Origin of the sequence: Desulfovibrio sp. OH1186_COT-070, from assembly GCF_003860215.1 — a bacterium.
Lineage (GTDB): Bacteria > Desulfobacterota > Desulfovibrionia > Desulfovibrionales > Desulfovibrionaceae > Desulfovibrio.
Genome location: NZ_RQYH01000014.1, coordinates 1 through 47,266 on the forward strand (window position 1 = coordinate 1; position 47,266 = coordinate 47,266).

At 62.8% G+C, this 47,266-nt stretch carries 40 protein-coding genes, 1 tRNA gene and 1 pseudogene; 27 read left to right on the forward strand and 15 right to left on the reverse strand.

What is annotated here, in order from left to right:
* The 8 genes and pseudogenes from EII23_RS13400 to gap form a co-directional block, all read left to right on the forward strand.
* Window positions 1-524 (forward strand): annotated as a pseudogene (locus EII23_RS13400) (IS5 family transposase); the annotation flags it as partial.
* Window positions 525-794: 270 nt separating this feature from the next.
* The gene (locus EII23_RS06450; protein ID WP_124792572.1) at window positions 795-1,835 is read left to right on the forward strand and encodes a rod shape-determining protein; all 1,041 of its coding nucleotides are present in this window, start codon (window positions 795-797) and stop codon (window positions 1,833-1,835) included.
* 226 nt (window positions 1,836-2,061) lie between these two features.
* A complete protein-coding gene (mreC, locus tag EII23_RS06455) occupies window positions 2,062-2,952 on the forward strand; it encodes a rod shape-determining protein MreC (protein ID WP_124792573.1) in 891 nt (296 codons plus the stop codon).
* Window positions 2,949-3,419 carry a hypothetical protein gene (locus tag EII23_RS06460; RefSeq protein WP_124792574.1) on the forward strand — a complete coding sequence of 157 codons (471 nt, stop codon included), beginning with the start codon at window positions 2,949-2,951 and terminating at the stop codon, window positions 3,417-3,419. Before mreC ends, EII23_RS06460 begins: the two co-directional genes overlap by 4 nt.
* The gene (gene mrdA, locus EII23_RS06465) at window positions 3,403-5,310 is read left to right on the forward strand and encodes a penicillin-binding protein 2 (RefSeq protein WP_124792575.1); all 1,908 of its coding nucleotides are present in this window, start codon (window positions 3,403-3,405) and stop codon (window positions 5,308-5,310) included. Before EII23_RS06460 ends, mrdA begins: the two co-directional genes overlap by 17 nt.
* Window positions 5,311-5,394: 84 nt before the next feature.
* On the forward strand, window positions 5,395-6,501 hold the full coding sequence (gene rodA, locus EII23_RS06470; RefSeq protein ID WP_124792576.1) for a rod shape-determining protein RodA: 1,107 nt from the start codon (window positions 5,395-5,397) through the stop codon (window positions 6,499-6,501).
* A 123-nt stretch (window positions 6,502-6,624) separates the two neighbouring features.
* Window positions 6,625-7,179, forward strand: a complete 555-nt coding sequence (locus tag EII23_RS06475) for a GAF domain-containing protein (RefSeq protein ID WP_124792577.1) — start codon at window positions 6,625-6,627, stop codon at window positions 7,177-7,179.
* Window positions 7,180-7,235: 56 nt separating this feature from the next.
* A complete protein-coding gene (gene gap / locus EII23_RS06480) occupies window positions 7,236-8,252 on the forward strand; it encodes a type I glyceraldehyde-3-phosphate dehydrogenase (protein WP_124792578.1) in 1,017 nt (338 codons plus the stop codon).
* A 176-nt stretch (window positions 8,253-8,428) separates the two neighbouring features.
* Here gap and EII23_RS06485 read toward each other — a convergent pair whose 3' ends face one another.
* Window positions 8,429-9,139 carry a flagellar motor protein MotB gene (locus EII23_RS06485; protein ID WP_124792579.1) on the reverse strand — a complete coding sequence of 237 codons (711 nt, stop codon included), beginning with the start codon at window positions 9,137-9,139 and terminating at the stop codon, window positions 8,429-8,431.
* A gap of 74 nt (window positions 9,140-9,213) precedes the next feature.
* Window positions 9,214-10,062, reverse strand: a complete 849-nt coding sequence (motA, locus tag EII23_RS06490; RefSeq protein WP_124792580.1) for a flagellar motor stator protein MotA — start codon at window positions 10,060-10,062, stop codon at window positions 9,214-9,216.
* A gap of 229 nt (window positions 10,063-10,291) precedes the next feature.
* Here motA and EII23_RS06495 point away from each other — a divergent pair, with 229 nt between their 5' ends.
* The 3 genes from EII23_RS06495 (at window position 10,292) to EII23_RS06505 (ending at window position 13,005) form a co-directional block, all read left to right on the forward strand.
* Entirely contained in the window at window positions 10,292-10,645 is a 354-nt protein-coding gene (locus EII23_RS06495) for a hypothetical protein (RefSeq protein ID WP_124792581.1), read from the forward strand.
* A 151-nt stretch (window positions 10,646-10,796) separates the two neighbouring features.
* Window positions 10,797-12,074, forward strand: coding sequence for an adenylosuccinate synthase (locus EII23_RS06500; RefSeq protein ID WP_124792582.1), 1,278 nt, complete (start codon window positions 10,797-10,799; stop codon window positions 12,072-12,074).
* A 19-nt stretch (window positions 12,075-12,093) separates the two neighbouring features.
* A complete protein-coding gene (locus EII23_RS06505) occupies window positions 12,094-13,005 on the forward strand; it encodes a DNA polymerase III subunit delta' (RefSeq protein WP_124792583.1) in 912 nt (303 codons plus the stop codon).
* Window positions 13,006-13,029: 24 nt separating this feature from the next.
* Here the strand turns inward: EII23_RS06505 and EII23_RS06510 are convergent, their stop codons facing one another.
* Window positions 13,030-13,506: a hypothetical protein gene (locus tag EII23_RS06510; RefSeq protein ID WP_124792584.1), complete on the reverse strand. Its 477-nt coding sequence runs from the start codon at window positions 13,504-13,506 to the stop codon at window positions 13,030-13,032.
* 221 nt (window positions 13,507-13,727) lie between these two features.
* On the opposite strand from EII23_RS06510, the gene asnS reads away from it, so the two are divergent.
* The 5 genes from asnS to EII23_RS06535 are packed head-to-tail and all read left to right on the forward strand — an operon-like array spanning window position 13,728 to window position 18,820.
* A complete protein-coding gene (asnS, locus tag EII23_RS06515) occupies window positions 13,728-15,086 on the forward strand; it encodes an asparagine--tRNA ligase (protein WP_124792585.1) in 1,359 nt (452 codons plus the stop codon).
* 33 nt (window positions 15,087-15,119) lie between these two features.
* Window positions 15,120-16,163, forward strand: coding sequence for an aspartate-semialdehyde dehydrogenase (locus EII23_RS06520; RefSeq protein ID WP_124792586.1), 1,044 nt, complete (start codon window positions 15,120-15,122; stop codon window positions 16,161-16,163).
* A gap of 48 nt (window positions 16,164-16,211) precedes the next feature.
* Window positions 16,212-17,189 carry an aminotransferase class IV gene (locus EII23_RS06525; RefSeq protein WP_124792587.1) on the forward strand — a complete coding sequence of 326 codons (978 nt, stop codon included), beginning with the start codon at window positions 16,212-16,214 and terminating at the stop codon, window positions 17,187-17,189.
* Window positions 17,186-18,100 carry an ATP-binding protein gene (locus EII23_RS06530; protein ID WP_124792588.1) on the forward strand — a complete coding sequence of 305 codons (915 nt, stop codon included), beginning with the start codon at window positions 17,186-17,188 and terminating at the stop codon, window positions 18,098-18,100. Before EII23_RS06525 ends, EII23_RS06530 begins: the two co-directional genes overlap by 4 nt.
* A gap of 15 nt (window positions 18,101-18,115) precedes the next feature.
* Window positions 18,116-18,820, forward strand: a complete 705-nt coding sequence (locus EII23_RS06535; protein ID WP_124792589.1) for a DapH/DapD/GlmU-related protein — start codon at window positions 18,116-18,118, stop codon at window positions 18,818-18,820.
* A 34-nt stretch (window positions 18,821-18,854) separates the two neighbouring features.
* On the opposite strand, the gene panB is transcribed toward EII23_RS06535, so the two are convergent.
* Genes panB through EII23_RS06555 form a run of 4 tightly spaced genes read right to left on the reverse strand, consistent with a single transcriptional unit; the run spans window position 18,855 to window position 21,371 of the window.
* The gene (gene panB / locus EII23_RS06540; RefSeq protein ID WP_124792590.1) at window positions 18,855-19,688 is read right to left on the reverse strand and encodes a 3-methyl-2-oxobutanoate hydroxymethyltransferase; all 834 of its coding nucleotides are present in this window, start codon (window positions 19,686-19,688) and stop codon (window positions 18,855-18,857) included.
* Window positions 19,685-20,563, reverse strand: coding sequence for an agmatinase (gene speB, locus EII23_RS06545; protein WP_124792591.1), 879 nt, complete (start codon window positions 20,561-20,563; stop codon window positions 19,685-19,687). The genes panB and speB overlap by 4 nt, the downstream gene beginning before the upstream one ends.
* Window positions 20,564-20,565: 2 nt before the next feature.
* Window positions 20,566-20,793, reverse strand: a complete 228-nt coding sequence (locus tag EII23_RS06550; protein ID WP_124792592.1) for a hypothetical protein — start codon at window positions 20,791-20,793, stop codon at window positions 20,566-20,568.
* A 41-nt stretch (window positions 20,794-20,834) separates the two neighbouring features.
* Window positions 20,835-21,371, reverse strand: coding sequence for a hypothetical protein (locus tag EII23_RS06555; protein WP_124792593.1), 537 nt, complete (start codon window positions 21,369-21,371; stop codon window positions 20,835-20,837).
* A 189-nt stretch (window positions 21,372-21,560) separates the two neighbouring features.
* Between EII23_RS06555 and EII23_RS06560 the strand changes: the two genes are divergently transcribed.
* Window positions 21,561-22,355 (forward strand): DUF4198 domain-containing protein, encoded by a 795-nt coding sequence (locus tag EII23_RS06560; protein ID WP_124792594.1) that lies wholly within the window; start codon window positions 21,561-21,563, stop codon window positions 22,353-22,355.
* 85 nt (window positions 22,356-22,440) lie between these two features.
* On the opposite strand, the gene hemW is transcribed toward EII23_RS06560, so the two are convergent.
* From hemW to aroC, 3 genes are all read right to left on the reverse strand, one after another.
* Window positions 22,441-23,733, reverse strand: a complete 1,293-nt coding sequence (gene hemW, locus EII23_RS06565) for a radical SAM family heme chaperone HemW (RefSeq protein WP_124792595.1) — start codon at window positions 23,731-23,733, stop codon at window positions 22,441-22,443.
* Window positions 23,734-23,855: 122 nt separating this feature from the next.
* Window positions 23,856-26,090: an ATP-dependent RecD-like DNA helicase gene (locus EII23_RS06570; RefSeq protein WP_260424626.1), complete on the reverse strand. Its 2,235-nt coding sequence runs from the start codon at window positions 26,088-26,090 to the stop codon at window positions 23,856-23,858.
* Window positions 26,080-27,204, reverse strand: a complete 1,125-nt coding sequence (aroC, locus tag EII23_RS06575) for a chorismate synthase (protein ID WP_124792597.1) — start codon at window positions 27,202-27,204, stop codon at window positions 26,080-26,082. The genes EII23_RS06570 and aroC overlap by 11 nt, the downstream gene beginning before the upstream one ends.
* Window positions 27,205-27,334: 130 nt before the next feature.
* Between aroC and EII23_RS06580 the strand changes: the two genes are divergently transcribed.
* A complete protein-coding gene (locus tag EII23_RS06580; RefSeq protein WP_260424627.1) occupies window positions 27,335-28,948 on the forward strand; it encodes a cobyric acid synthase in 1,614 nt (537 codons plus the stop codon).
* Here EII23_RS06580 and EII23_RS06585 read toward each other — a convergent pair.
* Complete coding sequence (locus tag EII23_RS06585) at window positions 28,915-29,856, reverse strand: DMT family transporter (RefSeq protein WP_124792598.1); 942 nt, start codon at window positions 29,854-29,856, stop codon at window positions 28,915-28,917. The genes EII23_RS06580 and EII23_RS06585 overlap by 34 nt on opposite strands.
* A 135-nt stretch (window positions 29,857-29,991) precedes the next feature.
* On the opposite strand from EII23_RS06585, the gene EII23_RS06590 reads away from it, so the two are divergent.
* On the forward strand, window positions 29,992-32,274 hold the full coding sequence (locus EII23_RS06590; protein WP_124792599.1) for a response regulator: 2,283 nt from the start codon (window positions 29,992-29,994) through the stop codon (window positions 32,272-32,274).
* Window positions 32,271-33,092 carry a glycosyltransferase gene (locus EII23_RS06595; protein ID WP_124792600.1) on the forward strand — a complete coding sequence of 274 codons (822 nt, stop codon included), beginning with the start codon at window positions 32,271-32,273 and terminating at the stop codon, window positions 33,090-33,092. Before EII23_RS06590 ends, EII23_RS06595 begins: the two co-directional genes overlap by 4 nt.
* A 20-nt stretch (window positions 33,093-33,112) precedes the next feature.
* On the opposite strand, the gene gltA is transcribed toward EII23_RS06595, so the two are convergent.
* Complete coding sequence (gene gltA, locus EII23_RS06600; protein WP_124792601.1) at window positions 33,113-34,540, reverse strand: NADPH-dependent glutamate synthase; 1,428 nt, start codon at window positions 34,538-34,540, stop codon at window positions 33,113-33,115.
* Window positions 34,530-35,372: a sulfide/dihydroorotate dehydrogenase-like FAD/NAD-binding protein gene (locus EII23_RS06605; RefSeq protein ID WP_124792602.1), complete on the reverse strand. Its 843-nt coding sequence runs from the start codon at window positions 35,370-35,372 to the stop codon at window positions 34,530-34,532. The genes gltA and EII23_RS06605 overlap by 11 nt, the downstream gene beginning before the upstream one ends.
* 218 nt (window positions 35,373-35,590) lie before the next feature.
* Between EII23_RS06605 and EII23_RS06610 the strand changes: the two genes are divergently transcribed.
* From EII23_RS06610 to EII23_RS06630, 5 genes are all read left to right on the forward strand, one after another.
* The gene (locus tag EII23_RS06610; protein WP_185702322.1) at window positions 35,591-36,238 is read left to right on the forward strand and encodes a DUF4384 domain-containing protein; all 648 of its coding nucleotides are present in this window, start codon (window positions 35,591-35,593) and stop codon (window positions 36,236-36,238) included.
* A 28-nt stretch (window positions 36,239-36,266) separates the two neighbouring features.
* Window positions 36,267-39,614: a CHAT domain-containing protein gene (locus EII23_RS06615; RefSeq protein ID WP_185702323.1), complete on the forward strand. Its 3,348-nt coding sequence runs from the start codon at window positions 36,267-36,269 to the stop codon at window positions 39,612-39,614.
* 39 nt (window positions 39,615-39,653) lie between these two features.
* The gene (locus tag EII23_RS06620) at window positions 39,654-40,502 is read left to right on the forward strand and encodes a hypothetical protein (protein ID WP_124792605.1); all 849 of its coding nucleotides are present in this window, start codon (window positions 39,654-39,656) and stop codon (window positions 40,500-40,502) included.
* A gap of 89 nt (window positions 40,503-40,591) precedes the next feature.
* Window positions 40,592-41,359, forward strand: coding sequence for a hypothetical protein (locus EII23_RS06625; protein ID WP_124792606.1), 768 nt, complete (start codon window positions 40,592-40,594; stop codon window positions 41,357-41,359).
* A gap of 16 nt (window positions 41,360-41,375) precedes the next feature.
* Entirely contained in the window at window positions 41,376-42,506 is a 1,131-nt protein-coding gene (locus tag EII23_RS06630) for a DUF4384 domain-containing protein (protein ID WP_124792607.1), read from the forward strand.
* A 112-nt stretch (window positions 42,507-42,618) separates the two neighbouring features.
* On the opposite strand, the gene EII23_RS06635 is transcribed toward EII23_RS06630, so the two are convergent.
* A complete protein-coding gene (locus EII23_RS06635) occupies window positions 42,619-43,332 on the reverse strand; it encodes a hypothetical protein (protein WP_124792608.1) in 714 nt (237 codons plus the stop codon).
* 187 nt (window positions 43,333-43,519) lie between these two features.
* Here EII23_RS06635 and EII23_RS06640 point away from each other — a divergent pair, with 187 nt between their 5' ends.
* Window positions 43,520-44,716 carry an HlyD family secretion protein gene (locus EII23_RS06640; protein WP_124792609.1) on the forward strand — a complete coding sequence of 399 codons (1,197 nt, stop codon included), beginning with the start codon at window positions 43,520-43,522 and terminating at the stop codon, window positions 44,714-44,716.
* A 45-nt stretch (window positions 44,717-44,761) separates the two neighbouring features.
* Here EII23_RS06640 and EII23_RS06645 read toward each other — a convergent pair whose 3' ends face one another.
* Entirely contained in the window at window positions 44,762-46,795 is a 2,034-nt protein-coding gene (locus EII23_RS06645) for a DUF563 domain-containing protein (protein WP_124792610.1), read from the reverse strand.
* 89 nt (window positions 46,796-46,884) lie between these two features.
* Here EII23_RS06645 and EII23_RS06650 point away from each other — a divergent pair.
* Window positions 46,885-46,960 (forward strand) — tRNA-Ala (locus EII23_RS06650).
* Window positions 46,961-47,266: the final 306 nt, after the last annotated feature.

The following is a 47,266-nucleotide window of genomic DNA, read 5'->3' on the forward strand; positions in this document are numbered from 1 at the left end:
CGACTTGCGGGAACGCGGCAAGCTTGATTTGCGGGAAGCCTTCATTGACGGGACATTCGCCCCGGCAAAAAAGGGGGCCGTGCCGTTGGTAAAACCAAGCGCGGCAAGGGCACCAAGATCATGGCAGTGGCAGACGCTGCTGGTTTTCCTCTCGCCCTTCACGTGGCAAGCGCGTCGCCTCATGAAGTGACCTTGGTGGAAAACACCTTGGACCGCACGTTTACCAATGAGCTTCCAGGCCGTTTGATCGGCGACAAAGCCTACGACAGCGACAAATTTGACACCAGATTGGAAGAAGCTTGGGCATTGAAATGATCGCCCCGAACCGGAAGAAAAGGGCCAAAACGCAAGATGGCCGCCCCTTGCGGCGTTACCGCCGCCGCTGGAAAGTCGAGCGGCGGTTCGCCTGGCTGCAAAACTTCCGCCGCCTTGTCGTAAGATACGAGTTTCATGCAGAAAACTTTCTGGCAATGGCGCAACTGGCGCCTGACGCAAACCCACTCAAGGTGCCCCTATCGCAACCGGGCAAGAACAGCACAACGCGCTGCCGGTTTTCTGGCCGCAACTGGCAGGGCATTTTTTGGGAGCGCCAGGCCGCTGCCCGGACGCAGACAATTTTTTGAACCATACGCCTGTTATCTTGACTTCAGGGGAGATTTGCAGAATATTTACCAATCCGTTGATACTGACGCCGCACCACCACATACCGCGCTTTTTTTCAAGAAAACCCGAAAAACGGGTTCTGTGGCCGTGCGACACGCGCCGAATACAGCACAAAGAGGCTAGCAAGACTGATGTCCAAGATTCTGGATTTTGCACTGGGGATGTTTTCCAACGATCTGGCCATTGACCTCGGCACGGCCAATATATGCGTTTATGTCAGGGGCAGGGGTATTGTCCTGCGCGAGCCTTCCGTGGTGGCTGTCAAAAAAGACCCCCGCGGCAACAACGTGGTGCTGGCGGTGGGGCACGATGCCAAGCGCATGCTGGGCAGAACGCCCGGCAACATCTGGGCCATCCGCCCCATGAAAGACGGGGTCATTGCCGATTTCGAGGTCACGGAGGTCATGCTGCGCCACTTTATCGCCAAGGCGCACAACTCCCGTCGGCTGGTGCGCCCCCGCATCATCATCTGCGTGCCCACGGGCATCACCCAGGTGGAAAAACGCGCGGTCAAGGAATCGGCGGAGTCTGCGGGCGCGCGGGAGGTGTACCTCATCGAGGAGCCCATGGCCGCAGCCATCGGAGCCAACCTGCCCATCCAGGAGCCCACCTCCAACATGGTGGTGGATATCGGCGGCGGCACTACGGAAGTGGCGGTCATCTCCCTTTCGGGCATTGTGTATTCGCGCTCGGTGCGCGTGGGCGGCGACAAGATGGACGAAGCCATCATGACCCACGTCAAACGCAAGTACAACATGCTCATCGGCGAATCTTCCGCAGAAGACATCAAGATCAAGATCGCCTCCGCCTATCCCCAGGATCCGGAACAGCAGCTGGAGGTCAAGGGGCGCGACCTTGTGACCGGCATTCCGCAGAACATCATCATCACGTCCGAAGAAGTGCGCAAGGCCATTTCCGAACAGGTGGACAGCATTGTGCAGGCCGTGCGCATTGCCCTGGAGCAGACCCCGCCCGAACTGGCTGCCGACATTGTGGACCGGGGCATTGTGCTCACCGGCGGCGGCGCGCTGCTCAAGGGCCTGGACCAGTTGCTGCGTGAAGAAACCTCCCTGCCCATCACCGTGGTGGAAGATCCCCTGTCCACGGTTGTAGCCGGTACGGGCAAGGCGCTGGACAATCTGCACATTCTCAAGGAAGTCTGCATTGACTGAAACCGGATTTCATGACGCCGCCCGCCCCGCGCCGCCCGCCCCTTCCTGCGCGGCCGCGCGGAGAGGGCGGCTTTTTTGCGCGTGCCGTCCCGCCTGCCCGGAGCGCCGGGCACAAACAGCGGGAGCGCGTTTTTCGGCAGCAACAATGTTGGCCTGATCCGGGCCGGGGGAGCGGGGCCTCCGCCGCCCACACGTACCGGCCACGAGAGGGCAGGAGCGGCCATCCGTGATATTGCGGCGTCTTCTCTTTTTTTCGGGCGGCGTGCTCATTATTTTTCTGGCCATGTATTCCTGGAACCAGCGCACGCAGATTCTGGACAACGTGGCTACCGAAGTCGGCCTGGAACTGACCGGCGCGCTGCTCATGCCCGTGCGCTCCCTGCAGAGCGCGGGCGAGGACATCTGGAACCGCTATTTCGACCTTGTGGACGTGCGCCAGGACAACGAGCGCCTGCAAAAGAAAGTGAAGGAACTGGAAGCCCTCCTGCTGGCCTCCGGTGAGGAGCGGGCCGAACTCAAGCGCCTGCGGGCGCTGCTCAAACTGCCCGTGGACGCCAGTTGGCGGCCCCTGGGGGCGCGCGTTTTGAGCGGGCGCATAGGCCCCAATGCGGTGCTGGACAGCATCACCATCAACAGGGGCTACACCACGGGCGGCCGCCCCGGCACGCCTCTGGTCACCCACATGGGCCTTGTGGGCCGCGTGCTCAAGGCCAGCGCGCACAGTTCCATTGCGCTGCTGCTGACCGACCCCGGCAGCCGCATTGCCATTTTTTCCCAGAACGAGCGCGCATCGGGCATCCTGACGGGCATGGGGGCCATGCAGGAGCTTGAAGTCAACTTCATGCAGCGCGACGTCACCCTGCGGCCCGGCGAAATTCTCATCACGTCCGGGCTGGACGGCAAATACCCCAAGGGCATCCCCGCAGCCCGCGTGGTCAGCGCCGCCCCTTCCGACTATACGCAGTTTCTGGCCGTCAGGGCCGAGCCTCTGGTGGATTTGCGCCATCTGGAAGAAGTGCTGCTGCTGGAGCCCACGGGCCTGCCCGCCTCCCCGCCTGACGATGCGCCGCCCGCGGAAATTGTGGGGCCGCCAGCCCCCCGCAGGGCGCAGCCGTGAGCCGCGTCCTGAACATCCTCTGGTGGCTGGCCTTTGTGGCCTGCGCTGTGGTGACGCAGGCCCTCGTGCCGGGGCTGGACGCTCTGGTGGCGGGGGTTGTGCTGCTCCTGCAGGAAAGGGACTACAAAAACGCCCTCTGGCTGCTGCCCCTCTTCATTCTTCTGCAAGAAGGCATGGGCACGCGCCCCTTCAGCGCGGCCTTGCTCTGGTATGCGTCTGTCCTGCTTTTTTTCCGGCTGGGGCGCTGGCTGCTGGAGGTACGCAGTTTTGCCTTTGTTCTGCTGCTTTCGCTTTTTCTGGGCGGCGGCTGCCTTGCCGTGGACTGGCTCATGGCTCCCTTGCAGAACCTGGCTTTTGATCTGGACGAAAGCGTGAACAAAAGCCTGATCCAGGCCGCATTTCTGCCCTGCGCATGGTTTGTGCTGACCCACATCCGCCCCGGAAGCCCCCATGTTCTGGAAAACTGAAAAAAAAACCCTGTCGCTTCCCGATGCCGCCGCCCTGCGCAAGGAAAACGGCTGGGGTGCGCCACAGACCGAAAGCGAGGGCTATCAGCCGCCGCGTGCGGGCGTCATTTTTTTGCAGGTCATGGTGGGCGTGCTCTTTTTCGTGCTGGTGGTGCGCTTCTGGTATCTTCAGGTGCACCGTGGCGCGGAATTTTCGCTCCAGGCGCAGAACAACCGCCTGCGCATCGAAAGGATTTTCGCTCCGCGCGGCCGCATTCTGGACGACAGGGGCAATGTGCTGGCCGACAACCGCACGGCCTACGGCCTTTCCCTGGTGCGCGAGGACTGCCACGACCTGCCCGCAACCCTCGCGCAGATCAGCTCCTGGGCGGACATTCCCCTGCCCCAGATCTGGGAAAAATTCCGGCAGGACCGCTTCAAGGTCAAACCCTTCGAGCCTCTGCTCATGATCACGGACATGGATTTTGCCCTGATGGCCCGTATCGAATCGGAAATCCATGCCTGGCCCGGACTGGAAATCGTTGTGCGCACCAAGCGCCGCTATCCCGAAAAAGATATTTTCTCCCACGTTCTGGGCTATGTGGCCGAAGCCAACGAACAGGAAATGGCTGCCGACAGCACTCTGGACATGGGCGATCTGGTGGGCAAACAGGGGCTGGAACTGGTGCTGGAAAAAAAGCTGCGGGGGCGCAAGGGCCTGTATGAGGTGGAGGTGGACGCCCATTCGCGCATTCTGGGCAAACTGCTGCGCGAGGAGCCGCGGGCCGGACACGAGGTGCGCCTCTCGCTGGACAAGAACCTCCAGCAGGCCGCCTGGGATGCCCTGAACGGCGAAGCTGGCTGCGTGGTGGTCATGGAGCCGGATACGGGAAAGCTGCGTGCCCTGGTCACATCGCCCGCCTACGACAACAATCTCTTTGCCGCTGGCATCTCCCAGCGCGACTGGGATGCCCTGCGCACCAGCACGCGCTACCCCCTCCAAAACCGCGTCATCCAGAGCGCCTATCCTCCCGGCTCGGTCTGGAAGCTGGTCATGGGCGCCATGCTGCTGGAAAACAACGTCAATCCGCGCGAGAGCACCTTCTGTGCCGGTCAGGTCACCCTAGGCAACCAGATTTTCCGTTGCTGGAAGCGCGGCGGGCACGGCAGTCAGGACATGGCCAATTCTCTGGTGCACTCCTGCGACGTTTACTATTATCTCATGGGCGAGCGCATGGGCATTGACAAAATCGCGGCCTACGCCAAGGCCTGCGGTTTCGGAAGCCCCACAGGCATCGACCTGCCGCACGAAAAATCCGGCCTGGTCCCCACCCGCGACTGGAAGCGGCGGCGCTTCGGCAAGCCCTGGGTGCGCGGCGAAACCTACAATGTTTCCATCGGGCAGGGCTATACCCTGGTCACGCCCGTGCAGATGGCGGTATTCGTTTCCGCCCTGCTCAACGGCGGCGACCTGCTCAAGCCCCAACTGGTGGACGATGCCCCGCGCGAAGTGAAGGGGCGGGTTCCGGCCAAGCCGTCCACATTCCAGTTTCTGGTCGAAGCCATGCGCAAGACCGCCACCGGAGGCACGGCCCGCGTCATCAGCCGCAAGGATGCCGACATGGGCGGCAAAACGGGCACAGCCCAGGTGGTCAAACTCAAAATGGCCGCAGGCGACCGCCGCCTGCGCAATTCCGAAATGGAATACGCCCAGCGCGACCACGCCTGGATCACCACCTGGGGGTCCAAAAACGGCAAGACCTATGTGGTGGTGGTCATGGTGGAGCACGGCGGCGGCGGTTCCAGCGTGGCCGGCCCGGTGGCCAAAAAGGTCTATGACCATCTTTTCGGAGTCGCCCCGGACGCTCCTGCCCCCGCGCCGTCCCCGGCCGGAGGGGAGCGGGCCGACTGACGCCCGAATGGCGGGACAGCGGATGCCGAGGGCGGGCCGCCTTGCCCCGCCCCGAAAGCACAGGAAAAAACGCGCGGAAAGAGCATGGACAAAAACCTTTTCAGCTACATCAACTGGAGCCTCGTGGGCTGCATGCTGCTGCTCTATTTCGTGGGTGTGGGCAACCTCTACTCCGCCAGCGGCACCAGAGTCGAATCCGGACTGGCCTTCAATCCCTTTTACCAGCGGCAGCTCGTCTGGGGACTGTGCGGCCTGATCTGCATGCTGCTGGCCATGCTTTTCGACTACCGCCGCCTGCGCAATGTGGCCTGGCCGTTTTTTCTGTTCTCCGTATTGCTGCTGCTGCTGGTTCCGCTGACGGGCAAGAGCGTTTACGGGGCCAAACGCTGGCTTTCGCTGGGCTTCATGAGTATCCAGCCTTCGGAAATGGCAAAGCTTGCGGTGCTCATCCTTGTGGCCCGCATGCTGGCGCGCGACGGCCGCCCCCTGGGCTGGAAGGACTTCGGGGCCATTCTGCTCACTGTTCTTGTGCCCTGCGGCCTGATCATCACCCAGCCGGATCTGGGCACCACCATGCTGATTCTGCTCATGCTGGCGGGCATGATCCTCTTTCACGGCATCAGGGGCTATGTGTTCAAAACCTGCCTGCTGGCCGTCCCCCTGGCGGGGGCATTCATGTGGTTTGTGGGCATGCACGGCTACCAGCGCCAGCGCATCCTGACGTTTCTTGACCCCGGCAACGATCCGCGCGGCTCCGGCTACCACATCATCCAGTCCCGCATTGCCATCGGCTCGGGCGAGATATGGGGCAAGGGTTTTCGCGAGGGAACCCAGAGCCAGTTGAGCTTTCTGCCCGAACGCCATTCGGACTTCGCCCTGGCTGTTTTCGGCGAAGAATGGGGCTTTGTGGGCTGCGTGGCTCTGGTCACCCTGTTCTGCCTCTTTCTGCTTTCCATCTTTTCCAGCGCGGTACAATCCAAGGACCGTTTTGGCAGCATGCTGGTGGTGGGCGTCTTCTTTTACTTTTTCTGGCAGATTCTGATCAACATGGGCATGGTGATCGGCATCATGCCGGTAGTGGGCATTCCCCTGCCCTTCATCAGCTACGGCGGCAGCGCCACTGTGGTCAACTTCGCCCTGCTGGGCATTGTGCTCAACGTGAGCATGCGGCGCTTCATGTTCAAGAGGTGAGGCCAGGGGCGCATTGCCTGATTGGGAAAAATAGCGCATACTCAACGCAGCACCATACCCAAAAGCGGAAGGCCGCACCGCGCCTTTGCCGGACGGCGGCGCTGCCCGCACAAGGAGGCATTCATGGCCCAGGATTATTTTCGCGCCCTGAGGGACGTGGCTCTGGTCGTCAACTCCAGCCTGGAGCTCAAGGACGTTCTGCACAAAATCACCGAACAGACCGCAGCCACCATGGGCTGCAAGGCCAGCACCATCCGCCTGCTGGACAGCACCGGCCGCTTCCTGCTGCCCAGCGCGGCCTTTGGCCTTTCCGCCACCTATATGCGCAAGGGGCCTGTGGAGGTAAAGCGCAGCGGCATGGACAGCGAAGTGCTTTCCGGCAAGACCATCCACCTCAAGGACGCAGCGGCTGACGGGCGCTTCCAGTATCCGGATTCGGCCAAGGCCGAAGGCCTTGTTTCCGTTCTTTCCGCTCCGCTCACGGCCGGGGGCAAGGTCATCGGGCTGATCCGCGTGTATTCCGCCACGGAGCGCGAATTTTCCGCCGATGAAGAAACCTTCATGCAGGCCGCGGCCGCGGTTTCGGCCCTGGCCATTGAAAACGCCCGCCTGCACGAGGCATTGCGCAACAATTACGAGCTGCTGGCCAAGCACGCCTACTCTGTGTACGAGGACTGAAAAACTCCCCCTTTTCGGCGGAAAACATCTTTCACGAGCACAAACAAGGACAACACATGAACAAGATCAGGATCGGCATCAACGGCTTTGGCCGCATCGGCAGGCAGGTTTTCCGGGCGCTGCACCAGAGCTACCGTGACCGCGTGGAGGTTGTGGCCATCAACGACCTTTTTGACGCGGAGACCAATTTTCATCTTCTCGAATACGATTCCGTCTACGGACGCGCCCACCTGAACGCCCGCATCGACGGGCAGGAAGTGAGCGTGGACGACTGGAAAGTCCACTGCTTTGCCGAGCGCGACCCCAAGCAGCTCGCCTGGGGCGCGCACGGCGTGGACATTGTGGTGGAAAGCACGGGCATCTTCCGCAGCGCCGCGCAGACAGCCGTGCATCTGGAAAACGGCGCCAAAAAGGTCATCATTACCGCGCCCGCCAAAGAAGAAGACATCACCATCGTCATGGGCGTCAACCACGCGCAGTATGACCCCGCCAAGCACCACATCGTGTCCAACGCCTCCTGCACCACCAACTGCCTGGCTCCGGTGGCCCTGGTCCTGCAACGCAATTTCGGCATCCAGATCGGCAACATGACCACCATCCACGCCTACACCAACGACCAGCGCATTCTGGACATGGCCCACAAGGACCCGCGCCGCGCGCGCGCCGCGGCCTGCAATATCATCCCCACCTCCACCGGCGCGGCCCAGGCCGTGGCCAAGGTCATTCCCGAACTCAAGGGCAAGTTCTCGGGCTATTCGCTGCGCGTGCCCACGCCCACCGTGTCTGTGGTGGATTTCAGCGGCATTCTGGAAAAGAAAACCGACACCGAAACCCTGCTGGCCCACCTCAGGGAAGCCTCGGAAACCTACCTCAAGGGCGTGCTGGACTATAACGACAAGCCGCTGGTTTCCATGGACTTCAAGGGCAATCCCGCCTCCTCCATTCTGGAAGCCCCCTACACCTCGGTGCAGGACGGCCAGATGGTCAAGGTGGTGGCCTGGTACGACAACGAATGGGGCTATTCCAACCGGGTCTGCGACCTGGCCTGCCTCATGGGAGAAAAAGGACTGTAGGCCCGAAGGCAACCCGCCACGCGCGGCGCAAGCAGCATGACCGGAGCGGGCGGCAGCAATCCGGCTGCGCCGCATTTTCAAACCCTGCCGCAGAGCACAAAAGCCGCCCGTGCGTACCACACGGGCGGCTTTTTTTGCGCCAAAACAATTTCCGCTTCAGCTCTCTGGCGGGGCGCTCAATACACCACGCTGTACGACATGACCTCCGGCCGGTGGAAGAAAAATTCCACGCGGCGGTTCAGAGTCCTGCTCTGCTCGTCAATGCCGGGCTTGAGCGGGCGGGTATCGCCATAGCTCACGGCGCGCATGCGCGTGGGCTTGATGCCGTGCGTGGCAAGATAATTGACCATGGCCGAGGCGCGCGCGCCCGAAAGCTCCCAGGCCGAGGCATAGGGGGGGGCTGCTTCGGTGGAGTCGGCGTGGCCGCGCACCACAAGGTACAGATTGTATTCGTTCATGAGGTTGAGCACCGAGGCGAGCACCTTGGCGCCCCCGGGCTGCAGTTCCACGCTGCCGGGCGCAAACATGACGTCGGAATTGACGCGCAACTGCACGCCCACGTCATCGGCGCTGATGCCCGAAGCGCTCTGGGGCACGGCATCGGCCATAAGCATTTGCCGGGTTTTCTGCGCAATGGCGTAGTGGGACTGCTCCACCTCGCTGATCTTTATGTCGCGGGCGTCGATTTTGTCCGTATTCTGGATAAAGGGATTGTTGGAAACCGGAGAACTGGAACTGGAGTCGAAATTGCGCTCCCCGCTGAAGTACGCGGCAAGCCCTGCCTTGGTGTCCGGCGGAACCATGCTGAGCACCCAGAGCAGGAGAAAAAACGCCATCATGGCCGTCACAAAGTCGGCATAGGCCACTTTCCACGCGCCGCCGCCCATAGGCAGACTCCTTGTGCTGTCTTGCTGTTTTTGCGGCGCGGGCGGAGCGCGCCTGCCGCTCCGCCGCCGTCAGGCTAGCCGCTCTTGAGCTTTTCTTCCATTTCCGCAAAAGCGGGACGGAAAGGATAGGGTATGGCCCTGCGCCCGTATTCCACGGCAATGAGGGGCGTGGAGCCGCGAATGGCGGCGGCCACGGCCTCCTTGATGCAGTTGTAGAAAAAATGCTCCTCGGCCATGTAGTTTTCCAGCTTGGCCCCCATGGGGCCGAACAGGCCGTAGCAGGTCAGAATGCCGAAAAACGTGCCCACCAGAGCCGCGCCGATGTAGTGCCCCAGAACTTCCGGCGGCTCGTTGATCTTGCCCATGGCCAGCACCACGCCCAGAACGCAGGCCACGATGCCCATGCCGGGCAGGGACTCCGCCATGTGGGTCACGGCGTGCGCGGGCAGAATGCCTTCTTCGTGCATGGTATGGATGTCCACATCCATCAGGCTGTCAATGTCCGCCGGGTCGCCGGTGGTCAGATACACGCGCAGGGTGTCGCCAATAAAATTGACGAGCTGCGTGTCTTTGGAAATATTGGGATATTTGCTGAAAATGGGGCTGGATTCGGGTTTTTCCACATCGCTTTCAATGCTGATGACGCCCTCGCGGTGCATCTTGGAAAAAAGCCCGTACAGCAGGGCAAGGGCTTCCAGATAGCGGCTCTTGCTGGAGCCGGGGTCAGCGGCCAGATGCTTGAGGCTCTTGATGACCAGACCAAAGGTATATTTTGTCTGCGAGGCAAAGAACGCGCCCATAGCGCAGCCGAGAATGATGATGAATTCGGCAGGCTGAAAAAGGACGGCCCATTCTCCGTGGGCCATGGTGTAGCCAACAAAGATCGAAACCGCAACGATAACCAGACCGATAATTAAGTACATAATTCCGCCGTGCTGTCTTGATCCGGATGGGCGTGGGGCGGCGCGATCCTCCGGTCGCCGCCGGGCCGCAAAACCTTCTGTACTGCTGAACGGTTTGTGCGGAAAAATCTTTATAGCACAGTTGCATGCCTGTTGTACACCCGGCGCGGGCACGGTTTCCGGTCAGGCAGGGCCGCCGCGCGCGTTGACGAAACATTTCCGGCAACATAGAGTGCTTTCAGGAGGACGTATGGAAAAGCTGCTCGTCCGTCTGGCCCGGCAACTGGACGCCATTGACGAGGCCTCGCTCATGGCGCTGTGGAGCAGGTACGCCACTGCCGCCAGCCGCTTTGAACCCACGCAACGCTGGGAAGAGGCGGCGCTGGTTTTTTCGCTGATCCAGGCCAAACGCTGGAAAAACCAGCTTTTCAACTACCACTGGTCGCGCCAGACCAGGGGTGATGCCGCTTTGTCCTCTCCCCAGGCCAATCCCATGCCGGATTTCACTCTGGATTCTCCTGCGGAGGCAACGCCCGCCGCGCGTTGCCGCGTGCTGGAATTCAGGCCCGCCAAGACCGAAGTTTCCCCGGAAAAACAGCCGTAGGCTTGCGGCCCATTTTTCCTCCGGCAGGATTCTGCACGGGCACATGCCTTGTGCCCGGAAGGCATACAGGCTATACGAAAAATTCCGCGCATCCCGGATTGCGGACGCGCTCCAACCCAACGCGCCAAAAGGCGTTCAGGCAGGTGACAACATGGCGAACACCGTTATCATCGGCGCCCAGTGGGGCGATGAGGGCAAGGGCAAGATTGTGGACATGCTCAGCGCCCAAAGCCGCGTCATCGTCCGTTTTCAGGGGGGCAACAACGCCGGGCACACCATCAGGGTGCAGGACAGGGAAACCATCCTCCATCTCATCCCTTCGGGCATTCTGCACGAGGGCACGGTCTGCCTTGTGGGCAACGGGGTTGTTCTTGATCCCCATGTTTTTCTGGAAGAAGTGGACAACCTGTCCGCAAAGAATATCGACGTGAGCCCCGCCCGCCTGGGCATCAGCAAAAAGGCCCACCTCATCCTGCCCTACCACAAGAGCCTGGACAAGGCCCGCGAGGCCAAGCGCGCCGGGCAGAAAATCGGCACCACAGGCAGGGGCATCGGCCCGTGCTATGAAGACAAGGCCGCCCGTGTGGGCCTGCGCGCCGGTGACCTGACCCGCCCGGATCTGGTGCGCGCCAAGATCACCCATGCCCTGCTGGAAAAAAATGTCCTGCTGCGGGATCTGTACAAATTCGAGCCGCTGGACCCCGCCGCCGTCAGCGAGGAACTGCTGGCGCTGGCGCCGCGCCTCACGCCGTATCTCACCGATGTGGAAGAACATATCGCACAGGCCCGCCGCAACGGCGACAACGTGCTTTTTGAAGGCGCGCAGGGCGTCCATCTGGACATTGACCACGGCACCTACCCCTTTGTGACCTCGTCCAATACCGTGGCGGGCAACGCGGCAGCGGGCAGCGGCGTCGGCCCCGGCGCGCTGGAGCGCGTTGTGGGCATTGCCAAGGCCTACACCACCCGTGTGGGGGCCGGACCTTTTCCCACCGAGTTGCTGGACGACACGGGCAGCTATCTGCGCACCCAGGGGCACGAGTTCGGCGCCACCACCGGCCGCCCCCGGCGCTGCGGCTGGCTGGATGCGGTGGTGCTGCGCGAAAGCGTGCGCCTCAACAACCTCACCGACCTTGCCCTGACCAAGCTGGACGTGCTCCAGAACCTGCCCGCCCTGCACATCTGCGTTGCCTACGAATACGAGGGGCAGAGGTTCAGCCACATGCCGCAGGAAGAAGGCCTGCTGGAAAAAGTCACGCCCATCTACGAAGAAATGCCCGGCTTTGAAGAAGACATCAGCCAGTGCTCCACCCATGACGCCCTGCCGGGCGCGGCCCGCGCCTACATCAGCCGCGTCGAGGAGCTGACCGGAGTGCGGGTGTCCATTGTTTCCGTGGGCGCTGACCGGCAGCAGACCATCGTGCGCTGAGCACCTGCCGGACGTGCCCGTGGACGCGCTGCTGCCCGCCATTTCTTCCCCGGCCTTTGAGCACGTCCAGCGCGCGCTCGACCTTTTGGGCAACTCTCCCCCGCAAACCCTGCTGCTGGAAGGCGGCACAGAACTGCAACGCCAAGACGCCGCCCGGTACTGGGCGGCGCGCCTCAACTGCCCGCAGGCCCCCGCAGCCGGAGCGCCCTGCCTTGCCTGCCCCGCATGCGCGCAGATTGCCGCCGGGGAGCACCTGAACCTGGCGGCCTACGACGGGCGCATCAGCAACCGGGAGGACGAAGCCTCCCCCGGCCTTGTGCGCGCCCTGACGACAGACAATGTCCGGGAACTCAAAAAGACCCTGCGGGACAAAACCCGTGACCAGGGGCAGAGGGTTGTTCTGCTCTCCGGCCTTGAGCACGCCCTGCGCGGCAGCGCCGCCAACGCCCTGCTCAAGGCTCTGGAAGAACCCTCGCCCTTCTCTTCCTTTGTGCTTTTGGCCGTGCAGCGGGAGCAGATATTGCCCACGCTGGTTTCCCGCTCCTTCTGCCTGACCCTGCCCTGGCCCGACAGCAGAGACATCCCGCCGGACATGCAGCCCTGGCTTGACGCTCTGGCGCGCTTTCTGCGCAACGAAAAAAGCGAAGACGCGTCTTTTCTGGAGCGCACAGCGGCCAAGGGCGCGCTGGATCAGACCAGCGCGCTGGCCCTGCTGCTCTGCTGCCAGAAAACCCTTGCTCCGGTGCTGGCCGGGGAGCAGGCGGCGTCCCCTCTGGCGGGCATTTTTGCGCGCATGGACGCGGAAAAAAGCAGCATTTTCAGCCGCTGGCTCTTTGAGGCCCAGCAGTCCCTGACGGCCGGGGTCACCCCTGCGCGTGTGGTGGAGGCTCTGGCCATGCGGCTTTTTGTCCTCCTGCGCAAAAAAAACTGAACCGTGCGGGCTGCCGCGCGCTTTTTACTTCCACAAGCTGCTGTATTTGGTGGCAATGCCGTCGGTGCGCTCCACCAGCCTGTCCACCAGAGAATCCGCGTCTTCCGCGCTCATGACGCCCAGATCACGGGCCAGCAGATAGCCAAGATAACCCTTGCCCTGCTTGAAAACCCAGCATACGGAATACACCGACCCCAGCGAGGGCCGCCCCGGAAATTCCGCCTGGGTGCTGAGCAGAAGGTAGAGCTTGGGGATGTCTTTTTCTTCATCGTCATTGAGTGTGAACAGGCTGCTCTGGTTGAAACGCTCCTTGAGCCGCGTTCCCAGGCGCGCGCCCAGGCTGTCCGTCCCTTCCAGCGTGACGCTGACCACAGTGACGCGGTCCGGGCCTTTCCCCGGCGCATCGGGCACGGGTTTTCCGGCCTGGGGGGTGGCGGCCTGGGCAGCGACGGCGCAGGCCAGCGCGCAGAGCAGAGCAAGAGCGCCGAACAATTTTTTCATGAGAATATCCTTTGGGCTGGCATGGCAAAAATTTTCGCGGGCGCGGGCCTTTGGCCCGCAACCGCAGGCCGAGTCTATACAATCTCCGGCATAAAGGCAAAGAAGGCCCAACGCGGGATCTGCCGCTTCCGGGGAGCGCCCCGGCGCAGTGCTGCCGTTTGTCTTGAGCCCCGGAGCCGAACAGGATACAGTGCGCAAAAATTTCGCACGGGAGCCCCCTCATGCAACGAACCCTGATCATTGACGCCCTCGGCGCGCAGGAACCCTGCCCCCGGATCACCCTGTGCGGCTGGATACGCACCCGCCGCGACGCCAGGGATTTTTCCTTTGTGGAAATCAACGACGGCTCCTGCCTGACCAATATGCAGTGCATTGTGGACGCGGGCACTCCCGCGCACGGGGCACTGGGCGACTGCGGCACGGGCGCGGCCATCGCCGTTGCCGGAGAATTGGTGGCCTCGCCGGGCAAGGGGCAGCAATGGGAAGTGCGCGCCGCGGAAATCACGGTTTTCGGCCTGGCGGACCCCGAAACCTTTCCCCTGCAGAAAAAGCGCCATTCGGACGAATTTCTGCGCACCATCGCCCACCTGCGCCCCCGTACCAACAAATACGGCGCGGCCTTTCGCATCCGCTCCGAAGCCGGAGCCGCCATACACGAGTTTTTTCGCGGCCGCCGCTTCGCCTGGGTGCACACTCCTGTGCTCACCGGCGCGGACTGTGAGGGCGCGGGCGAGATGTTTCACGTCACCAGCCTGAAGCCGGGCGTCACCAACACGGACTTTTTTGACCGTCCCTGCCACCTGACGGTATCCGGGCAGCTGGAGGCCGAAGCGCTGGCCTTGGGCCTGGGGCGCGTCTACACCTTCGGGCCGACGTTCCGGGCCGAAAATTCCAACACGCCGCGCCACGCCGCGGAATTCTGGATGGTCGAGCCGGAAATGGCCTTTGCCGATCTTGAGGACCTCATGGAACTGGGTGAAAGCCTGACCCGCCATGTGGCGGAGCATGTGCTTGCCCGTTGCGAGGCAGACCTCAAGCTCTTTGACAGCTTTGTGGACAAGGGCCTGCTAGAACGCCTGAAGAACATCGCCGCAACGCCCTTTGCCCGCATTTCCTATACGGAAGCCATTGACATTCTGCAAAAAAGCGGACGGGCGTTCACTTTTCCGGCGGTTTTCGGCACAGACCTGCAAACCGAGCACGAACGCCATCTGGCCGAAGAGCATTGCAAAAAGCCCGTGATCGTGTACGACTATCCCAAGGAAATCAAGGCCTTCTACATGCGCCAGAACGACGACGGCAAAACCGTCGCCGCCATGGACATTCTGGTGCCGCGTATCGGCGAGCTTGTCGGAGGTTCCCAGCGCGAGGAAAGATTGTCCGTTCTGGAAAGCCGCATCCGCGAACTGGGCCAGAGGGCCGAAGACTACTGGTGGTATCTTGACCTGCGCCGCTTCGGCAGCGTGCCCCACGCCGGTTTTGGCCTGGGTTTCGAGCGTCTTCTGATGCTGCTGACCGGCATCACCAATATCCGCGATGTGATCCCCTTTCCCCGGACGCCGGGCACACTGGAATTTTAGGCCCGGCCCGCCGGAGCCGCCAAGGAGAAAAAAATGGGCAAAAAACTGACTGTTGCCGTTGTCGGGGCCACGGGCGCCGTGGGCCGCGAGATGCTCAAGACCCTGCATGCCAGAAACTTTCCCGCCACGGAAGTCCGCGCCTTTGCCTCCGCCCGCTCTGCAGGAGAGCGCGTTCCCTATGGAGATGCGGAACTGACGGTGCGGGAACTGAAAGAAGACGTCTTTGCGGATATTGATCTGGCGATTTTTTCCGCCGGCGGCGCCACCTCGCAAAAATTCGCCCCCCATGCGGCCCGCGCGGGCTGCGTGGTGGTGGACAATTCCGCCGCCTGGCGCATGGACGAGCGCTGCCCCCTGGTGGTGCCCGAAGTCAATCCCCAGGCTCTTGAGGCGCACAACGGCATCATTGCCAATCCCAACTGCTCCACCATCCAGATGGTGGTCGCCCTGAAGCCCCTGCACGACGCGGCCACGGTCAAGCGCGTGGTCGTGTCCACCTATCAGGCGGTTTCCGGCACAGGGCAGAAAGGCATGGAAGAACTGGAGCGCCAGGTGCGCGACCTCTTCAACGGGCGCGAGCCGGAAAACACGACCTACCCCTACCGCATCGCCTTCAACGTGCTGCCGCATATCGATGTTTTTCTGGAAAACGACTATACCAAGGAAGAAATGAAGATGGTTCACGAAACCGTGAAAATCTTCAACGATCCCGCTATCCGGGTCACAGCCACCTGTGTGCGGGTTCCCGTGTTCTACGGCCATGCCGAATCGGTGAACATCGAAACGGAAAAGAAGCTCCCTGCGGCCCAGGCCCGCGCCATCCTCGCGCAGGCGCCCGGCGTGCGCGTTTTTGACAACCCGCGCGAGCTCATCTACCCCATGCCCTACCACTGCGCGGGCGAGGACGAAACCTATGTGGGCCGCATCCGCGAGGACGAAAGCATCCCCAACGGGCTGAACCTCTGGATCGTGGCCGACAACGTGCGCAAGGGCGCGGCCCTCAACGCCGTGCAGATCGCGGAAGAAATGCTCGGGCGCGATCTTCTGCGCGTGCGGGACAAGAGCGTCTTTCTGTAAAATGTTTCGGCGGCGCAGCCGAAAAAAACGGAAAAAACAGGAACAGCCATGGCGCAGATTGCCGATTCCGCCACCTACATGCAGGCCCTGCTGGCCGCTCCCCGGCCGGGCGCGGAAAAGGTGCTGGCCTTCTATGACCACCGCGTCGGCCATATCTGTACCGATGCGCGCCTTTTGCTGCTGCCTCTGGACGACCATATCTGCCACCGTGGCGACGGCCTGTTTGAAAGCATCTTCTTTCGCGACAACACGCTGTTTGCCCTGGACGAGCATCTGGCCCGCCTCAAGAGCGGCGCAGAGGCCCTGTCTCTTGCGCCGCCGTGCTCCTGGGATGATGTGCGCAGCCGTGTTCTGGACGTGGCGCGCGCATCGGGCCAGGATCACGGAGATTTGCGCATCTTCCTGAGCCGCGGCCCCGGAGGTTTCGGCATTTCTCCGGCAGAATGCCCCGCCGCCGGTCTCTATATCGTGGCTCTCAGGCAATCCCTGCCCAACGAAAGCCTGTATGCCAGGGGCGTTACGGCTTTCTCCAGTTCCATCCCCCCCAAGCAGGGCTATCTGGCCCGCATCAAGAGCACCAACTACCTGCCCAATGTTTTCATGGCCATGGAGGCCCGCCGCAAGGGGCTGGATGTGGCCGTGACCTTTGACGACCAGGGTTTCATGGGCGAGGCGGCCATTGCCAACGTGGGCCTGGTGGACAGCGCCGGGCGGCTGGTCTGCCCCGAGCAGGACCGCATCCTGGCCGGGACAACCCTGCTTGCCGCCCTGCGGCTGGCGGCAGGGCGCATGCCCGTTGTCCGGATGCCCATTCCCCGCGAGGCCATTGCCACGGCCCGCGAGATGCTGCTTTTCACCAGCGCAACCCTCTGCGTGGCCATAACCTCTTTTGACGGCAGCCCCATAGGCTCGCCCCCCGGCACGCCCGGCCCCGTGGCCCTCTGGCTCAAGGACGCGCTGCTGGAAGACATGCTGCGGACAGGCGCGCCCATCGCCCCGCCCTGCGCCAAGGAAAACGTGCGATGAAGTGCAAGATCTGCAAGGCGGAGGCCGTTGTTGCCCTGCGCAGCCACAATGCCGCCTTCTGCCCCGAATGCTACAAGGATTTTTTTGCCCGGCAGGTACAGCGCGGCATTGAAAGCCGGAAGCTTTTCACCCGCAACGAGCGGATACTGGTGGCCCTTTCCGGCGGCAAGGATTCTCTGGCTCTCATGCTGGAACTGTCCCGCCAGGGCTATGATGTCACGGGTCTGCACATTGATCTGGGCATTCCCGGCTCTTCGGCCGCGGCGCGGGCCGGTGTGGAACGCTTTTGCGCCAAGCACGGCCTTGCGCTCATGGTCAGGGAAATGAGCGCCGAGGGCCTGCCCATTCCGCAGGTCAAGGCGCGGCTGCACCGCCCCGTCTGCTCCGCCTGCGGCAAGATCAAGCGCCACTATTTCAACAAGGTCGCTCTGGACGAAGGCTTTGACGCGCTGGCCACGGGGCACAATCTGGACGATGAAACGGCCCGCCTGTTCAGCAATACCCTGCGCTGGGACACAGCCTATCTCTCCGATCAGGGGCCGCGCCTGGACAGCGAACAGGGTTTTGTGCGCAAGGTCAAACCACTGTGGCGTCTCAGCGAATTTGAAACCGCCAACTACGCCTTTCTCATGGGCATTGACGTGCACACCGCGCCCTGCCCCTACAGCCCCGGCGCGAGCTTTACGGCCCTCAAGGGCCTGCTGCAAAGGCTCGAAGCCGCCATGCCGGGGCGCAAGCTGGATTTTTATCAGGGTTTTCTCGCGCGCGGGCGGCCCGTTTTCGCACGCCGGGAAGCCGAGGAAGGCGTATGTCTTGCGCCCTGCACTGCCTGCGGCTACCCCACGTCCTCCGGCGATCTCTGCGGCGTGTGCCGCATTCGCGAGGCCCTGCGCGACACTGCCTCCGCATGACACAGGAGCGGAATCATGGAGTTTTTGCGCAAGGCCCTTCAACGGGGGCTGACACCCGCCAATATCGCAAGCTATGTCAGCCTGCAAGGCATGCGTTTGTGGGGTGTGTTCTGGGGTACGCTGCGGCTGCGCCTCAAGGCCGGGCTGCTGGGCGTGGGCACAGGCCCCGGCGTCACTGCCCACGGGCCTGTGGGGCTGCTGCGCTGGCCGGGCAGCCACATCCATATCGGCGCGGGCACAAGCCTCATCTCCTCCTGGCGTCGGGCCACAGCCGCCGCGCTGGCCGCGCCCGTGCGCCTGCGCACCTTCGGGCCGGGCGCGCGCATCGAAATCGGCGAGGGCTGCCAGTTGAGCGGCACATCCATCACCGCCCGCTCACAGCGGATACGCCTTGGGCGGCAGGTGCTTGTTGCGCCCAACTGCATCATTGTGGATTCGGATTTTCACGCGCCCTGGCCGCCGGAAGACCGCGCCACAGCCCCCGGCACAGAGCACGACAAACCGGTGGACATCGGCGACCATGCCTGGATCGGCCTGAACAGCATTGTGCTCAAGGGCGTGACCATTGGTCAGGGGGCCATCATCGGCGCGGGCAGCGTGGTCACGCGGGATGTTCCGCCCTTCTGCCTGGCCGCGGGCGCGCCCGCGCGCGTGCTGCGCGACCTGTCGCCGCAGGAAAGAACGGAGCACAACGCAGCCGGGCAACGCATGCCTGCGTGAGCGCGCTTGCGCAGGCGGCAGGCAGATTTTCGCCCTATTTCAACTTTTTCAAAATCTTTTCCACGTCCTGCGGCAGGGGATAGCAGTGCTCGTCCGCCGGAAAAGCTCCGGCGCGCACCTCGCGCGCATAGTTTTGCACGGCATCCCGCAGGGCGCAGTCCACCTCGCCGAAGCGCTTCACAAAACGCGGCAGATGACCAGAGTTCATGCCGGCCATGTCCTGCCAGACGAGCACCTGCCCGTCACAGCCGGGGCCAGCGCCGATGCCGATGACAGGAATTTCCAGCACGGCGGTGATGCGCGCAGCCAGGGCCGCAGGGACGCATTCCAACACAAGGGCAAAAGCGCCTGCATCTTGCAGGGCGCGGGCATCGTCCAGCAGTTTTTTGGCCGCTGCCGCGCTTTTGCCCTGCACCCGGTATCCTCCCAGAGCATTGACCGACTGCGGCGTCAGGCCAAGGTGCCCCATGACGGGAACAGACGCCCGCACGAGAGCGCGTACCTCGGCGGCGAAATCCGCGCCGCCCTCCAGCTTTACGGCCTGGGCGCGGCCCTCACCCACAAGGCGGCCGGCATTGCGCACACAGTCCTCCACGCCCGTATGGTAGCTCATGAAGGGCATGTCGCAGACCACCAGCGCCTTCTGCGCGCCGCGCGCCACAGCGGCGCAGTGACGCGCCATGTCGTCCAGGGTGACGGAGAGCGTGTCTTCATGCCCCAGCATGACCATGCCCAGAGAATCCCCCACCAACAGGGCGTCCACGCCTGCCGCGTCCATGACGCGGGCAGTACTATAGTCATACGCCGTGAGCATGACAAGTTTTTTTTGTCCCTTGGCCTCACGAAAGGCCACTGCGGTGTTTTTCATGCCTCCTCCTTCCGGTTGGCATCGTGCGCCAGCCCCATGAGCAGATGGGCAAGTTTGGCCGCGGTAAAATCCGCATGGTGCAGATGGGGTATGGGGGCCAGTTCCACCACATCCAGCCCCGCAACGCGCCGTCCCGCCACGCAGCGTTCCAGCAGAAACTGGGCTTCGCGCCAGTTGATGCCTCCGGGCGAAGGCGTGCCCGTGGCGGGCATCAGGGACGAGTCCAGCCCGTCCAGATCAAAGCTGATATAAATGTGACGGGGAAAATCCTCGGGCAGGGGCAGTTCGGGCAGGCCCACCCTGGCCAGAAAATAGGCGTCATAGTGGGTGACGTTGTACCGTTTGCGCGCCTCGGCTTCTTCCCGGCAGAAGTCGCGCACGGCAAACTGCGCCAACGGCAGGCCCAGATCGGCCACAACACGGTGCATGACGCTGGCGTGCGAAAGGGGATTGCCCTCATACCGGGAGCGCAAATCCGCATGGGCGTCAAACTGGATGACGCCCAGAGGCCGCCCCTGCTCCCGCGCCTCTCTGGCCAGAGCGCGCAGAGCCCCCAGAGTCACGGTATGCTCGCCTCCCAGCAGCACGGGGAGCGCCCCGCACGCCAGCGCATGGTCCACGGCGGCCTCGATGCGCTCCAGCACGGCTTCCACCGGGCCGGAACAGTCCACCGCCGGGGCGGTATAAAAACCTGCCTCACCCGGCGCGAAGCCGCTTTCCCAGGCTTCCAGTTGCTGCGATGCCGCCAGCAGGGCTTCCGGCCCCCGGCATGTGCCGCCGCCGTAAGAAACGCTCTGTTCCAGCGGCGCGGGAATGATATGAAAAGCAGCGCTCTCCGGAGATTTTTGAGCGTATTCCGAGGCAAGAAAAGACATGTTCACCCAAACACCCCCTGAACAAAAAGAAGCAAACCGAACGGCCCGCTTACCGGTGCAGGCCGTTCAGTTTGGAGGAGGCTGTCAGCAAAAGAAAGGAAGGTACTTTCTCTTTTTGCAACCGTTGTGCCACTGCCCTGAAAAAATATTTCTTCAGCAAATACAGGCACTGCACCCTTCCAGCGCATGCGCAAAAGATTTTCTTCGTAAAAATTCTTGAACGGCGGCACAGCCTTTCGGCCCGAAAGGCGGCCTTGGATTTCAAAAAATTCTACTGCACCGTCTGCGTGGGCTGCTCCGCCTGGCCCCCGTGCAGGGCCAGAGACAGTTTTTCGGCCAGTTCCCGTGCGCCCGGCTCGTCCCGCCACTGGGCGAAAAGCGCGCGCCACGCGCCGAACTCCATGAACCCGGCGTCCAACTGGTTTTCGTGCATCTGCACCCAGGTGTTGAACAACTGCATCTGGACCTGGAAGGTGGCGCTTTCAAAAATCATGGCCGCCGTGTCGCGCGGCATGACCTTGCCGTCCACATGCTCCAGAACAAAATTGCACACAGCGCGGCGCGAGACTTCAAAATCCACGGGTTTGCCGTTCATCTCTTCCGCCAGCGGCAAAAGATGGGCGTACAGGCTGCCGATGCGCTCCATGCCCTTGACCGGCACGGCCATGAACAGCGGAGGCTCTCCGTCCGGGCCGGGTTCCGCGTCCGGCTTTTCGGAAATGAAGTAAAAACGGAGCCAGTTTTCAAACATCACCGCTTCCAGAACCGCCAGAACGGAACCTTGGAACTGTTCCTGCTCTTTGGGCATGCTTTTCCCCCCTTGTTTCTGCATCTGCCAGTATACGCGGCCGCAGCAAAGGCCGCAAGGGCCGCTGCCCCAAAAAACGGCGGCAGAAATCAGGGCTTCCGGCACCGCGCATATTTTTTCCGTGCTTGCCATCGCGGGCAATGTTGTGTAGTACATTTTTACAATTCGTAACACACAAGGAGTTTTTCCATGTTCCGGATCACCCCCCGTTCCTTTTTGTTCCTCGCTTTCTGGGCTTTCGCGGCCTTTGTCGTCCCCGCCAAAGCCCACGAATTCATTCTCAAACCCGACAGCGCCTTTCCTGCTCCCGGCCAGAAAACCCGCGTTCAGGCCCAGGCCGCCCATGTGTTCATGGTCAGCGAAGAGGCCGAGCGCCCCGAAAGCGTGCGCCTGCAACTGTGGCACAACGGCACGGCCAGGGATATCGCCCTGAAGGAAGACAAGGGCCTTCTGGCGCTGGTCGGGGAGTTTGCCCTGCCTTCATCCGCGCCTGCCCTGCTGGTGGGACACCGCCTGCCGCAGATATGGTGCGAGACCACAACGGGCGAACACGAAGGTTCCCGCGCCATGCTGGAAGCCAAAGGACTGAAGGTCGGCTCTGCGGGAAAATACGAAAAGTTCGCCAAAACCCTGCTCAATCCGGCCCCCGGCGACAGCCTGCACAGCAAGGTCATGGGCCAGGATCTGGAAATCATTCTTCTGACCAATCCGGCGGGCATCAAGCCCGGCAGTGTGCTTGAGGCACAGGTTCTTCTGCACGGCAAGCCTCTCTCCGGGGCCGGGGTGGGCCTGACCCATGACGGCTTCAGCAAGGAGGAAGACGCCTACAAATTCACGGCCACCACGGACGGGCAGGGCAAGGTTGCCTTCAGGCCGGACAGGGACGGCCTGTGGATGGTGCGTGCCGTCTTTGTGGAAGAAACCCCCGGCGGCGAGGCAGACATGCACAACCGGCGCGCGACCTACGTTTTCCCCCTGCGATAGAAAATGCGGCTTTGCCGGGAAAGCCCCACTTCCCGGCATCTCCGGGGCAGGTCTGTGGCCTGCCCCGGAGAAAATCAGGAGAACTTCAGACCGTATCCGCTCTGGGCCAGCGCACCCCCACCACCTCCGGCCCTTCCCCTGCCTGTGCCTGCGGCAGGGTTTTTTCTTCTCCGGCAAGGGCGGCCGACGTTTTGCCGGACGGCACGCCCTGCCGGAGCACCTCATCGGCGCGGGCAAACAGATTGCTCAAAATGGCGTTGGAAACCAGCATGCCGCTGCGGGTCAGCCGCAGATAACCGTTGCGGATGCGGATCAGCCCGTTTTCGTGCAGCGCCTGCACCATGCGCTTGTGGTCACGCAAAAAATCGCGCCCCGTCAGTTCGCGGTAGGCCTGCATGCGCAGGCCCCGGGCAGTACGCAGGCGCAGCATCATGAGTTCCAGGGCCCGGGTGCGCAGCGTCAGTTCTTCCACCTCGCTGCCCAATGTACGCTGCCTGACGCGGGTATCCCAGGCATTCTGCCCGGCAGGATTTGTCCAGCGGCGTCCGGCAATGGTCGATGTGGCCGACGGCCCGAGGCCCAGATAGTCCTCACCCTCCCAGTAGCCCGTATTGTGGCGGCACTGAAAGCCCATGCGGGCGAAATTGGAGACTTCGTAATGCAAATAGCCGTTCTGCTCCAGCAGGGCGGCTCCTTCCATGAACATGATGTTCTGGTCGCGCTCTTCGGGCAGGCGCAAACGTCCTTCCTCGACTTCCCGCTCAAGCTCCGTGCCCGGCTCCAGAGTCAGTCCGTAGGCGGAAACATGCTCGGGGTTCATGCGCAGCACATCCTTGAGCGTTTGCAGCCACTGGCGCACGCTCTGCCCCGGCAGGCCCCACATGAGATCCACGCTGATGTTGGCAAAACCCGCCTCGCGGGCCAGAAAAACCGAATGCAGACTGTCCGCGGCCTTGTGCGAACGGCCGAGGACGCGCAGCATGGTTTCGTCCATGCTCTGCACGCCAAGGGAAAGCCGGTTGACCCCCGCCGTCAGGTACTGTGCGGCGCGGTGCCCGCCGCGCAGGGATTCGGGATTGGCCTCCAGAGTGATTTCCGCGCGCGGAGCCAGATGAAAATACTTGCCGATGCGTTCCAGAATCAGGCCCACCAGACGCGGCGGCAGGAGGCTGGGGGTGCCGCCGCCAAAAAACACGCTTTCCACTTCGCTTCCGCCCAGCCGGTCTCCCCAGTGCGCCAGTTCCAGAAACAGGGTGTCGGCATAGGCGGTCACGGCCGGGGAGGCGGCGGGATCCACCCCCCGCCCCAGCGGAGAAGAAAAAAAGGCGCAGTACCGGCAGCGGGTGCGGCAAAAGGGAACGTGAACATAGATCAGCATGAAAACTTCCTGGCGCGGGGCAAAGTGATGGCCTTGCCGTGCCGCCCACTCCGGAGCGGCGGCCTGTCAGGCCACTGACGACAGGGAGAAAAAAGCAAAAAGCATGCCGGAAGACACAGGCATCACGGGCAGGGTGCCAGCCGCAGGGCAAGGCGGGTGTGGCGCCTGCGGGTCTTGTTGTTTTTGACGGCCATGTGCAGGGCGCGGCTTTCGCCCACCAGAACAACCAGCTTTCTGCCGCGCGTCACGCCCGTATAGATCAGATTCCTTTGCAGGAGCATATAGTGCTGCATCATGACCGGGATCACCACTGCGGGATACTCCGAACCCTGGGATTTGTGGATGGAAATGGCGTATGCGGGCACAAGTTCGTCCAGTTCGGCAAAATCGTAGGGCACAACGCGCTCGTCAAAAGTGACGCTGAGGGTGCGCTCGCGTGTGTCCAGAAAGCTGATGCGCCCCATATCGCCGTTGAACACATCCTTGTCGTAATTGTTGCGTATCTGCATGACCTTGTCGTGCAGGCGAAAGGCCCTCTCCCCCCGCCGGACTTCCTGCCCGTGGGGATTGAGCGCGTTCTGCAACAGGGCGTTGAGGCTGCCCGCGCCCACCGCGCCCCGGTGCATGGGCGTGAGCACCTGGATTTCGTCCACAGGGTCCAGCCCGAAACGCCGGGGAATGTGGGTGCGCACGAGATCCACCACCATTTCCGCCACTTTTTCCGGATCGCTCTGGCGGAGGAAATAAAAATCCGAAAGCCGCTCCCGGCTGCCTTCCAGGGAAGGCACCTCGCCCCGGTTGATCATGTGGGCATTGCAGATGATTTCACTTTCCGCGGACTGGCGGAATATTTCCGTCAATTCCACCACGGGAACCACGCGGGAGGAAATGATGTCGGCCAGCACAGCCCCCGGCCCCACCGAGGGCAACTGGTGCACGTCGCCCACCAGCACAAGAGTCGCGCCCAGGGGCACGGCCTTGAGCAAATGGTACAGCAACATGCTGTCCATCATGGAAACTTCGTCCACCACCAGCAGGCCGCAGGCCAGGGGATTGTCCTCATTGCGGGCAAAGCCGTCTTCCTTGGGACTGTATTCCAGCAGGCGATGGATGGTGCGCGCTTCGCGCCCGGATGTTTCGGCCATGCGCTTGGCCGCGCGGCCCGTGGGGGCGGCCAGCAGGATGCGGGCGCGCGCTTCCCCGAAAAGCCGGATGATGGCATTGATGGTGGTGGTCTTGCCCGTGCCGGGGCCGCCGGTGAGCACCATCACCTTGCTGGTGGCGGCGGTCCGCACGGCCTCGCGCTGGGCAGAGGCCAACTCCATATCCAGGGCATCCACCACCCTGTCGGCCCGCTGCCGGGCATCCTCAAACCTGACGGACTTGGGCGAGCGCAGCAGCCGCTGCACATAAAAGGCCGTGCGCGACTCACAGTGGTGGTAAATGCGCAGATACACGCCCGTCTCGCCGGGGGCGTCCGGCATGTCCATGCTCTCGCGCACAATGCGCTCGTCGGCTTCAAGAGCGGCCAGAGCTTCGGCGGCCAGTTCTCCGTCCACCCCCAACTGGGCGCTGGCCGCCTCCAGCAGATCCGCTTCCGGCAGGTACACGTTGCCGTCGTCCGTGGCCTTTTGCAGCGCATACAGCACGCCGGCCTGTATCCGCAGGGGACTGTCGTGCGCAAAGCCCAGCTTTGCGGCAGCGGCATCCGCTGTGGCAAAGCCGATACCGCGGATGTCCATGGCCAGCCGGTAGGGATTTTCCTGCACAACGGACAGGGCTTCGGCCCCGTACGCGCGGTAAATCCGCACAGCATAGGCCGGGGTGATGCCGTGAGGCTGCAAGAACAGCAGAAGATCGCGCATGCCGCGGTGCTCGGCCCAGGAAGAGCGGATCTGCTCCAGGCTTTTTTTGCCCACGCCCCGCACCGCCAGCAGGCGTTCCGGCTCCTCGTCCAGCACCCTGATGGTGTCCGGGCCAAAAGCCTCCACAATGCGGGCCGCCATGGCATCGCCCACGCCCCTGATCAGCCCCGAAGCCAGATAAAGGCGGATGCCCTCGCTGGTGGCGGGCAAGACCTCCTCGGCCCTCTCGAAAGCTATCTGGCGGCCAAAGCGGGGATTTTCCACCCAGCGGCCGCCGAGCCTGAGCCTGACTCCCGCCTGCGGGTTGACCATATGCCCCACACAGGCCACGGGATCGCGCGGGCGGCGGCCCGCCCCGCTCTTTTCTCCGGCATCGGGCAAGAGCCGCAGAACGGTGTAGCCGTTTTCCTCGTTATGAAAGATGACGCGCTCCACCGTACCGGAAACTTCCACCTCTCCGGCTTCGCGCAACAGGGGGAGATCACGGTTCACCGGCAGCTCCGGAAAAACGCGGCGACTCCTCCATGCGTTTTTGCAGCAGCAGGGCATCGGCCAGGGTCAGGGCGGTCATGGCTTCCAGCACGGGCACAATGCGCGGGATGGCCGAAAGGTCGTGCCTCCCGCCGATGCGGACAGTGGCGGCCCGGCCATTTTTGTCCACCGTTTGCTGGGGTACGGCAACGGACGCAATGGGCTTGACGGCCACATGGAGCACAATGGTCTGCCCGCTGGAAATGCCGCCCAGAATGCCCCCCGCATGGTTGGAGGCAAAGGCCGCCCGGCCCGGCTGCGGAAGTTCCAGAGGCAGCAAAATGTCGTTGTTCCGCGATCCGCGCAGTCCGGCGGCGGCAAAGCCTTCTCCCACAGAAAAAGCCTTGACCGCGCCGATGCTCATGAGCGCGTGGGCCAGCCTGGCCTCCAGCTTGTCAAAAACCGGCTCGCCCAGCCCCGGCGGCACGTTGCGCGCTTCAATGCGCACAATGCCTCCCAGAGTATCGCCCGCCTTGCGGGCTTCTTCCGCCAGTTGGTCCCACACGGCGGGCAGGTTCGCGTGCGCGGCGCAGTACGGCCTGTGGCGGGCTTCTTCCATCTCCGGCGGCGTCTCCGGCGGCAGCGCCGCGCCCCCCAGCTGCACGCAGGCCGCCATGACCCTGATGCCGTGCCGCGCCAGTATCTGACGGGCGATCACGCCCCCGGCAACCCGCGCCGCGGTTTCCCGCCCCGAAGAGCGCCCGCCCCCGCGATGATCCCTGATGCCGTTGTATTTGTGAAAGTATCCCCAGTCCGCGTGCCCCGGCCGGAAAATGTCCGCCAGGTTGCCGTAGTCGCGGGAACGCTGGTCAGTGTTTTCGAAAAAAAAGGCGATGGGCGTTCCCGTGGTCAGCCCCTCGAACACGCCGGAAAGCAGCCGTACGGCATCGGCTTCGCGCCGGGGGCTGGCCGTGCCCCCCTGCCCCGGCCTGCGGCGGTCCAGTTCCGCCTGGAGCAGGGCTTCGGAAAGCTCAAGGCCCGCCGGGCAGCCGTCCACAATGCCGCCCAGGCCGGGACCGTGGGATTCGCCGAATGTCGTCAGACGCAAGATATGACCAAAGGTATTGCCCGCCATGATATGCCTCGCCAGTGCAGATGGCGCGAGTATATGCAAGGGGAGCGCGGCTGGCAACCGGCCCGCCCGGTCAGGCGGACGTGCCGCTTGCCCGCGGCAGCCAAAAAGCGTAGAAAAAACCATGTCTTCCATGCCCCCCCCGCCGCCCGCGAACACGCGCAGCGGCCTGCCTCCGGCCCTGATGGTTCAGGGAACCTGCTCCAACGCGGGCAAAAGCCTGCTGGCAGCCGCCTTCTGCCGCCTGCTGGCCCGCCGGGGCCTGAAGGTGGCCCCTTTCAAGGCCCAGAACATGGCTCTCAACTCCTTTGTCACCGACGACGGCAGGGAGATGGGCAGAGCGCAGGTTTTGCAGGCCCAGGCCTGCGGTCTTGCCCCTGATGTGCGGATGAACCCCGTTCTGCTCAAGCCGGTTTCCCATACGGGCTCACAGGTCATCGTGCTGGGCGAGCCGGTGGGGCTGATGCGCGTGGCGGAATATGTGCGCTACAAAGCCCGCGCCTGGAAGGCCGTGCGGCGGGCTTATGACAGCCTGGCGGCGGAACATGACATCATGGTGCTGGAGGGCGCGGGCAGCCCTGCGGAAATCAATCTCAAGGCCCATGACATTGTGAACATGCGCATGGCCCGCCATGCCGGGGCCGCCGTACTGCTTGTGGCCGATATCGACCGCGGCGGCGCTTTTGCCGCCCTGGCCGGAACCCTTGCCCTGCTCGGCAGGAACGACCGGGCACGGGTGGCGGGCTTTGTGCTCAACAAGTTCCGGGGCGATGCCGGTCTTCTGACCCCGGCTCTGGATGCGCTCCGGCGGCGCACAAAAAAGCCCTTTCTGGGCATTGTGCCCATGCTGGAAGACCTTTTTCTGCCGGAAGAAGATTCGGTGAGCCTCAAGAGCGGCGATCTTGCGGGCCTCCCGGCAGGCCCCCGGCGCCATACGGGGGAGGCGCTGGACATTCTTGTGCCCGACCTGCCCCACATCAGCAACGCCACAGATCTGGACGCGCTGCGGCAGGAAGCGGGCGTGCGCCTGCGCATGGTGCGGCATCGGGAACACTGGGGGCAGCCCCATGTGGTGATCCTGCCGGGCAGCCGCAATACGGCTGCGGATCTCCATTTTCTGCGCGAGCGAGGGCTTGCGGAACTGGTGACGGCCTTCGGCCGCGCATGCCTGGCCGAAGGCCGCGGCATGCTGGCGGGCATCTGCGGCGGATTGCAAATGCTGGGCCGGGACTTTCTGGACGCGCCCGGTCTGGAACAGGGAGGAAAAACAGACGCCCTCGGCCTTCTGCCCCTGCGCACGCGCCTGGAACCCGCCAAAATTTTGCGCCGCACCCGGGCGTGCGCCCTTCCGGCGCTGACAGACGGCCCAGACGGCCAGGAATACGCTCTGGCCGGGTACGAAATCCACCACGGCGTCACCACTCCCGACGCGTCTCTGGAGCAAGAGCGGATTTCCGGAAAAATGCGCGCTGTCATGCGCGACGCGGCCGGTCATCCCCTGGGCTGGGGGCTGTGCGACGCCGCTGGCCACGCGCGCGTCTGGGGCAGTTATCTGCACGGGCTTTTTGACGCGGACGGCTTCCGCCATGCCCTGCTGGCCCGTTGGCGGAAGGAGGCGGGCCTGCCCGCCTGCCCCGGCGCGGCATACGGTTCCGGCCCCCAGTTGGACAGGCTTGCCGATGCGGTGGAGGCCGCCGTGGACATGCCCGCAATCTACCGCCTGCTGGGGCTGGAATCCCGCGCCTGAAGGACAACGGGCGAGCGCCACTGGCTCAGCAGCACTCCGGCCGCTGTCAGGGCCGCCGCCGCGTACTGAACGAGCGTCAACCGTTCGTCCAGCAGCCAGACGCCGAAGATCAGGGCAAAGACCGGGATGAGATTGGTGTAGGCCGCCGCGCGGCCCGCAGAAAGGCGGATGACGCCAAAATTGTACAGGCCGTATCCGGCAAAGGTCACCACGCCGCCCAGATAGCCCACGCAGGCCCAGGCGGCCCACCAGGGAAAATCCCTGCCAAGGTCAACGGAAATCCCGCCCTGGACAGGCAGCAGAACCAGCAGGGAGAAAAAAAGCAGGCCCACGGCGGACTGTGCCGCCACAATGCACAGGGGGCTGTACGCATCCGCAAGACGACGCACAAGCACTGTGTACCCGGCGGCGCACACCATGGCCACGCCTTGCAGCAGATTGCCCAGAACAGGATTGACGGCGCTGGGGCCGGACTCGGCGGAAAGAGTGATCCCGGCAACGCCGGTGACCGCCAGGGCAAAGCCCAGCCACATGCGCGCCCCTGTGCGTTCGCCCAGAAACACAAAAGCCGTTGCCGCCACCAGCAGGGGCAGCAGTGCGGTTATCATGCCCGCCTGGGAGGCCGAGGTCAGCTGCAGGGCATGGGTTTCAAAAAGAAAATAGAGGCACGGCTCGCACAGGGCCAGCAGCAACAGCGTTTTCCATTGGCGGCAGCGGGAAATTTCGCGGAAAAAACGCGGCCACAGGGGCAGCAGCAACAGGCAGGCCACAAGCATGCGCCCCGCCATGACGGTCATGGGAGTCAGGGCGGTGAGGGCGACGCGCAGCGCAATGAAGGTGGAGCCCCAGAAGCACATGGCGGTCAGCAGGGCCAGATGGGGCAGGGCGCGGTGCAGGGGATGCGGCATGGATTTCCGGCCTGGTTTCGGGCCGTGCGGTTGGAGGTGATTTTTTCCGCAGCCTAGGGTACAATACTTTCCATCGCAAGAGTACCGCACCAATGGGAACGCTGGCAGCCGCACGCCGTGCGGCATGGGAGAGGCATGAGCATTATACGTTTGACCAAAATTTCCGGCGCGCTTCTGGCGGTTTTGCTGACCGCCCTGACGGTTTGCCATTTCTGGTTGTGGCGCGCGGCCGCGGCCTCCGGCGGGGAGGCGGCCCTTGCGCACAACGGCGCGGCAAGCGCCATGACAATACTTCTGGCGCTGCTGTGGCTGTTTTTTGCCTGCGCGGCATGGCTTTTCCGCAGCCGGGTGGGCGTGCCCCTGGAGCATGCGCGCCGCTGCGCGGAAAGCCTGGCCGCCGGAGAAAACCCCCGGATTCCGGACCCGGCCCGCACGGACGAAATGGGCAGCATGTTTGCCAGCCTGCAACACATCAAGGCCGCCCTGCTGGCGCGCGACCAACGCACGCAGGACGCCGAGAGGCGTGCGGTGCAGGGCCAGCGGCAGGCGGCCATGGCCCGCTCCCAGAGTCTTGTGTCCCTGAAGCTGGCGCGTCAGGCCTCCAACGTGCAGGACGAATTTTTGCAGCGCATGAGCCACGATGTGCGCACCCCCCTGAACGCCATCATCGGCATGAGCTATCTGGGCCTGCAGGCCGGGGCCAGCGGCGCGCAGCGCGACTACCTGCTGAACATCAACAAGTCCGGCAGCGCCCTGCGGGACATGATCAACCGCATTCTGGATTTTTCCGGCCTGAGCAAGGACTGCAAGGCCGACGAGAGGGAATTTCTCTGCCTGGCCTCTTTTCTGGATTTTCTGGAAAAAGGCCTGGCAGGCAGCGCTCTGGAAAAAGGCACAGCCCTGCGTTTTTCCCTGGACGCCGCAATCCCGGAGACCGTCTGGGGGCACGCGCGCTATCTGGAGGAAGTGCTGCGCATCCTGCTGGACAATGCCGTCAAATACGCGGGCAAGGGCAGCGTGGAGTGCCGGGTTTTTCCGGCAGCCGCATCTTCTCCGTCCGGCGGCATTCTGCGCCTGCGCTTTGAAGTGGCCGACAACGGGCCGGGACTGGAAAACAGCCTGCGGGAAAAGATTTTTGACGCTCCCCTCACGGGCGACATTTTTTCTTCTCTGGCGAGCGACGGTCTGGGGCTTGCACTCGCCCGCCAACTGGTGGATTTCATGGGCGGGGAACTGGGCGTGGAAAGCGCGCCGGGCCAGGGATGCCGCTTCTTTTTCGAACTGGATTTTCCCGTTGAGGCGCCGGCATGCGGGCTGTTGCCGGGGAGCGGGGCTGCCGCCGGGGCACGGCGGACAGTGCTTGTGGCCGAAGACAACGAGATCAATGCCCAGATTGCCGCAGAACTGCTGAAGCAGGCCGGACTGGAAGTGCTGCTGGCGGCCAACGGAAGCGAAGCCGTTGACATGGTGGCCCGTGAAGCGCAGGTGGGCGTTGTGCTCATGGACATGCAGATGCCTGTCATGGGCGGCCTTGAAGCCACAAGGCGCATCCGGGAAATGGGCTACGACTCTGACCGCCTGCCCATTGTGGCCATGACCGCGCATACCGACCATACGTCACGCCTGGAAGGCAAGAGCGCGGGCATGAACGACTACCTGACCAAACCCGTGGATCCCGACGCCCTGTACGCGGTGCTGGAACGCTGGCTGCCGGGAGGACTGGAAAACCGGACGCCGGAAAAAAGCGCTGCGGACGAAGCCGCGCCCTCGGAAAGCGCCGCCGCGTGGAGCGCCCTGGATTCCGACTCCGCGGAAGACGGGCAGTCTGTGAACACCAAGGCGGGGCTTGCCGCTGTGGGCGGCAACCGGGAACTGTACCGGGAACTGCTCTTGCGCTTTGTCGCCCATTACGGCGACAGCCCGACCCTTTTGCGGGACATGCTGGAAAAGAAAAAATACGAGGCCGCCGCCCGCCACGCGCATACGGTCAAGGGCGTGGCCGCCAATCTGGGGCTGGAGCGCATCTTCCGGGTCACCAAGGCCATGGAGGTTTGCCTGCCCGCAACGCCGCCGCCCGCAAGCCTGGTGGACGCCTTTGAAAAACACATGCTCTCCGTGCTGGCGCAGGTGAACTTTTTTGAGCGTTCCGAAGGTGTTGCGGGCACGGAAGAATGCCGCCCCCTGCCTCCGGAACAAACGGATGCCCTGCTGGCCTTTCTGGACGGCCTGCCCGAACGGTTTGAGGCTGACTGGGGCAGCACGGAAGCCGAAGTGCGGGCCTTTGCCGCACAGATGCAGGGCACGGCCTGCGCGGCGGAACTGGGCAATGTGCTGGAAGCTGTCAGGGATTTCGACAAGGAAGGTCTGGCCGCAAGCGCGGAGCGGCTGCGGGAAAAACTTTTGTGCGAAAGGGCATGAAGACCGTTTTCTGCCTGGACGACAAGCGGCCCTACCTCATGCTGCTCAAGGTCGCCGTGCGTTCCCTGCGGGCCGTCCAGGGCGAGGATGCGCCGTGCCTGTGCGTGTATGCCGGGCAGGACGCGGCCCTGCTGGAGGCGCTGGACCGTGAGGGCATTCCTGTGGCCCGCTACCGCCCGCGCATTGATCCCGCCGGGCTGACCCCTCTGGGGCAGGCCTGCGCCGGATGCTTTCTCAAACTGGAACTGGCCCTTGTGCCGGAACTGGCGCACGACAGCCATGTGCTGTACTGCGACACGGATGTTTTTTTTCGCCGTTCCCTGCAGGAGCTCTTTGCCCTGCGCCCGCCCTACATGGGCATGGCCCGCGAATATACGGCCCCGTTCTGTCACGAGCACCAGAGCCTTTCCTACCGATACCGCGGGGAAAGCTATACCGTGCCCATGCCCTTTCCCATCTGGACGTTTTCCAGCGGGGTTGCCCTGTTCCATCTGGAAAAACTGCGCCAGCGGGAGCTTGTGGAGCACTTCATGGCGTTTTGCCAGGAAAACGAATCCCGCATCGGCAATCTGGACCAGTCCCTGCTCAACTATTTTTTCGGCAAGCGCATCACCCGTCTGGAAGACCGCTGGAACTGCCCCCCCTACCGCCAGGAGTGCGATACGGCCCATATCGTGCATTTTCACGGCCCCAAACCCTGGGCCACAGGGCCGGATCTGGCGGATCTGCGCATCAACCACTTCGAGCGCATGAGCCGCCTCTGGATGGAATACCTGACAGACGAAGAACGGGCCGAAGTGGCTGCCTGGCAGGGCTGAAGCCCCGTTTTTCCGGACAGCTACTGCCCGCGACCGTGCAGCCGCCGGACAATCTCCTGACCTGCCCTGCGCCCCGCGCCCATGGCCAGAATGACCGTGGCCGCTCCGGTCACGATATCGCCGCCCGCAAAAACATTGGGCATGGACGTTTCGCCGGTGTCCTCATTGACCTCGATATAGCCCCACTTGTTTTTGCGCAGGTCCGGCGTGGCGTCCAGCAGCACGGGGTTGGAGCGGGTTCCCAGGGCAACGATGGCAAGGTCTGTGGGCAGATCATATTCCGACCCTTCCACCGGCACGGGCCGACGGCGGCCCGAAGAGTCCGGCTCGCCCAGTTCCATCCGCTGCAGGGTAACGGAAACAAGCTGATGCTCCTCGTTGCCGTTGAAGCGCACGGGCGCGGACAGCAGAGAAAACTGCACGCCCTCCTCCTCGGCATGCTCGATTTCTTCCAGGCGGGCAGGCATTTCGGCTCTGGTGCGGCGGTACACGATGTGCACGCTTTCCGCCCCCATGCGCAAGGCCGTGCGGGCCGCGTCCATGGCCACATTGCCCGCGCCGAAAACAGTGACATTCTTGCCGGGATAGGGGGGGGTGTCCTGCCGGGGAAAATCATACGCCCGGCCGAGGTTCACCCGTGTCAGATATTCGTTGGCCGAAAAGACGCCCACCAGATTTTCTCCGGGAATGCCGAGAAAAACCGGCAGGCCCGCTCCCACGCCGATAAATACGGCGTCATATTCTTCTTGCAGGTCCCGCACATCCACGGTGCGTCCGCCCACAAAATTGAGCTGAAAATTCACCCCCATCTGACGCAGGCCGTTGATCTCCGTGGCGACCACATCCTTGGGCAGGCGAAAAGCGGGAATACCGTAAACGAGCACGCCGCCCGGCTCGTGCAGGGCTTCAAAAACATCCACCCTGATGCCCTCCACGGCGCAGACGCCCGCACAGGTCAGGGACGCCGGGCCGGAACCGATACAGGCCACCCGTGGCCCCTTGAGGGGCAGGGCACAGGCTGTGGAGCCGAGAACCTGCTCGCAGCCCGAGGCAGCGATAAAACTGTCGGCCACAAAGCGTTCCAGACGCCCGATGGCCACGGGCTGCCCCTTGGCGGCAAGCACGCACTTGCCCTCACACTGGTTTTCCTGGGGACAGACGCGACCGCACACCGCAGGCAGGCTGTTGGTGCTCTTGATGATGCGGTAGGCCGCATCCATATTGCCCTGAGCCACCTGGGCAATGAAATCGCGGATGGGCACTTCCACCGGGCAGCCCTTCACGCAGAGGGGCTTTTTGCATTGCAGGCAGCGCGCGGCCTCCTGCATGGCCATTTCCCTGGTGTAGCCAAGGGCCACTTCGGCAAAGTTGGCGCGTCTGACGTGGGGGGGCTGACAGGGCATCTCTACCCTGGGGGCAAGGGGTTTGGGCGTTTTCCTAGTTTCCATGAATGGCTCTCCGGTGGGCGTCGATGGAAATGGTCTCCTGATCGCGAAAAGCTCCCAGGCGGCGGCGCAGTTCGGCAAAATCCACTTCATGCCCGTCAAATTCCGGGCCGTCCACGCAGGCGAATCGGGTTTTGCCGCCCACGCTGACGCGGCAGGCGCCGCACATGCCGATGCCGTCCACCATGATGGGGTTCAGGCTCACGGTGGTTCTGACGCCGAAAGGCCGGGCGGTGTCGGCCACAGCGGCCATCATGGGCACCGGCCCCACGGCCACCACCTCAAAAACGCTCTTGTCCTTTTCGAGGCGGCGGCGCAAAAGATCCGTGACAAGCCCCTTGTGCCCGTAACTGCCGTCGTCGGTGGAAATGAGCAGCTCGTCCGCAAAGGATGCCAGTTCTTTTTCAAACAGCAGCAGGTCTTTCCTGCGCGCCCCGATAATGCCCACCACGCGGTTGCCGATGCGTGCATGGCCCTTGGCAATATGGTGCATGGCGGCGATACCGGTGCCGCCGCCCATACAGATGACTGTGCCGTGCTTCTCGATACGGGTCGGGCGGCCCAGCGGGCCGCAGACATCCAGAATGGATCCGCCCGTGTCAAGCTCTTCCAGAAGGGCCGTGCTTTTGCCCATGACAAGGTAGACAATGGTGATGGTGCCCTTTTCCCTGTCTGTGTCGGCAATGGTCAGGGGGATGCGCTCCCCCTGGGGGCTCATGCGCAGCATGACAAAGTGGCCGGGAAGGGCTTTTTGGGCAATGTGCGGCGCGTGGAGCACCATTTTGCTGGTCGTGCCCGGAATAAGGCTTTCCTTGCGCAGAATGGTCGTGGGCATGGGGAATCTCCTCAATGATGCGGCATCCGTGCAGTGTAGCCCCGAACTCCCCTGTTGGCAAGATTTCCGTATATTGCATGATCCGCCTTCTTTGAGTATTCTTGGGAGGTGCCAAGACTCCACCCCGGCGTCTTGCCCAAAACCTCTACCGCATGACTGCGCGCGGCACAGGGCGGGTTCCGCCCCAAAGCGGCGCAGCGCGTGCACACGGGGAAGACATGAAAAAACAGACGGCTTTTCTTGTGCTGGCGACTTTGCTGCTCTGGAGCAGCAGCCCTTTTGCCGCGCGCGCCACCCGTGACCTTGTGTTTGAAGACGAAGCGCCCTCTGCGAAACAGGCGAGCGGCGAGGCGCGCAGCCTCGCTGTCAAGACCACGCTTCTGCTGGTGCGCGACGGCGTAACGTCTTCGGTGCCTCCCAGCCACGTATTCAAATCCGGCGACAAGGTGAAGCTCGTGTTCACCACCAGCACGGACGGCTATGTGTACTGGCTGTCCAAGGGCAGTTCCGGAACATATGCCCTTCTCTACCCCACCGCCCACGCGGGGATGGACAATCATGTGAAGCGCAATGTGGAATATTCCGTCCCGGTCAAGGGCATGTTCCGCTTTGACGACACGCCGGGCAAGGAAGAGCTTTTGTGCATCCTCTCTCCCACGCCTCTGGAAGATCTGGACAAGGCCGTTGCGGAAAACTTTGAAAACGCGGCCGCCGCTGTTGCCAGCCTGGAGGCCCGCCACCAGGCGCAGCGCGTTGCCCGCGATCTTGTTTTTGAAGAGGAAGAAAGCGAGAGCGTGAACACCAGGAAGCAGGAAGCCCGGGACGGGGAACCCTTTGTCGCCCACTACGAACTTGTGCATGAGTAGCGCGGCCATGTATCGCGGGAGGGATGTCGTGCGTGTGATTGTTCGTTGCCTTGTGGCGCTTGCCGTTCTGGGCATCGCGCCCTGCGACCAGAGCCTTGCCGCCAGCCTTGAAGAAACCTTCAGGCAGGCGCAGGAGGCCTTCAAGGCCGGAAATCATGCCTCCGCGGGCCGCCTTTTCGAGCAGGCGGGCAACCAGATGCACGCGCAGGGCGACAGCGCCAGGGCAGCCCTGCTGTGGGGCAATGCGGCGGTGGCCATGCTCAAGGCCGAAGATTATGCGGCTGCGGCGGAAATCTATGAGCGCATCTTGGGCACAGGCAAGGCCCTTGCGCCTGATGTCGCGTTGCGCGCGTACAAGAATCTCGCGCTCTGCCGCGGCCATCTGGGGCAACGCGCATTGCAGGTCGCCGTTATCGAGCGCATGCTCAAAGCCCTGCCCAAACTGCCTCCGGAGGAGGCCGCCGACGCCTGGGCCCGTCTGGGCGATGCCTACCGCGCGCTGGAACTGTATACCCCTGCTGCGGCCAGCTATGCCAAGGCCGCCCGCCTGCTGCCTGCCAAGGCCGCCCCGGACACGCGCGCGAAAATCCTCACGGCCCTCGGCTTGTGTCAGGGCAATCTGGGGGACTTTGACAGCGCGGCCAAAAGCCTTGCGCAGGCGCGCACCCTTGCGGAAAAGGCAAACTCCCCTCTGACTCTGGCCGAAGCGGGCAGCAATCTGGGCATCCTGCTCTGGGAAAAGGGAGAATACCCTGAAGCCCGCGCGCATATCCAGGAAGCCCTGAATCTGGAAAAACAGGCGGGCCTGCGCCGCAGCGAGGGCATTGACAGCAACAATATGGGGCTGGTGCTCAAGAGCGTGGGCAAGCACAAGGAGGCCATGCGCCTGGTGGAAGACGCGCTGGTCATTGCCCGCGAGGTGGGCAATGCGCGCGATGAAGGCATTGCCCGCGTCAACCGCGCGCTCATCAACCGCATTGCCGGGCAGGTCAAGGAGGCGCGCGCCGACTACCGTGAAGCCGTGAAGCTCTTTGAGCAGAGCGGCTTTCAGGAGGGCATGGCCGGAGCCCTGCTGGGCATGGGCAAGATGGCCGAACTGGAAGACAAAAATTATACCCAGGCGCTGGAAAACTACGAAAAGGCTCTTGCCGTGTACGAGCGCCTCCATCTGGCGCGGGGTCATGCCGAAACCCTGTTGCAGATTGCCGGTTTGTACAAGCGCATGGTTGCCCCCTCCCGCGCCAGCCGCGATCTGGTTTTTGACGATACGCCCGTGGTGCCCGACATCACTCCGGACGAAGCCCTGAAGAAGTCGCGCGCATACTATACCCAGGCCCTGAAAGAAGCCGAAAAGCTCCGCTCCCGCGAAATGATCTGGTCCGCGCTTCAGGGGCTGGGCTATGCGGATCTGCGCGAAGGCAGGCTGGAGTCGGCTCTGGACAGGTACGACAAGGCCATAGGCATGGTGTCGGCCATGTATGCCGCGCTGGACAGCGTGGAAATGCTCGGCGAATACATGGCAGGCAAGGAAGATTTGTACGGCGAGGCGCAGGAAGTGTGCGCCGCCCTGTACCGCAAGACCGGCAATGCGCAATATCTTGACCGGCAACTGCGTCTGGCGGAAACCCTGCGCAATGAGGTGCAGAAGGCGGGCAGCGCGCTGGTGCGGCTGAACTTTGCCGACGGGCAGAAGCAGTCCCTCTACGACAGGCTCAACCAGTTGGGGCGCGAACAGGCCAAGGCGGTCAAATCCCTGCCTGTGGTCAGGCCGCTGCCCGCCAATGCCGACAAGGAGCAGAAAGCCGCGCACGAACTGGAGCAGACCGCAGCCAAGGAGTTGCAGGCCCGTGTGCAGAAGCTGGATGCCGAATACGCGAAGCTCCTTGCCGAATGGAAGGAACAATATCCTTCCGACAGCGTGATTTTTGATTCCTCGGCCCGCGTGGACGTGCCCATGATCCAGAAAAACATCGGGCCGGACCACATTGTTCTGCAGTACATCACGCTGCCGGACAGGCTGCTCGTGATGGCCATTACCCAGAACAAGGTGACGTGCGTCACCGTGGATGTGAGCAGAAAAACCATCGAGCAGAGCGTCAGGGACGATTTTCTCCTCGGCTATATAGAAAACGGCTATGGCCGCAAGCAGTCGTTCAAGCCCGGCGAGGAGGAGGAAGACCTCCGCCAGGTCTGCAACACCCTGCACACGCTGTACGGCTGGCTGATCAGGCCGGTGGAAGAAGAGCTGGCGGGCAAAAAGCGCATCTATGTGGTCAGCGACGGCTTTCTGGCCCAGACGCCCTTTGCGGCCCTGGTGCGGGACGTGGCCGACGGCAAGCCCCGCTTCCTTGTGGAAGAATACGACATTGCCTATCTGCGGCCTTCGTTCGTCAACGTGATTTCGCGTCCCGTCCGGCAGGGCAGCGTCAAGAAAATGCTGGCCGTGGGCAACCCCGGCAACAGCAATTTCCGTATGCCCAAGCTGCCCGGCACCATTACGGAAATCCGTCAGGCCAACAATGCCGTCAAGGTGCGGCAGGTGGAAAAAACCATCGCCTTTGAACCCATCAAGGACAATGTGGAAGCCCTGCGCAAGGACTTTCCCGATCTTTCCCTGCCCACGCCCAGGCCCACAGAGCACTGGCTGCGCGGGCAGTTGCGCGACAACCGGTTTGAAATTGTCTACTTTGCCACACACGGCATGCCGTATTCCGATACCTATACGGCGCTGCGGGCCTTTGAAAAGGACCTCAGCCAGGGCAAGAGCCTGTCGCCCGTCAAACAAAAGATCAAACGCCTTTCCGAAAGCAATCTGCCGTCCCTTTCCCCTCTGAACGGCTTTTTGTACCTGAGCAGTGAGGAAGGGGACGATATTCTGGTCAACGACATTCCCCCGCACAGGGACGGCCTGCTGACCATGAAGGAAGTGCTGGAACTGCCCGATGCCAGTTTCGCCCACACCAGATACCTGATCCTCTCTGCCTGCAATACGGGCGTTACCATGGCTCCCAAGGCCCTCCGGGACGAAAGCACCGCTGCGGTCTTCAGCGCCAAGGAAGTGGAGCAGGGCATTGCCGAGGCGGGCTGGGTGCCGGGGGTTGATCAGGTCAGCTTTGTGGAAACCTTCATGCGCAAGGGCATTTCCAATATCTACGGCACGCTGTGGTTTGCCGACGACACCATCAGCGCCAAACTCATGTCTGATTTTGTGGACAACCTGGTGTCCCAGGGCGATAATCCCGATGCCGTGGCCGCCTTCAATGCGGCGCAGCGCACGCTCGTCAGTGACGGCAAGGCCGGACGCCCTGTGGCTCAGGGGTATGATTTTCCCCACCATCCGTTTTTGTGGGCGGTGGGTGCCGTCTTCGGCAAGTAGCGCGTGGTGCGCTCACACACAACACTAGGGAGGAAAAGAATGGTCACATGCCGCAAACTTCGCAAAAATCTGCTGCTGGCTCTTCTGGTTCTGCTTCTGGCGGGTCTTGTGTATGCCGGGGCCGAACTGATGGGCCAGGCCAACAAGAATGCTGCTGACGCCGGTTCCGCAGGTATGGACATGGAAATGGCTTCTCTTGACACCATCAAGCAGAGCCAGACCAACAAGGTGAACTGGTCCGAAGAACGCGCGCTCAAGAAAAAAATCGACCAGGCCGACAGCATGTACCGCACGCAAGCCGGCAAGGCCAAGTCCGATATCGCCGCCTCCGGCAGGGTCAGCGAGAGCACGCGCTCTGCGGGCCTTGCGGCTGCGGAAAGATTCCGGCAGGCCAGCAACGCCTATGCGGACTTCTGGGAAAGAAACAACGGCAAAAGCCGCGCCCGGCTGGCGCGTGAGGCGGGGCTCTCCCGCATGAAGAACGCCGACATGGTGTTCAACGATGTGGATTCGGCCAAAATCAGCGCCTACAACGAGCAACAGGATGCCCTGGCCAAGGCGCGCAAGGAATACCTGAAAGACGCCAAAACAGACGTGTCCGACGCTGACCGGGCGGAAATCAGGCGCAGCCTCATGCCGCGCCTGAACAGGCTGAACGGCGAGATCACGAGCCTTGTTTCGTCCATCACCAACCTGCTGTCCCAGGTCAAGGGACAGGCCGGAGGCATGGGCATGGGTTCCCTTGGCGGCTGCGCCAGGCAGGCGGTCATGACCGGGCCTGTGGACGGCCCTGCCGCCCTGCTTTCGCCCCTCATGGGCCTGCTCAACATGGCCAAGGGGCTGGGCAGCAACGTCAGCTCCCTGATGGGCGACATCAACTCTCTGTAACAAAAAAATCCGTCCTTTCGGCTGCCCGCCCTGCGGGCGGCCGAAAAAGGCGGCAAAACCGCCCCCCACAACGGGCACTGTGACAGAACATGGCAATATCCGGTACGCTGCGGCACTGCCTGCTGTGCGTTCTGCTGGTTGGCTCTCTGTCGGCGGCACAGGCACAGACGCTGGAAGAACTCTGGAACAGATATGCGCCGGGCGCAACGCATGTTCCGGATGTCGCCAACGCCGCCGCGCGGCAGGAATCCGCCTTTCCCGGCAGGATTCTGGGTGAGCCGCAGGGCGAAGGCGAAAGCGCCTTCCAGCACGCCTGGAAGTACCGCTCCGTAACGTATGAACTGCATTATGCGGATCCGGAGCGTCTGGCACGGTCCATTTATGGGCTGGCGCTCCACGCAAGGGATGTCAGCCCCGAACTGCCCAGGGAAAAATTTTTTGGCGGAGTACGCGGCTTCCACTATGCCACATGGCAGATATGCCGCTGGCTCAACGATACCCGGCGGGAAGGAAAAAACCTTTCCCCCGAGGAAGCGGAACTGGCAGACATGCTGGCGCAGGACGGCGTGATCCGCCGGGAAAACGGCTGTGAACCCGGAACGTCCGTACGGCATGTGCTGGGGGCAGCGCCGGGGAAAAAGCGTTCTTTCGCGCGCAGCCTGCGTCACGAGCGCCTGCATGTGTACTGGGATGAAGACATCGGGTTTCAGGCGCGCAGCCGGGCACGATGGATAGCCCTGCCGGATTCGGAGAAGGAGGCCGAGCGGCGGAAACTGAAAAACTATTCCCAGGATAACGAATGGCAACTTATTGAGGAATGGGCTGTTTCCGCTGCGGAAGCGCAGGCCGTTCCCTAGAAAACAGGAGAAGACCATGAAAAAAATTCTGTTCAGCCTGGCCGCCCTGCTGATGACGGCCGCCTTCGTGTCCCAGGCCCAAGCCGCCGGACGCCTGAATTTCATGCTCATCAACGTGACAGGGGAAGATATCGTCGACGCGCGCATCTGCCCCACCTACTATCCGCAGTATCTCAGCGAGAACCTGCTCAAAACCAAACTGGAGCCCAATACCCGGCTCTACATCGGCCCCAACTATTACGGCGACCAGCGGTACTGGAATATCCGCCTCACCTGGGCCAACGGCTACCAGCACACCTTTACCCACAGCCGCCTCACCAGGTACAATACCTACCTGACCTACGCCACGCCCTACGGCGTGCGCCTGCGCCAGAGCTATGAGCCTGCCCATGCCCGCTATGACTACAATGCGCCGGGCATGAGCATGTACGGCGGCATTCCGGGCAATGCCAATGCGGCCATTGCCGTGGGCCTGCCCGAAAAGGTGAACGTGGCCATGGCCGATGCCTCCGGCGCCAACAGGAAAATCGGCCAGAGCACGCGCAGAAGCCGCGACCTTGTGTTCGAGGACGACGAAGTGGGCGCGCCCACTGTGGAAGGCATGGGCGGCATGGAAAACGGAGAAACCATTGCCCTGAAAACCACGGTGGAAATGACCCGTGACGGCAAGACCACCACAGTGCTGCCCACAGAAGAATTCAAGTCCGGCGACAAGGTGCGCCTCATTTTCTCCGCCAACCGCGACGGGCATGTGTACTGGCTCAGCCAGGGCACGTCCGGCCAGTATCAGGTGCTCTTCCCCACAGACAAGGCGGGCATGGACAATACCATCGTCAAGAACAGGGAATACACTGTGCCTGCCAAGGGCGCCTGGCGCTTTGACGACAAGGCGGGCACCGAAACCCTGGTCTGCGTGCTGTCGCCCAAGCCCGTTGCCGCTCTGGATCAGGCCGTGCGCCTGATCGGCGAAAACAAGAAGGCCGAAGCCGCGGCCATCGTGGAAGAGCTCATGACCAGCCACGAAAAGAAGCGGACCACGCGGGATCTGGTGTTTGAAGAAGAAGACGAGAACGACGTGAACACCAAGACGCAAAAGGCTGACGGCGACGAGCCTTTTGTGGCCACATACGACCTGATCCACAGATAGGATCACTAGGATCACAGCTTCACGGCGACGCAAACAAGGGGGAGCGGCCAGGCCGCTCCCCCTTTTGTCGTGACACATGCCGCGCCCTGTCAAAGAGCGCCTCTCTCCCTTTCTACAAAGGGCGCTCCGCCGGGCCGGACGCGGGAAGTTTTTTCGCGCCCGGCGGCTCGGTGACCGGTTGCAGGCCGGGGGTCAGGTCGTGCACCTCTGTGGGCGGCGCCAGAGGATCGGCCGCCGTGCGCTGGATATTTTTGCTGTCGCGCACGTACAGCGTGCAGGCCAGGCCAAAGCATTCGTTGACGGCTGCAACGGTTCCCCGGAGTTTTTCCACCGCGCTGCGTGGCGGCGGCACCAGCAGATAGTAGGTGCGGCTGCGCCCGCCGCGCTTGGGCTCCACGGTGCAGGCCACGATCCATTCGTCCTGGCCGTCGCCGTTCCAATCGGCAATGGCCGTCATGTGCAGGGTGATTTTTTGGGTGGCGTGGTCTATGCTGAAGCCGTTGGGCCAGTGCTTCACCCGACTGTCCGGCAACACGGTAGCGGCAAAATTTTCCCCAAGATACACGTCGTGGGCGGCATCGGACTGGAGCATGAAATCGGGCGACAGGCGCTGAAACAGGATTTTTCCGTACCCTTCCTGCGGGGCAAGGGAAAAAGCCGCAAAATAGTTGCCCCGGCTGTCCAGCAGTTTGCGGGCCTGAAGCTCCCTGGTCATCTGGCTGGCCATGCGTGAAAAGGCTTCTTTTTCCACCACATGGACGGGACGGGAGCAGGCCGCCAGCAGGGTTGTCAGGCAGAGCAGGACACAGATGCGCACGAAAGTCATGGTGTTCTCCAAAGCAGGTTTGGGACGGAAAATCCGCCGCACTGCTCTTGTATGCGCCTGCTCCCGGCTTGTAAAGACTGCACGGCCTTGTGGCACGGTATCTGCATTTGCGGTATGCAGTACGGCATTTCCGGTTTTTGGGCGGCGCGCCCGCGCCTGCCTGTAACATGCAACCAGGCGGTTTTTCGTGTCCGAGCCTCTTCGCCTTGATCCGCCCGTATCCGGGCGTTCCCCCCGCCTGCGGCACGCGCTGCTTGCCTGCGGCCTTTTGCTGGCGGCGCTGTGCTGCTGGTGGTGGCTTCAGCCTCCGGGCCCGACCAGTGTGCGGGCTGTGGTTGACGGCATGGTCTTCCCGGTGGTGTCGCCTTTTTCCGCCAGGGTGGAAGCCGTTTTTGTCGCAGAAGGCGATCGCGTCCGGCAGGGGCAGGTGCTCGCGCGCATGGACACCACAGAACTGAAGGAACGCTTTGCCGCTGCCGGACGCGAAACCGCTGCCCTGCGCACGCCTTCCGGCCCTCCGGGAATGGAGGAAATGGCGCAGCGCCTCAAGGCAGCGCAGGAGGCGGAGCAGGACATGACACGCAGGCTCGGGCTTGCGCGGCATGAGGAAGACATGAAGCGGCGGGTGCGCGAGGAGCGTGTGACCGAACATGTGCGCGCCCAGCTTCATCGGCGCTCGCTGGACAATCAGGGGGGCGAGGCGGCTGTCGGCAAGGCGCGTTATACCGCAGCCAGAGAGGCCGAAACGCGGGCGCGTCAGAACATGGAGCGTGCCGCAGCCGATTTTGAAACGGCCAGCCGCGAGCGCGCCGCTCTGGATCAGGAACTTGCCCGTATTCGCCAAGAGATGCTGCACGACAGGCAGATGGCCTCCCGCTCCCGCTCCGCAGTGCGTGCCGCCACCGGGCCTGCGGCTGCCCTGCCCGCCCTGCCGGACGAAAACCTCCGTGCGCCTGCGGACGGCCGCATCCTGCCCGGCATGGCCCGCGCCGGACAGACCGTGCCGCGCGATGCGCCCCTGCTTTTTTTGCTGCCCGAAGGAAAAGACGGCGCGGAATCGTACTGGGTTATGGCCTATTTTTCTCCGGAAAACAGGAATGCCCTTCAGGCGGGACAGACCTGCTCCGTGCTTTTGCCCGACGATACCGTGCTGGACGGACGCATTCTGGAAGTGCTGGAAAACCGGGAACTGCCTCCGGACATGCCGCTCCCCCCCCGCAGCGGCGAAAGGTCTGGCGCAGCAGATGCGCCCCATACAGCCTCCGGGCAGCAGCATGTACCCGTGCGGGTGAGCCTTGATCCGGGCAAAGGGCCGGCGCCCCTGCCCGGCACCGCCGCCACGTGTACGGTGCGCCCTTCTTTCTTCCGGAACCGTTTTTTCTGATGCTTCTGCAAGTTTTCGCCCCGAAAGGGCATGCATATCCGCGGATCAGGCGTGCCCTGTGTCCTGCCGCAACGCGGCAATGACCTGCTCCACATCCAGAGAAAAATTTTCGCCGCCTCCGGCTCCGCCGAGCGAGGTGGCCGCAAACATGTGCGTTGCCAGAGTCGCGCCGCGCTTTCTGATATAGTCAAGCATCACGGGGATAAAGAGGTTTCTCCTGCTGAACAGGGTGAAGTGGTTGGTCAGCTTTTGGCACAGCAGGACAGAATAGAATGCGGAACCGTCAAAGCCCGCAACGTGCCGGGATGCGCAGAGCAGCCTGAGCTGGTCTGCAATGTCCAGACGCTCCGGATGCACAATCTCCCACCCGTCGCTGGCCAGAACTTTTTCCAGCGCCGCCTCTTCCCTGACTTTTCCCGTGCTCCGGGCCGAGCGCGAAATCCAGACTTTTTTGCCGGAGATGACCCTTTGGGCGGGAAACTGGCCGAGGCGACGCCACTGCACGTCCAGCATGGGCTGGTGCGGGTCGCTTGCCGGGCTGGACACGATCAGCCTGTCCGCAAGGGTCGGCTTTTTGATCAGAACGATTTCATTGGCAATGCCCAGCAGGGAAAATACCTGTTTTTGCCAGGAACTGACCTGATCGCGGGGCGACATGAAGAGGATCGGGCAGTCCGCGTTCCGGGGCAGGCCGTGCAGCCTGCTCAGACTCTCCAGCAAAAAGTGCCCGTAATGGGGAAAGAGGTAGCCGCCGAAAAAGCACGTGCCCCTGATGCGCTCCTGCGGGGGCGTGGGGCTGCGCTCCCTGCCCCTGTCCATCAGTGCTGCGGGAAGACATGCGCCGTTGACAAACACGCCGGACAAAAACGAATCCATGCTGCCGAGAAAAGGCATGAGCAGGGCCTGTTCCACCACCTCCGTTGCCGGGGGAGCGTCCGGGCGGTACAGCGGGGCATTCCGCTCCTCCCCGCCCGCCGCCTCCACGCGCGCCACCGCAGGGTTACCGCCGGAACACGCGCCATCGCCGGAGTCCAGACGTTCAAATTTTTCCTTGAAATCCTTGACAAAAACATCGTCCAAGAGGGGCCCCTTCCGGCCGGGCAATGCCGACGCACTGTTGCGGCCCCTGTCCACAATGGCCTTCAGGCACGATGCAAATACCTCCGTATAACGCACATACGCGCTCCTCTCCCTGATGTGCGCCACATGGTCCCTGTCCACGCCGTCCAGAACGTATCTGCGTACGCTCTTCCAGGGTTTCACAAAAATTTCATGGAGCATGCAATTGATGCCGAACAACTCTTCTGCGGAAAAACCGTGCACAAGAGGCCCGCTGCCGGGCTGCCCCTGCGCGTCCTCCGGCGCGAGAAGGCCCGCGCCATGACAATAGACAGGCAGGTCCACCAGAGACAGCCGGAAAAGCAAATCCTTCCGGGCTGTTGCCATGTCCGCATAGTCTTCTGTCCAGCCGCCCACAATATCCAGAACGCCCCGCGGCAGCAGCAGCGGCGGGCGCAATGCGGCGCCGGCACGCAAAAGGGGCCAGGGCTCATGACCATCGCGGGCAGCCTGCGCTGCCCCATGCTCCCCGTCCTGCGCGGCAGTGCCGCAAAGGACGGACAGGGGCAGGCCGCGGCTCCATTTTTCCGACAAAACGCGCAGCCAGCGGCTGTTTTTCACGCTGACGCCGTGCTCCATGTGCATGCAGATTTCTGACGGCACATGGCTCCAGCCGATGTTGTATGCGCTGACTTTCGTCACCGGGCGGGAAAGAAACCAGAGATTGCGGATAATGCCCGCCCTGTGCAGCTCTTTCAACGCAGGCGCATGGCGCAGACCGGGCAGGGCCAGCACGGTGATCTGCAACTGCTCTCTGGTTGTTGTTTTGCAGAGATCCGTGAGGCTTTTGACGGGAATGGCATCCCCTTCGGCAAGCACCAGCACTGCGTTGATTGTGGACGGCATCTGCATGTTCCGCATTTCTCCCTTGAGGGCAAACCGTATCCGGGCTGCCCTGCGGCGGTCAAGCGGGGCCGATTTCCCGCCGCCATCCGGAGCCGGGATGGGGTCTTCCCCCACACGAACAGCCGTGCCTGGAAAGGCTTGCCGGAGCGCACAAAAAATTCTTGACAATTTTCCGCTCTTTGGGGCATGTTCTTTTTCGCTGTGGGGCTGTAGCTCAGTTGGGAGAGCGCTTGAATGGCATTCAAGAGGCCGTCAGTTCAATTCTGTCCAGCTCCACCAGAATTTGCGGGTTTGCAGAAATTTCTGCAAACCCTTTTTCTTTTTGCTTGCCCCGATTTTTGAGGGAGGCCCGATCATGCACGCAAAAAAGCCGCCTGCACAGAAGCACAGGCGGCCATCGTGTTTTGCTGAAGGTGCAGATCACATCATCTTTGTGTCGTCGTTGATCCGGTCAACAACAGCCTGCAACGACTCCGCACGGTAGGCGAAAAGCGTCAGCTTCCGCAGGGCATTGGCATCAGACGAATTGGCAATGTAGGAAGTCACGGACTGGGGAAGCGTGCCAAAGCGCGCCTCCAGCAAATC

Coding starts and splice junctions, on each gene's coding strand:
- EII23_RS06530 (WP_124792588.1), top strand. CDS start 17,186: ATGAAGTGCAAGATCTGCAAGGCGGAGGCCGTTGTTGCCCTGCGCAGC.
- EII23_RS06525 (WP_124792587.1), top strand. CDS start 16,212: ATGGCGCAGATTGCCGATTCCGCCACCTACATGCAGGCCCTGCTGGCC.
- EII23_RS06555 (WP_124792593.1), bottom strand. CDS start 21,371: ATGCCCAAAGAGCAGGAACAGTTCCAAGGTTCCGTTCTGGCGGTTCTG.
- EII23_RS06630 (WP_124792607.1), top strand. CDS start 41,376: ATGAAAAAAATTCTGTTCAGCCTGGCCGCCCTGCTGATGACGGCCGCC.
- EII23_RS06535 (WP_124792589.1), top strand. CDS start 18,116: ATGGAGTTTTTGCGCAAGGCCCTTCAACGGGGGCTGACACCCGCCAAT.
- rodA (WP_124792576.1), top strand. CDS start 5,395: ATGGACAAAAACCTTTTCAGCTACATCAACTGGAGCCTCGTGGGCTGC.
- EII23_RS06635 (WP_124792608.1), bottom strand. CDS start 43,332: ATGACTTTCGTGCGCATCTGTGTCCTGCTCTGCCTGACAACCCTGCTG.
- EII23_RS06560 (WP_124792594.1), top strand. CDS start 21,561: ATGTTCCGGATCACCCCCCGTTCCTTTTTGTTCCTCGCTTTCTGGGCT.
- EII23_RS06605 (WP_124792602.1), bottom strand. CDS start 35,372: ATGCCCACGACCATTCTGCGCAAGGAAAGCCTTATTCCGGGCACGACC.
- speB (WP_124792591.1), bottom strand. CDS start 20,563: ATGTCTTTTCTTGCCTCGGAATACGCTCAAAAATCTCCGGAGAGCGCT.
- motA (WP_124792580.1), bottom strand. CDS start 10,062: ATGTACTTAATTATCGGTCTGGTTATCGTTGCGGTTTCGATCTTTGTT.
- panB (WP_124792590.1), bottom strand. CDS start 19,688: ATGAAAAACACCGCAGTGGCCTTTCGTGAGGCCAAGGGACAAAAAAAA.
- gltA (WP_124792601.1), bottom strand. CDS start 34,540: ATGGAAACTAGGAAAACGCCCAAACCCCTTGCCCCCAGGGTAGAGATG.
- EII23_RS06595 (WP_124792600.1), top strand. CDS start 32,271: ATGAAGACCGTTTTCTGCCTGGACGACAAGCGGCCCTACCTCATGCTG.
- hemW (WP_124792595.1), bottom strand. CDS start 23,733: ATGCTGATCTATGTTCACGTTCCCTTTTGCCGCACCCGCTGCCGGTAC.
- EII23_RS06485 (WP_124792579.1), bottom strand. CDS start 9,139: ATGGGCGGCGGCGCGTGGAAAGTGGCCTATGCCGACTTTGTGACGGCC.
- aroC (WP_124792597.1), bottom strand. CDS start 27,204: ATGGCGGGCAATACCTTTGGTCATATCTTGCGTCTGACGACATTCGGC.
- gap (WP_124792578.1), top strand. CDS start 7,236: ATGAACAAGATCAGGATCGGCATCAACGGCTTTGGCCGCATCGGCAGG.
- EII23_RS06610 (WP_185702322.1), top strand. CDS start 35,591: ATGAAAAAACAGACGGCTTTTCTTGTGCTGGCGACTTTGCTGCTCTGG.
- EII23_RS06580 (WP_260424627.1), top strand. CDS start 27,335: ATGCCCCCCCCGCCGCCCGCGAACACGCGCAGCGGCCTGCCTCCGGCC.
- EII23_RS06510 (WP_124792584.1), bottom strand. CDS start 13,506: ATGAAAAAATTGTTCGGCGCTCTTGCTCTGCTCTGCGCGCTGGCCTGC.
- EII23_RS06520 (WP_124792586.1), top strand. CDS start 15,120: ATGGGCAAAAAACTGACTGTTGCCGTTGTCGGGGCCACGGGCGCCGTG.
- mrdA (WP_124792575.1), top strand. CDS start 3,403: ATGTTCTGGAAAACTGAAAAAAAAACCCTGTCGCTTCCCGATGCCGCC.
- EII23_RS06495 (WP_124792581.1), top strand. CDS start 10,292: ATGGAAAAGCTGCTCGTCCGTCTGGCCCGGCAACTGGACGCCATTGAC.
- EII23_RS06500 (WP_124792582.1), top strand. CDS start 10,797: ATGGCGAACACCGTTATCATCGGCGCCCAGTGGGGCGATGAGGGCAAG.
- EII23_RS06475 (WP_124792577.1), top strand. CDS start 6,625: ATGGCCCAGGATTATTTTCGCGCCCTGAGGGACGTGGCTCTGGTCGTC.
- EII23_RS06585 (WP_124792598.1), bottom strand. CDS start 29,856: ATGCCGCATCCCCTGCACCGCGCCCTGCCCCATCTGGCCCTGCTGACC.
- EII23_RS06625 (WP_124792606.1), top strand. CDS start 40,592: ATGGCAATATCCGGTACGCTGCGGCACTGCCTGCTGTGCGTTCTGCTG.
- asnS (WP_124792585.1), top strand. CDS start 13,728: ATGCAACGAACCCTGATCATTGACGCCCTCGGCGCGCAGGAACCCTGC.
- EII23_RS06590 (WP_124792599.1), top strand. CDS start 29,992: ATGAGCATTATACGTTTGACCAAAATTTCCGGCGCGCTTCTGGCGGTT.
- EII23_RS06620 (WP_124792605.1), top strand. CDS start 39,654: ATGGTCACATGCCGCAAACTTCGCAAAAATCTGCTGCTGGCTCTTCTG.
- EII23_RS06450 (WP_124792572.1), top strand. CDS start 795: ATGTCCAAGATTCTGGATTTTGCACTGGGGATGTTTTCCAACGATCTG.